Annotated in this window: 47 protein-coding genes (2 of these 47 cut by a window edge); 24 read left to right on the top strand and 23 right to left on the bottom strand. The window is 38.0% G+C overall.

The features are described 5' to 3' along the window. A protein-coding gene (locus tag ZA05_RS07895; RefSeq protein WP_053991150.1) for an FAD-binding and (Fe-S)-binding domain-containing protein crosses the window boundary here: on the top strand, positions 1-310 show its 3' portion. The gene continues 2,606 nt to the left of window position 1, outside the view; only the last 310 of its 2,916 coding nucleotides appear in the window; the start codon falls outside the window, past its left edge; it ends in the stop codon at positions 308-310. Between the two features lies 1 nt (position 311). Here the strand turns inward: ZA05_RS07895 and ZA05_RS07890 are convergent, their stop codons facing one another. After that, complete coding sequence (locus tag ZA05_RS07890; protein ID WP_053991149.1) at positions 312-1,151, bottom strand: UDP-2,3-diacylglucosamine diphosphatase; 840 nt, start codon at positions 1,149-1,151, stop codon at positions 312-314. Between the two features lie 186 nt (positions 1,152-1,337). Between ZA05_RS07890 and aroC the strand changes: the two genes are divergently transcribed. The 3 genes from aroC to ZA05_RS07875 are packed head-to-tail and all read left to right on the top strand — an operon-like array spanning position 1,338 to position 4,578. Beyond that, a complete protein-coding gene (gene aroC, locus ZA05_RS07885; protein WP_053991148.1) occupies positions 1,338-2,402 on the top strand; it encodes a chorismate synthase in 1,065 nt (354 codons plus the stop codon). Between the two features lie 15 nt (positions 2,403-2,417). Further along, the gene (locus tag ZA05_RS07880; protein WP_053991147.1) at positions 2,418-3,722 is read left to right on the top strand and encodes a dicarboxylate/amino acid:cation symporter; all 1,305 of its coding nucleotides are present in this window, start codon (positions 2,418-2,420) and stop codon (positions 3,720-3,722) included. 22 nt (positions 3,723-3,744) lie between these two features. Further along, on the top strand, positions 3,745-4,578 hold the full coding sequence (locus ZA05_RS07875) for a sulfurtransferase (RefSeq protein ID WP_053991146.1): 834 nt from the start codon (positions 3,745-3,747) through the stop codon (positions 4,576-4,578). 177 nt (positions 4,579-4,755) lie between these two features. Here ZA05_RS07875 and ZA05_RS07870 read toward each other — a convergent pair whose 3' ends face one another. From ZA05_RS07870 to ZA05_RS07855, 4 genes are all read right to left on the bottom strand, one after another. Then, on the bottom strand, positions 4,756-6,909 hold the full coding sequence (locus ZA05_RS07870; RefSeq protein WP_053991145.1) for a DUF4139 domain-containing protein: 2,154 nt from the start codon (positions 6,907-6,909) through the stop codon (positions 4,756-4,758). A gap of 383 nt (positions 6,910-7,292) precedes the next feature. Continuing rightward, complete coding sequence (locus tag ZA05_RS07865; RefSeq protein ID WP_053991144.1) at positions 7,293-7,964, bottom strand: hypothetical protein; 672 nt, start codon at positions 7,962-7,964, stop codon at positions 7,293-7,295. Between the two features lie 139 nt (positions 7,965-8,103). Next, the gene (locus ZA05_RS07860; protein WP_053991143.1) at positions 8,104-8,520 is read right to left on the bottom strand and encodes a thiol-disulfide oxidoreductase DCC family protein; all 417 of its coding nucleotides are present in this window, start codon (positions 8,518-8,520) and stop codon (positions 8,104-8,106) included. Then, a complete protein-coding gene (locus tag ZA05_RS07855) occupies positions 8,517-10,685 on the bottom strand; it encodes a DNA mismatch repair protein MutS (RefSeq protein ID WP_053991142.1) in 2,169 nt (722 codons plus the stop codon). The genes ZA05_RS07860 and ZA05_RS07855 overlap by 4 nt, the downstream gene beginning before the upstream one ends. Before the next feature lie 156 nt (positions 10,686-10,841). Between ZA05_RS07855 and ZA05_RS07850 the strand changes: the two genes are divergently transcribed. Together ZA05_RS07850 and ZA05_RS07845 are read left to right on the top strand one after the other, a co-directional pair. Further along, entirely contained in the window at positions 10,842-11,819 is a 978-nt protein-coding gene (locus ZA05_RS07850) for an alpha/beta fold hydrolase (protein WP_053991141.1), read from the top strand. Between the two features lie 35 nt (positions 11,820-11,854). Further along, positions 11,855-12,520: a uracil-DNA glycosylase gene (locus ZA05_RS07845; RefSeq protein ID WP_053991140.1), complete on the top strand. Its 666-nt coding sequence runs from the start codon at positions 11,855-11,857 to the stop codon at positions 12,518-12,520. 226 nt (positions 12,521-12,746) lie between these two features. Here the strand turns inward: ZA05_RS07845 and ZA05_RS07840 are convergent, their stop codons facing one another. Genes ZA05_RS07840 through ZA05_RS07820 form a run of 5 tightly spaced genes read right to left on the bottom strand, consistent with a single transcriptional unit; the run spans position 12,747 to position 16,698 of the window. Then, positions 12,747-13,604, bottom strand: a complete 858-nt coding sequence (locus ZA05_RS07840) for a substrate-binding domain-containing protein (protein WP_053991139.1) — start codon at positions 13,602-13,604, stop codon at positions 12,747-12,749. 1 nt (position 13,605) lies between these two features. Continuing rightward, positions 13,606-14,481 (bottom strand): nucleoside phosphorylase, encoded by an 876-nt coding sequence (locus ZA05_RS07835; protein ID WP_053991138.1) that lies wholly within the window; start codon positions 14,479-14,481, stop codon positions 13,606-13,608. Next, complete coding sequence (locus ZA05_RS07830; RefSeq protein ID WP_053991137.1) at positions 14,471-15,406, bottom strand: hypothetical protein; 936 nt, start codon at positions 15,404-15,406, stop codon at positions 14,471-14,473. The genes ZA05_RS07835 and ZA05_RS07830 overlap by 11 nt, the downstream gene beginning before the upstream one ends. Positions 15,407-15,410: 4 nt before the next feature. Beyond that, positions 15,411-15,740 (bottom strand): translation initiation factor, encoded by a 330-nt coding sequence (locus ZA05_RS07825; protein ID WP_053991136.1) that lies wholly within the window; start codon positions 15,738-15,740, stop codon positions 15,411-15,413. Between the two features lie 7 nt (positions 15,741-15,747). Next, positions 15,748-16,698 (bottom strand): isopenicillin N synthase family oxygenase, encoded by a 951-nt coding sequence (locus ZA05_RS07820; protein ID WP_053991135.1) that lies wholly within the window; start codon positions 16,696-16,698, stop codon positions 15,748-15,750. 147 nt (positions 16,699-16,845) lie between these two features. Between ZA05_RS07820 and ZA05_RS07815 the strand changes: the two genes are divergently transcribed. Further along, a complete protein-coding gene (locus ZA05_RS07815; protein WP_053991134.1) occupies positions 16,846-18,846 on the top strand; it encodes a thiamine pyrophosphate-dependent enzyme in 2,001 nt (666 codons plus the stop codon). 31 nt (positions 18,847-18,877) lie between these two features. Next, complete coding sequence (locus ZA05_RS07810; RefSeq protein ID WP_053991133.1) at positions 18,878-19,330, top strand: 3D domain-containing protein; 453 nt, start codon at positions 18,878-18,880, stop codon at positions 19,328-19,330. On the opposite strand, the gene ZA05_RS07805 is transcribed toward ZA05_RS07810, so the two are convergent. Then, complete coding sequence (locus ZA05_RS07805; protein ID WP_053991132.1) at positions 19,302-19,862, bottom strand: biopolymer transporter ExbD; 561 nt, start codon at positions 19,860-19,862, stop codon at positions 19,302-19,304. The genes ZA05_RS07810 and ZA05_RS07805 overlap by 29 nt on opposite strands. Positions 19,863-20,506: 644 nt before the next feature. On the opposite strand from ZA05_RS07805, the gene ZA05_RS07800 reads away from it, so the two are divergent. The 3 genes from ZA05_RS07800 (at position 20,507) to ZA05_RS07790 (ending at position 23,426) form a co-directional block, all read left to right on the top strand. Next, the gene (locus tag ZA05_RS07800) at positions 20,507-20,986 is read left to right on the top strand and encodes an Hsp20/alpha crystallin family protein (protein WP_053991188.1); all 480 of its coding nucleotides are present in this window, start codon (positions 20,507-20,509) and stop codon (positions 20,984-20,986) included. 127 nt (positions 20,987-21,113) lie between these two features. Beyond that, positions 21,114-22,637, top strand: a complete 1,524-nt coding sequence (locus ZA05_RS07795) for a DEAD/DEAH box helicase (RefSeq protein WP_157514607.1) — start codon at positions 21,114-21,116, stop codon at positions 22,635-22,637. Between the two features lie 93 nt (positions 22,638-22,730). After that, a complete protein-coding gene (locus ZA05_RS07790) occupies positions 22,731-23,426 on the top strand; it encodes a hypothetical protein (protein WP_053991130.1) in 696 nt (231 codons plus the stop codon). 11 nt (positions 23,427-23,437) lie between these two features. Here the strand turns inward: ZA05_RS07790 and ZA05_RS07785 are convergent, their stop codons facing one another. From ZA05_RS07785 to ZA05_RS07765, 5 genes are all read right to left on the bottom strand, one after another. Beyond that, positions 23,438-24,025, bottom strand: a complete 588-nt coding sequence (locus ZA05_RS07785) for a pseudouridine synthase (RefSeq protein WP_053991129.1) — start codon at positions 24,023-24,025, stop codon at positions 23,438-23,440. Then, positions 24,012-26,303 carry a type IA DNA topoisomerase gene (locus ZA05_RS07780; protein ID WP_053991128.1) on the bottom strand — a complete coding sequence of 764 codons (2,292 nt, stop codon included), beginning with the start codon at positions 26,301-26,303 and terminating at the stop codon, positions 24,012-24,014. Before ZA05_RS07780 ends, ZA05_RS07785 begins: the two co-directional genes overlap by 14 nt. 136 nt (positions 26,304-26,439) lie before the next feature. Further along, entirely contained in the window at positions 26,440-27,144 is a 705-nt protein-coding gene (locus ZA05_RS07775; RefSeq protein ID WP_053991127.1) for a hypothetical protein, read from the bottom strand. Between the two features lie 127 nt (positions 27,145-27,271). After that, on the bottom strand, positions 27,272-29,365 hold the full coding sequence (recQ, locus tag ZA05_RS07770) for a DNA helicase RecQ (protein WP_053991126.1): 2,094 nt from the start codon (positions 29,363-29,365) through the stop codon (positions 27,272-27,274). 85 nt (positions 29,366-29,450) lie between these two features. Beyond that, positions 29,451-30,260, bottom strand: a complete 810-nt coding sequence (locus ZA05_RS07765) for a DUF1853 family protein (RefSeq protein WP_053991125.1) — start codon at positions 30,258-30,260, stop codon at positions 29,451-29,453. A gap of 340 nt (positions 30,261-30,600) precedes the next feature. Here ZA05_RS07765 and ZA05_RS07760 point away from each other — a divergent pair, with 340 nt between their 5' ends. Next, positions 30,601-32,157, top strand: a complete 1,557-nt coding sequence (locus tag ZA05_RS07760; protein ID WP_053991124.1) for a DEAD/DEAH box helicase — start codon at positions 30,601-30,603, stop codon at positions 32,155-32,157. A 76-nt stretch (positions 32,158-32,233) separates the two neighbouring features. On the opposite strand, the gene ZA05_RS18535 is transcribed toward ZA05_RS07760, so the two are convergent. Next, positions 32,234-32,365, bottom strand: coding sequence for a hypothetical protein (locus ZA05_RS18535; RefSeq protein ID WP_255350053.1), 132 nt, complete (start codon positions 32,363-32,365; stop codon positions 32,234-32,236). A gap of 120 nt (positions 32,366-32,485) precedes the next feature. On the opposite strand from ZA05_RS18535, the gene ZA05_RS07755 reads away from it, so the two are divergent. The 3 genes from ZA05_RS07755 to ZA05_RS07745 all read left to right on the top strand — a co-directional run bounded on the left by ZA05_RS07755 (position 32,486) and on the right by ZA05_RS07745 (position 36,057). Continuing rightward, on the top strand, positions 32,486-33,571 hold the full coding sequence (locus tag ZA05_RS07755) for a nickel-binding protein (RefSeq protein WP_053991123.1): 1,086 nt from the start codon (positions 32,486-32,488) through the stop codon (positions 33,569-33,571). Between the two features lie 112 nt (positions 33,572-33,683). Continuing rightward, positions 33,684-35,075 (top strand): FAD-binding oxidoreductase, encoded by a 1,392-nt coding sequence (locus ZA05_RS07750; protein WP_053991187.1) that lies wholly within the window; start codon positions 33,684-33,686, stop codon positions 35,073-35,075. Between the two features lie 64 nt (positions 35,076-35,139). After that, positions 35,140-36,057: an EamA family transporter gene (locus ZA05_RS07745; RefSeq protein ID WP_053991122.1), complete on the top strand. Its 918-nt coding sequence runs from the start codon at positions 35,140-35,142 to the stop codon at positions 36,055-36,057. Positions 36,058-36,190: 133 nt separating this feature from the next. Here ZA05_RS07745 and ZA05_RS07740 read toward each other — a convergent pair whose 3' ends face one another. The 4 genes from ZA05_RS07740 to ZA05_RS07725 all read right to left on the bottom strand — a co-directional run bounded on the left by ZA05_RS07740 (position 36,191) and on the right by ZA05_RS07725 (position 45,936). Further along, a complete protein-coding gene (locus ZA05_RS07740) occupies positions 36,191-38,056 on the bottom strand; it encodes an OmpA family protein (RefSeq protein WP_053991121.1) in 1,866 nt (621 codons plus the stop codon). A 12-nt stretch (positions 38,057-38,068) separates the two neighbouring features. Then, the gene (locus ZA05_RS07735) at positions 38,069-39,007 is read right to left on the bottom strand and encodes a type IX secretion system membrane protein PorP/SprF (RefSeq protein ID WP_053991120.1); all 939 of its coding nucleotides are present in this window, start codon (positions 39,005-39,007) and stop codon (positions 38,069-38,071) included. Positions 39,008-39,025: 18 nt separating this feature from the next. Beyond that, positions 39,026-44,023, bottom strand: coding sequence for a gliding motility-associated C-terminal domain-containing protein (locus ZA05_RS07730; RefSeq protein WP_053991119.1), 4,998 nt, complete (start codon positions 44,021-44,023; stop codon positions 39,026-39,028). 113 nt (positions 44,024-44,136) lie between these two features. Further along, positions 44,137-45,936, bottom strand: a complete 1,800-nt coding sequence (locus ZA05_RS07725) for a LysM peptidoglycan-binding domain-containing protein (RefSeq protein ID WP_053991118.1) — start codon at positions 45,934-45,936, stop codon at positions 44,137-44,139. 311 nt (positions 45,937-46,247) lie between these two features. Here ZA05_RS07725 and ZA05_RS07720 point away from each other — a divergent pair, with 311 nt between their 5' ends. The 4 genes from ZA05_RS07720 to ZA05_RS07705 all read left to right on the top strand — a co-directional run bounded on the left by ZA05_RS07720 (position 46,248) and on the right by ZA05_RS07705 (position 51,990). Continuing rightward, positions 46,248-49,022: a S9 family peptidase gene (locus tag ZA05_RS07720; RefSeq protein ID WP_053991117.1), complete on the top strand. Its 2,775-nt coding sequence runs from the start codon at positions 46,248-46,250 to the stop codon at positions 49,020-49,022. A 227-nt stretch (positions 49,023-49,249) separates the two neighbouring features. Next, entirely contained in the window at positions 49,250-49,627 is a 378-nt protein-coding gene (locus tag ZA05_RS07715; RefSeq protein WP_053991116.1) for a hypothetical protein, read from the top strand. A 112-nt stretch (positions 49,628-49,739) separates the two neighbouring features. Next, positions 49,740-51,497 (top strand): adenylate/guanylate cyclase domain-containing protein, encoded by a 1,758-nt coding sequence (locus ZA05_RS07710; RefSeq protein WP_231632467.1) that lies wholly within the window; start codon positions 49,740-49,742, stop codon positions 51,495-51,497. Further along, the gene (locus tag ZA05_RS07705; protein ID WP_053991114.1) at positions 51,478-51,990 is read left to right on the top strand and encodes a Pycsar system effector family protein; all 513 of its coding nucleotides are present in this window, start codon (positions 51,478-51,480) and stop codon (positions 51,988-51,990) included. The genes ZA05_RS07710 and ZA05_RS07705 overlap by 20 nt, the downstream gene beginning before the upstream one ends. Positions 51,991-52,108: 118 nt before the next feature. Here the strand turns inward: ZA05_RS07705 and ZA05_RS07700 are convergent, their stop codons facing one another. Continuing rightward, positions 52,109-52,381 (bottom strand): hypothetical protein, encoded by a 273-nt coding sequence (locus tag ZA05_RS07700; protein ID WP_053991113.1) that lies wholly within the window; start codon positions 52,379-52,381, stop codon positions 52,109-52,111. A gap of 313 nt (positions 52,382-52,694) precedes the next feature. On the opposite strand from ZA05_RS07700, the gene ZA05_RS07695 reads away from it, so the two are divergent. Genes ZA05_RS07695 through ZA05_RS07685 form a run of 3 tightly spaced genes read left to right on the top strand, consistent with a single transcriptional unit; the run spans position 52,695 to position 55,493 of the window. Further along, positions 52,695-53,582: a carbon-nitrogen hydrolase gene (locus tag ZA05_RS07695; RefSeq protein WP_053991112.1), complete on the top strand. Its 888-nt coding sequence runs from the start codon at positions 52,695-52,697 to the stop codon at positions 53,580-53,582. Then, positions 53,582-54,610, top strand: coding sequence for an agmatine/peptidylarginine deiminase (locus ZA05_RS07690; protein WP_053991111.1), 1,029 nt, complete (start codon positions 53,582-53,584; stop codon positions 54,608-54,610). Before ZA05_RS07695 ends, ZA05_RS07690 begins: the two co-directional genes overlap by 1 nt. A 16-nt stretch (positions 54,611-54,626) precedes the next feature. Then, a complete protein-coding gene (locus ZA05_RS07685; protein WP_082333716.1) occupies positions 54,627-55,493 on the top strand; it encodes a DMT family transporter in 867 nt (288 codons plus the stop codon). A 13-nt stretch (positions 55,494-55,506) separates the two neighbouring features. Here the strand turns inward: ZA05_RS07685 and ZA05_RS07680 are convergent, their stop codons facing one another. Then, complete coding sequence (locus tag ZA05_RS07680) at positions 55,507-55,899, bottom strand: helix-turn-helix domain-containing protein (protein ID WP_053991110.1); 393 nt, start codon at positions 55,897-55,899, stop codon at positions 55,507-55,509. A 119-nt stretch (positions 55,900-56,018) separates the two neighbouring features. Between ZA05_RS07680 and ZA05_RS07675 the strand changes: the two genes are divergently transcribed. Beyond that, entirely contained in the window at positions 56,019-56,651 is a 633-nt protein-coding gene (locus ZA05_RS07675) for a nitroreductase family protein (protein ID WP_053991109.1), read from the top strand. Positions 56,652-56,746: 95 nt separating this feature from the next. Next, positions 56,747-57,671: the 5' portion of an alkene reductase gene (locus tag ZA05_RS07670; protein WP_053991108.1), read on the top strand. 185 nt of this gene lie beyond the right edge of the window; only the first 925 of its 1,110 coding nucleotides appear in the window; the start codon lies at positions 56,747-56,749; its stop codon lies beyond the right edge, outside the window.

The raw sequence follows: 57,671 nt of genomic DNA, 5'->3' as shown, positions 1-57,671 counted from the left end.
TGGGCATTGCCATCAAAAAGCATTGAGCAACCAAAAATCGAGTTTTGATGTACTTAATTTTCCTAAAAACTACAAAGTTACCCTAATCCCGAGTGGTTGCTGTGGTATGGCAGGAAGTTTTGGGTATGAAAAGGAGCATTATGAAGTGAGTATGACCATTGGAGAACAAACCTTATTTCCTGCAATTAGAAAGGCTCAAAAAGATGTTATCATTGCTGCGAATGGAACCAGCTGTAGACACCAGATAAAAGACGGAACTTCGGTGGAGGCCTTACACCCCATAACTATTCTAAAACAAGCTTTGGTGTAAGTTATTTGGCGTGTTGATCTACTATGGTAATGGCAGCAATCAAATCCTTAACTTCCATATCCTTAATATCCTCGTCGGCATAGAAGGGGGATAGTTTGTCCTTGCTGTAATTATAGACTTTCCAGCGTTTGAACTGGTATTCCAAAGCAGTGAAGTTTTCAACCCAATCACCAGAATTCAGGTACATGGTTTTCCCGTACTTATTCTCTTTAATCACCATTTTAGGTTGGTGAATGTGACCACAAATCACATAGTCATAACCATTCTCAATAGCAAGGTCTGAAGCAACCTGCTCGAAATCGCTAATGTATTTTACAGCGCGTTTTACGCTGTTCTTAATCTTTTTGGAAAGGGAGTATTTCTCTTTCCCTAATTTCTCCAATACCCAATTGCTAAGGCGGTTCAATAAAATTAATAAGTCATAACCGTATCCACCCAATTTGGCAAGCCATTTGGCATTTTGAATGGAAACATCAAATACATCCCCGTGGAAAATCCATGCCTTTTTGCCATCCAATTCCAAAACCGCTTTATCCACTATAGAGATATTTCCGATCGTCATATCGCTAAATTTGCGCAACATTTCATCGTGATTACCCGTAACATAGATAATTTCAACCCCGTCGGCAGACATGTCCATAATTTTTTTGATGACTCTTAAATGGGATTTTGGAAAGTATCGTTTGCTAAATTGCCAAATATCAATAATGTCTCCATTCAAAATGAGTTTTTTAGGTTGGATGCTGTTTAAATACGTCAATAGTTGCTTGGCGTGACACCCATAGGTTCCCAAATGGACATCAGATATTACGGCGATTTCTACTTTTCTTTTGATTTTCAAGAGTGTTATGGATTGATTACTACAAATAACACTTTTCTGTATTACTTAAAGATTAAGATGTAATTAATTAACCGTGAGCATTTTGTTAAGATATTGTTATGGGAGAATTAAGAAAAAAGCCGCTTTAGGAATTTAATTTTTTGATTCTCTAAGAAACCAATTACATTAGCATAAAATAATAGCAGTATGGCAGGAAATTCCTTTGGAACGTTATTTAAACTCACCACTTTTGGCGAGTCTCACGGCATCGCAATTGGAGGTGTTATCGATGGTTGCCCTCCTGGAATTCAATTGGATTTTGAGGCAATTCAGCGAGAATTGGACAGAAGAAAACCTGGCCAATCAGACATTGTAACCCAACGTAAAGAACCAGATACTGTAGAATTTTTATCCGGTATTTTTGAAGGTGCCACTACCGGAACCCCTATTGGTTTTACCATTCACAATACCAATCAAAAGTCCAAGGATTACAGCCATATCAAGGACGTCTATCGTCCAAGTCATGCCGATTATACATATCAGCAAAAATATGGCACCAGAGACTATCGTGGAGGAGGTAGAAGTTCTGCTCGAGAAACTGCCTCGAGAGTAGTTGCCGGCGCCATTGCTAAACAAGTCCTAGGTGAAATTACAATAAACGCTTATACATCTTCCGTCGGAGATATTTATTTAGAACAACCTTACCAAGCACTTGATTTTTCCAAAACTGAAACTAATGCAGTGCGTTGTCCAGATGATGAAGTAGCTTCAAAAATGATTTCTAAAATCAAAGAAATTAGAAAAGAAGGCGACACCATTGGAGGAACGGTGACTTGCGTTATACAAAATGTGCCTGTTGGTTTGGGAGAACCTGTATTCGATAAACTACATGCCGAACTGGGCAAAGCCATGCTGTCCATCAATGCTGTTAAAGGGTTTGAGTATGGAAGCGGGTTTTGCGGCACCAAAATGAAAGGAAGTGAGCATAACGATCTGTTCAATCCTGATGGTTCTACCAAAACAAATCTTTCTGGAGGAATTCAAGGAGGGATCAGTAATGGCATGGATATTTATTTTAGAGTGGCATTTAAACCTGTGGCTACAGTAATGCAAAAGCAGAAAGCGTTGAATGCTGAAGGCGAACTTGTAGAAATGCAGGGGAAAGGGCGCCATGATCCTTGTGTGGTGCCAAGGGCAATACCCATTGTAGAAGCTATGGCAGCTATGGTTTTGGCCGATTTTATGTTGCTCAACAAATCTTATAAACATTAAAAGAACAATGATTCTATGAAGAAACTTGCTTTGCATTGGCAAATAATTTTAGGAATGGTTTTAGGGGTGGTTTTCGCCCTAATCATGGCAAAATTTGAATGGGGTAGTAGCTTCATTACCGATTGGATCAAACCCTTTGGAACCATTTTTATCAATTTGCTAAAGCTTATCGCTGTGCCGTTAATTTTGGCCTCACTGATAAAAGGTGTCTCCGATTTAAAGGATATTTCAAAATTATCCAAAATGGGAGGACGTACCATTGGCCTTTATATTTTCACTACAGTCATTGCCGTTTCTATTGGGCTGCTGGTGGTGAATTTTATAAAACCGGGATCTTCGATAACCGAGGCGACGCGCACAGAACTTGTGGAGAGTTATAAAGGAGATGCCGATTCTAAAATTGCCGCGGCCGAAAAACAAAAAAATGCGGGGCCTTTACAGGCCTTGGAAGATATTGTACCGAGTAACATTTTCAATGCGGCCAGTGACAATGGTAACATGCTTCAGGTGATTTTCTTCGCCATAATTTTTGGCATTGGGCTCATCCTAATTCCAGAGGAAAAAGCACAGCCTGTGAAATTATTCTTCGATAGTTTTAATGAAGTCATTCTAAAACTCATTGACTTGATTATGTTATTTGCGCCTTATGGTGTTTTTGCACTTTTGGCTGCTTTAGTGGTGGAATCTCCCAGCACCGATTTATTTGCTGCCTTGGGCTGGTATGCCTTCTGTGTGGTTTTGGGATTGTTGTTGATGATGTTGGTGTACACCATATTGGTATTTCTATTTACTAAAAAGTCGCCCTTATTTTTTTTAAACGGAATCGCACCAGCTCAGTTATTGGGGTTTTCAACCAGTAGTAGTGCGGCAACCCTCCCGGTAACCATGGAGCGTGTTGAGGAACATTTGGGAGTAGAAGAGGAGGTAACTAGTTTTGTATTGCCAATTGGAGCCACCATCAATATGGACGGGACCAGTTTGTACCAAGCCGTGGCTGCGGTTTTCATTGCACAAACATTTGGGATGGACTTATCGTTTGGTGTGCAATTGGGTATTATTGCTACGGCCACTTTAGCGTCTATAGGGAGTGCTGCAGTGCCAGGTGCCGGTATGGTAATGTTAGTGATTGTTTTGGCGCAGGCAGGAATCCCAGAGGCTGGTTTGGCATTGATATTTGCGGTAGACCGACCTTTGGATATGTGCCGTACCACAGTAAATGTAACTGGCGATGCTGCGGTATCTATGATTGTGGCTAAATCGGTTGGAAAACTTGGGGAGCCGCATGTAAGGAATTGGGACGATAACTACCCTAAAAAATAAATCATAATTTAAATTACTGGATATGGAATCTATTGCAATACCAAACCCGTTGGTGACAGCCGAGTGGCTTAATACACATTTGGAGGCTCCTAATTTAATAGTATTGGATGCCACGATTCCAAAGGCCGTAGCAACGAATGCTAAAGGGAAATCAGAAGAACAGATTCCGCATGCTCGTTTTTTTGATTTGAAACAGAAATTCAGTGATGCTTCTGGTGAATTTCCAAATACATTTCCTTCGGAAGCGCAATTTGTTTTGGAAGCTCAAAATTTGGGAATCAACAATGACAGTGCTATTGTGGTTTATGACGATGAGGGGATTTATTCAAGTGCAAGAGTCTGGTGGCTTTTTAAAGCTTTTGGCTATGATAAGGTAGCCGTGTTGGATGGCGGACTTCCAGAATGGATCAAGTCAGGTTTTGCAGTTGAACCTAAAACAGTTTATAATGGTCCCAAAGGAAATTTCAAAGCTACTTACCGTCCACAATACATGAAGTTTTTTGAGGATATGTTGAAGGAATCCAAAGAAGGTGTTCAAACCATCATCGATGCGCGTTTGGAAAGTAGATTTAAGGGTTTGGCAGTGGAACCAAGAGCTGGTTTGCGAAGTGGTTCTATTCCTAATTCGGTGAATTTACCTTACACAGACTTGTTAGAGAATGGTGTGTTTAAAGATGTAGAATCTTTAAAAGCGCTATTTGCTGCTTTAGCAAAACCTGAAGATGGTATCACGTTTTCCTGCGGATCAGGAATTACGGCCTGTATTTTGGCTTTGGGCGCAGAATTGTCTGGGTATAATCATATTTCGGTATACGATGGTTCTTGGACCGAATGGGGTTCGTTAACTGAGGCTTAATGTTTCACCTTCGAAAGCTACTATAGTTTTATTAAAAAAGAAATCCCAACACGATGGCTCTAGCAATTTTCGCTACCCAAGGAAGATTAGACATGTCTCACTTGGGAACTTAAGAGGTTCCTGCCTAACGGAAGACAGGCTTAAGTTGATTTGATCGTGCTGGGATTTTGAGGACTTTTATAGGTTAACTTGTCTGTATTTGGGATATTTAACCGAATATGAAAACTTGAAAGTATCCGTGCCGCCTGGAGCTAATACGGTTTGCCATTCCATCAGACCTTTTTTATCATTGTATTGAGAGGTTCCTGTTTCGATATCCTCAACTTTAATATCCTTATTCTGACTGATTGGAATACGGTCCATAATCACAATATCGATGGGAGTCTGTTTATTGTTTTTAAGTTCCAATTCATACATTTTATTGATAATCCTGTTATTCCCAATGAAATTGGTCTTTTTAAAATCATTCACTTGATTTCGTTTAACCACCACGTTAGGATCAACCCCAAGCGATACGGTTAAGGTATCTGTAGTAGTTTGTGGATTGATATTGGTTTTCCCAGAATAGCTGCCTTCAAAGTAAACATTCGCTTCAGCCGGCAGTAAGTTGTACTGTTCCCAATTGTCAATTTTGGCCGTTAGAAAAACATTTTCATTCAATATTGGAGCCGCATAATAGGAGTAGGTGGCCGGAATGGAGAATTTATCAATTTCAATCACAGTAATATCTCCATTGGATGGCATGCTATAAGCCTTTTGGATTTCGAAACGCTTGTTGGTAATGCCTTCTTCGATAACTTCTCCTGTAGCGGTAAGTTTTTTTGTAGAAATCATAATGACTCCATCAGATGTTCTACTTCCATAGAGCCCTGAAGCTTCGGCACCTTTCAAGATTTCAACAGAATCGATACTGTTTGGTGAAATGTTTTCAAATTCTTTTTCAGAGATAGGAACTCCATCAAGAATATAAAGAGGTTCACTATAATTAGAGATAGAATTAATGCCTCTAATTTTCACGTTAAGCCCAGCGGTTTTTCCTTGAAGAGTACTAACTGCTCCTGTGTATGAAACATCATCAAAGTCTTCAGAATCCATCATGGCCTGCACTTTGTTTTTATAGCCAGGAGTAGTGTCGTCAAATTTTCTTACAGTGCCATAAGCGACAACAACAGTTTCCTCAAAGCTTTCCAAATCTTCTTCCAAGGCTACATTCATAATGCTGGAATGAATAGGAAGTTCTTCCGTCATCATACTCACAAAGGAAAATACAAGCTCTTTGCCTCCAGTGGTTCGCAAGGTATATTTACCATCAAAATCGGTTTGTGCGCCATTGTTGGTTCCTTTTTCCATAACGTTTACGCCTGGTAGAGGTAATCCATCTGCGGCAGAAGTTACAATGCCAGATACGGTTTGTACCATTGGGTTGTATTTGTAATTATAGCTTTTTGTGGCTCGTGTTCTTTTGTAATGACTATTTCTAGATATAAAATTTAGGTGTTTAGGATCTAGATCTGGTTTTTCATTATTGGTGTTGGGATCGCTGGTGGAAAGCGTCACTTTTATATCGTCCCAATCTACTCCTGTGTTTTGGTATACATGTGCCTTATATTGCATGTCAATGGGAGCATTGATACTGTTCGCTTTTAAATCGTAGGTAGGGAACCATCCCGCATTGTTAACATTATATTTTAAAGTGATATTAAGTGTGGTTGGTTTTGTGGTATTGAATTTTACTTTGATTTCTCCAGTCTGAACTTTTTCTTCAACATTATATTCTTGAAGCTGTTTTCTAATGTCGGCAATGTCTTCTTCGTAATCCCTTTTCTTTTTGTAGGATTCATAGATCAAGGTATTCACTTCGGTAATTCGTTGTCTGTAATAAGCGGCAAACTGCTTCAGTTTTTCCAGAGAAACCACTTGAGTATCACTGCCCAAATGACGATTTTGTTGAATGATAGACAATTCTTCTTTATACCCAGCAATTAAATCATCTTCAAATTGAATTTGATCCAAAATGGATTTTATTTGCTTCTGAAGGGCTTCTATTTCTTTGGTTTTTGGTTGTTTGGAAAGATAGTTGATCCCATAGTTGATAGAAAGAATGGATGCATTCTGTAATCCAGAGATTTGAATACTGCTTTCTTGAATATAAGGGGAAAGTTTGTGGAAGGTATATTCCGAATTGCCAACAGGTATCTGAATTGTGGCGGCTCTGGTAATTTGAGCACCATCAAGGTAGACGGTGACTTCCTTTAAGGAAGTATCTGTATCGTTTGTATTTGCTAAGCAAAAGGTAGTGAGGAACAAGAAAAAAATAAAAGATGTTTTCATGATAGTGATTTTTAATATGATAAAACTATCATGTAATAAGGTTGTAGGAAAAGGTAAATGAGTTAAGCTTGCAATTTGCTAGGTGAAATACCTCGTTCGGTTAGTTTAATGTCTAACATATTTGTGAAAAATGGTTGTTCATGGAAGATATTTGCAATTTCCATATGTTAATCAATTATTTTTGCCACTAAACGATAATTTTAACAAAAAAAAGATTGAATATGTAATTTTAAAATGGTTAAAGAATAATGTTTTTTACTAAGAGGTTGGTTTTAAGCGTTATTTATAGAGTTAAATTAGTTTTTAATTAGTTGTTAATTGTTAAAAAAGGTCTTGATAAACATCAAGACCTTTTTTATTGGATTTGTAAGAATGAAACGCTGTTATTTCAGTGCTTTGGCAATTTCCTCGGTATATTTTTCGGCATTTTTGGTAACGCTCTGTGGATCTTCGATTTTGGTGGTTACCACAGCGACCAATTGCTTACCATCTACTTGGTCAAGGTCATAGGCCACAGTTTCCAAAATGAATGTTTTTTGGGTAACTGTTGTAGAGGTCATTGGTGTATAACTTCCATAGGTAGAGTAAGACATCGGATGTGCGTAGTATCCATAAAATCCACCATAATAACCTGGATAGTAACTTGGGTAGGTTGCTCCTGCATAGTAGCCACCATCAGTATAGGTTTTTGATGCCTCTTGATAGTCTTTGATTACCGTTAAAACAACCGCATTGTATCCTTCATTTTTTAAGAAAGTCTTGAAGTTTTCAAGCTCTGCTTCGGTATGCTTTTCTTCCAGTTTTATGGTAGATGGCAATACGGAATAGCTAGGGGTGGCCTTTGTTCCATTGCTAATTAATTTATCCGCAATATCCCGTTCAAAGGCAATACGCGCCTGATTGTTATCCGTTCTGGCAATTACCAAAACATTGTTGTCCTTGATTTGCGCTACGTTGTCAGATTTCCAAGAATCCAACACTTTGATACTACTTGAACAGCTGGTAAGGAAAATGAACAACATTAAAACCGAAATGATCTTTAAGGTATTTTTCATAAGGAGTTAAAAATGGATTAATAATAAGGTTCTGGTTCCGCCAGAATTAAAAATTTAGGCGGCTTATTAAAATTACAATAAAATTTTAATAATCAGATCATTATGTCGTTAATGTACGAATTTTATGAATCCAAATGTTTTAACTAAGGAATTTTGAGGCCAGCTCAGGGGTAGGAATCATGCACGATTCTTTTTTGCCAAACCATTTGTAGCGATTTTTGGCAATGACATCGTACACCCAATTTCTGATGAAAGCTGGAACAATCAAAAAAACACCCATAATGGAAATTGGAACCCCTAATTTCGAGGCTATTTTAAGAGCTGCGGTAGATTTATAGTAGATTTTTTCACTTGGGGTGTGCAATAAAATAGAATCTATCTTGGAGGTATCAATCCCGTGCTTTTCAATGATTGATTTTCCAAGGTCGCTTTGCAGGGCCGCAAATACAAACCGATTCATCTTGTCATGCTTAATGACGTATTGTATGGAGGTATTGCATAGATTGCAAACGCCATCAAATAGAATCAATTCTTTATTTGTGGGTATTGTTGTCATTTTTTTCTTTGAACAAGCTCTAATTGATCAATATTTACACTTGTTGTAAAAATACCATAATTAACGGTGGCCTTATTTTTTTCTATTTTATCAATGCTTCCAACAGCTTTACCATCTTCCATTCTTACCCGATCTCCAACTTTTAAGGCTACTTTTGGTTTAGGAGGTTGTTGGGCTGCTTTTTGCTTTTCTACTTTTTTCTTTTGTCGAATTTCTTCTACTTTTTTTTCAGCCTCTTTTTTTACTTTTTGTTCTTTAGCTTTTTGCTCTTTTTTCTTCTTGGCAGAAACCCGTTTGCGTTTGGAATTTTCTATTTGGACCAATTTGAATAATTCGTCCATAAGTTGCCGCTTCTTTTTATTTTCAAAATAAGCTTCAGAAAGTTCATTTACCTTTTGCCCTAAATAGATCAAGCGTTGGTTGCTGTCGTATAGTTCTTGGTAACTTTCCAGTTTTTTTTGGATTCTGGAATTGATTTCCTCCAATCGTTCCGCTTCATTTTGCTTTTTCTGTTCGTTGACTTTTAAGGATCTTTCGGTTTTCTCCAATTTGGAGCGTTCCTTTTGAAGTTTGGCAATGGTTTGATCGAACCTCACTTTGCCACGTTCAATTTTCTTTTTGGCTCTATTGATTAAACTATAGGGAATGCCATTTTTCTGGGCAACTTCAAAGGTAAAGGAGCTTCCTGCTTGGCCCAATACCAATTTGAACATGGGTTCCAAACTCCTTTCATCGAACATCATATTGGCATTTTGCATGTAGGGCAACTCATTGGCCAATATTTTTAAGTTGGAGTAGTGGGTGGTTATAATCCCATATGCTTCCCTATGATAAAACTCTTCCAAGAAAGTTTCAGCCAAAGCACCTCCCAATTCAGGATCACTTCCCGTACCAAATTCATCAATCAAGAACAAGGTGTTTTGATTGCACTTTTTCAGGAAGTAATTCATTTGCTTCAGTCTGTAGCTGTAAGTGCTCAAATGGTTTTCTATGGATTGGTTATCTCCAATATCGGTAAGGATTCTATCGAACAAACATACAGAGCTACGTTCATGTACTGGAATCAACATGCCACTTTGTAGCATGGCCTGAAGAATCCCGATGGTTTTCAATGTGATACTTTTTCCTCCTGCATTGGGCCCAGAAATGACGATAATCCTATTTTCAGAATTAAGTTCTATACTTTGAGGATATGTTTTTAGGCCTTTTTTCTTATTGGAAAGCCACAACAAAGGGTGGAAGGCATCCTTTACATTGTAAGTTTTTGTGTCATTTATTTCGGGTAAAACAGCATTCATGGATTGAGCGTATTTTGCCTTGGCATAAACCACATCCATTTTTACCAGAAATGTTTGATATCGCTCTAAAAGAGCTACGAAGGGCCTTGTGAACTCTGTAAGAGCTTTCAAAATACGTTCTATTTCTTCCTTTTCATCAAATTCCAGATTGTTAAGCTCTCGAACATGTTGAAAAGTGGCTTCAGGTTGAATATAAATAATACTACCTGTTTTACTGGTGCCTAAAATACTCCCTTTTACCTTTCGGCGGTACATAGCCTTAACGGCCAAAACGCGTTTGTTTTCTATGACACTCTCTCTAATGTCATCCAAATAATCTTGACTGGCATAGGCATTTAAGGCAGTAGCAAAACTTTGGTTTATTTTTCCCCTAACTAGGTTAATGGCTTGTCTAATCTCGTAAAGATGCTCGCTGGCATGATCCTTAATATCCCCAAATCTGTCTATGATAGTGTTTATTTTATCAATGAGAACTTTGGTGATTTTAATAGAGGCAGCATTTTTACTTAAACTAGGGTAATATTCTTCAAACTTCTTTAAGAACGTCAATATTTCGTTGGTGGTAACAGAAATGTTCACGAGTTTTTTGAAACCATAAGGATCTAGAAAAGCACCTTCTAGATTCAAAAACTTGAGTTCTTTTGCAATGGAATCGAAGCCATGATTTGGTATGCGGTTTTCATTATAAAAGGACGACAAATATTCATTGGTAAATCCCAATTCCATATGTAAAGTTTCTCTATCAGGAAACGGTACAATTTTTAAGGTTTCGGTTTTTCCTAAATCCGTAATACAATGTTCAGATACTTGAGAGAGTACAACATTGAATTCAATATCCTGTAATGTTTTTTTATGAATGCTTATCATGGAGTTCCTGCAATATAAGGGCAGACGAAACTATCTAAATTTTACAAGAAAGCAAAGTTACGTATTAAGTTTTAAAAGCGGTTGCATGATTTGCCATGAATTGTTTTCTCAGTAATTGAATTTTAAATGCTTAGATTTGAGAACAAATTCATATTCATGAAAATTAGGACATTTTTATTGCTACTTGGTATAGGAATTTTGACAATTCAATGTCAAAAAAACTACAATGATTATGCTGAATTTGAAGCAGAGCCTCCCTATATATTAAATATGAATGAAGAGCAGCGTCCATATTTTGAAGCTTATGATAAGGCTTTGAAATTATGGGGAGCGAATTATGAAGAACTGTATGTGCCAACCAGTTTTGGAATGGCCCATGTAATTGTAAGCGGACCTCAAAAGGGAGAGCCGACTGTTTTGTTACATGGAATGAATGCCAGTGCCACTAGTTGGTACCCCAATGCCAAAGATTTATCCAAAGACCATCGTGTGTTTGCCATTGATTTACTCATTGAACCTGGGAAATCTGATATGAGTAGGGAAGTGGAGGACATTGACGCGATTGTGGCTTGGTATTTTGAGATTTTTGAAAAGTTGCAACTGGAAAAATTCAACATCATTGGAGCTTCAAGGGGAGGTTGGCTGTCTGTGGCTATTGGCTTGCATGACCAAACCAAAATAGAGAAAATGGTTTTGTTGAGTCCTGCACAAACCTTGAAGTGGATCCAACCAAGTTCTGGGTTGTTGGCTAATATCATATACGCTTTATCTCCAGAAAAAAAGCGTTTGGAAAGCGTTTTGGAATCCATGTCGGCAAATGTGAAGAAAATAGACCAAAAGTATATCAATCAATATTTTTTGGGAAGCCAATTGGATTCCATCAATAGGTTTGTGGTGGATATGAAACCTTTTTCCAATGATGAATTAAATACTTTAAAGATGCCGGTTTTGGTGTTAATTGGAGATGATGATTTGATAAACAATGAAAAGAGTTTGGAGGTTGCTAAAGAAAATATCCCTAATATTGTCGCTGAAATTATCCCAAATGCGGGGCATTTTTTATCCATTGACCAAGCGGAAATGGTGAATTCCAAAATCTTGGATTTTTTGGATTCAGACCCTAAGCAAAAATAAAATTAAAGTACCCAAAACTTAAGGAGATACAATACATGAACCTGCAATTAGAACCTACTTGGAAGGCATATTTAGAAGAAGAATTTAAGAAACCTTATTTTGAAAACTTAACAGGGTTTGTAAAAAACGAATACCTTGAACATTCTTGTTATCCTCCTGGGAAGCAAATATTTTCAGCTTTTGAATGGTGCCCTATTGAAAAAACTAAAGTGGTCATTATTGGTCAGGATCCTTACCATGGGCCAAAACAGGCCAATGGACTTTGTTTTTCGGTTACGGATGGGATTGCGCATCCTCCTTCACTGATAAATATTTTTAAGGAAATTGAAACCGATCTCGGGGTGCCATATCCTATTTCGGGTAATTTGGAACGTTGGGCGCAACAAGGGGTGTTGCTTTTGAACGCTACTTTAACTGTGAGGGCCCATGAGGCTGGAAGTCATCAAAATAAAGGATGGGAGACCTTTACGGACCAAGTTATTAAAACTATTAGTGAGCAGAAAGAAAATGTGGTGTTTTTGCTTTGGGGCGGTTATGCCAAAAAGAAAATCAAACTTATTGATCAATCTAAACATCATGTATTAACTTCAGGGCATCCATCTCCATTAAGTGCCAATAGAGGATATTGGTTTGGAAACAAACACTTCAGTAAGACTAACTCGCTGCTCGAGACAATTGGCCAGGAACCGATTGAGTGGTAACTTTCTTCTTTACTACCGGTATTGGTTTAACTTCTTTTTGATGTGATTTTTTAGTGGTTTTGTTGCAGCTAAAAAAGAGTAGTGCAAAATTTAATGCGACTAAAAAAGCTAGAATATATACAATTGTTAAAAACATAGGTTGGCTGGTTGGGTAAATTGCGTCGTAAAATTAGGGCTTTATTTTTATATAAGTCCTAATTTATTGTTGATAATATAACGTTAACTTCTAATTAACTTTAGCCGTGAGTTGGTTGTATTCTAGTTTCGAGTCAATAATTTTGAGCTCAAATAGTTTGTTTTGAACAGTTTCAACCGTAGCTTTATCCAGATTTTTTTGAGACCATTCTGTCAAAATTAGCCATTCCCGAACGTCCTCTATTTTTTGGTCATAACGATTTGAGATAATTTGGTCTATATTCGGAATGTCCTTAAAGCCTTTTGTGGTATTATTGACAATGTCCAGGATGGTTTTCACCGTGTCCGGATTTGCCTCTAAAAATTCATTTCTTACGGCAATTACAAAACAAGGCCAAGGTGTTGGGCAATTTCCAACCCTTCTAAAAACACCATTATCTACAATAGGTTTAGTGGTGAATTTCTCCCACATAAAATAATCGGCTACATTATTGGTGAGACCTTCTATGGCCCCGTCGAGATTGTCAATAACTTCAAACTCTAAATCCGTTTCAGGGTTCCAGTCATTATTTTGCGCATTGATGTAGGCCATTAAGTGGGAACCAGAACCAAAACGGCTTATAGCAGCTCTGGTTCCTTTGAGATCTTCTATAGTTTGATATTTGGAATCATGCGCTACATGGATTCCCCAAATAAGTGGAGAAGCAACAAAGGTTTGCACTATTTTACTCGGATTTCCTTCAATAATATCCTTAATGATTCCTTCAGTTAAAATAACGGCTAAATCAATTTCTCCTTCACGCAAGGCATTGCACATTTCACCGGTGCCTCCAAAATAATCTTTCCATCTTAGATTGATGCCGGCATCCTTGTATTCTCCATTTTTTAAAGTCAAGTACCAAGCTAAATTGAAATGTTCGGGTACTCCACCTATTTTTACGGTCTTCATCTTAATTCTCCGTTAATTTATCTAATGTATAGCGTATTAAACCTTCTATAGTTTCTCTGGGATTATTACTGAATTTTCCTGTAGCTCTGTTTGCTATTATGGCATTCAGGGATACCGCTTTGTGGTTCAGTAATTTTGATAACCCGTAGATAGCAGAAGTTTCCATTTCTAAATTGGTTATCGATAATCCGTTGTGCTTAAAGGTTGCTAATTTACTGTTCAATTCCCGATCTTCAATGGCTAATCGTAATATTCTTCCCTGTGGACCATAAAAACCAACATTGGTCCCAGTAAAACCTTCAATAGTTCTGTGTGATTTCAAACGGCCATATAAAGAAGTACTGCATTCTACGACATAGGGTTTGGATTTGTTTTTGGACCAATTGGTATGTTGTACAAAACTCTCTGAAACATCATTTAATAGTTCTAATTTTTGACAGTGGTAAAATGTCAAAAGATTATCAAAACCAATGGCTTGTTTGCTAATAACAAAGCTGTCAACAGGTATATGTTTCTGTATGGATCCTGAAGTACCAATTCTAACGATGTCCAAGGGTCTGAGGTTTTCTTTGATTTTCTTTTTTTCGAAATCAATATTTACCAAGGCATCCAATTCGTTTAGAACAATATCGATATTATCGGGCCCAATCCCGGTGGAGATCACCGTGATGCGTTTGTTTTTATAGGTGCCAGTTTGTGTGTGGAACTCTCGTTTTCTTTTTTTCAGTTCAATGGTATCGAAATATTGAGAAACAAGATCCACTCTATCGGGATCGCCAACCAGAATTACAGTGGAAGCGATATGTTCGGGTAATAAATTGAGATGGTAAATGGAGCCATCAGGATTTAAAATAAGTTCCGAAGCTTTAAATGGCATTTATAGGAGTTTTAATGAGTTTGTTCTCCTGTTTGCTGAATTGAAAATCCAAGCGGTTCACGCCTCCATACCAGATATTATTGTCGATGTCCATGGCAAAGTTATATTGGTTTAACAAGGCTTCATGACCTTTCCTGTTTAGGGAAATCTCTGCTTCACCTTCATCAAAAAACATAGAAAGATGCTCAATCAAACGGTTGATTTGGATGTCTCCAAAGCCATAGTATCCTTGATAATTCAGAATGTAGCCTAATAGGTGATGTCGCGACTTAATGGTGTTGTCCCTTACAATGGTCAAAATGTTTTGTTCCAAAACACTTAATCCACTTTTAGAATCTGGAAAGCGTTCTAAATGAGCTTTCAGGCAATTACTTAAATATTCGAAAGAAGAGTTAGTGGTAATGTAAGGCTTTAATATGTTGTGGTCTTTTCCGCAATATATAGACCATAAAGTGTCCGCGAGATTAACATCGAAGTCCTTTAGCCTAATTTTATTTTCGTAATGATCAAATAATTGGTCTTGGGTAAGTTCAGAAAGTCCTTTGAGGCTTTTTTCTCCTTCAACACGACCGCTACACACAAGATACAGTGGAAGGTCTATTTTCTTTTGAAGAATAAGATTCAGTACCGCTATAAGATTGATGTGGCAGAACAAATCGTATTCAAACCATAAGATGATTTCCGAATAGTTTTCGGTGTTATTAAGTTTATTGATGTCTATATAGAACTTCTTTTCATCAAATTCCAGACCGTAAATTTCTCTAAAGAATTCCTTTCGTAATTGAACGAATTCCTTGGAGTCTATATCTTCGGTGGTAGGGCCTTCACAAAGCATTTCGTCCCAAGTGAGAATGTCACCGGTAATATCGTACTCTAACAATTTTTTGGTGAGTTGACCACCATTTGTAATGTGAAGCGTTTCCATAAAATTATCCTCCTACACGTTTTACGGCAAATCCTTTTTCCTTTAGAATTTGCATGATTTTATCTCTGTAATCCCCTTGAATGATAATTTTATCGTCTTTAAAACTGCCTCCTACACTTAGTTTGGTTTTAAGTTCCTTTGCTAAAAGCTTAAAATCTTCGGTAGCACCAGTATACCCTTCAAGGATAGTGATAGGTTTTCCTTTACGCTTTTCGTATTTGCAAATAATGGGGTCGTCCTGCATCCAGAGATCATTTTCTGGAACGTCAGTTTCGGTTTCAGGTTCAGGTTTGTGATCTGGGAAAAGGTGTTTTAATTGATCCTGTAAATCCATAAAGTACTTATTGTTTAATGAGTCCTAGTTCTACTAAACGTTCGTGAAGAAATTCTCCGGCGGTGATGTCTTCATATAATCTTGGGTGCTTCTCATCTACACAGGTTTCCAAAACGTCCAATTTCATTTCTGAAACGGGATGCATAAAAAATGGAATGGAATAACGAGAGGTTCCCCAAAGTTCCTTTGGAGGATTGACTACACGATGAATAGTAGATTTTAGTTTGTTATTGGTATGTCTTGATAGCATGTCTCCCACATTGATCATCAGTTCGTCAGGTTGGGCAATGGCGTCGATCCATTCGCCTTTATGATTTTGAACCTGTAAACCTCGACCTTGAGCCCCCATCAAAAGGGTAATTAAATTAATGTCGCCATGGGCCGCAGCTCTAACGGCTTCTTTGGGTTCCTCTTTAATAGGAGGGTAGTGGATGGGTCTTAAAATGGAGTTGCCGTTGTGGATATAATTGTCAAAATAAGTTTCCTCAAGCCCCAATCTAAGAGCCAAGGCACGCAATACATATTTAGCGGTTTTTTCCAACATTTTATAGGCTTCCTTTCCAACAGCATTGAATTCAGGAATCTCCTCAACGACTACATTGTTGGGATATGTTTCAGCTAATGTTGGGTTGTCTTCTACATACTGACCAAAATGCCAAAACTCCTTTAAATCGCCTTCTTTTTTACCTTTGGCACTTTCCTTTCCAAAGGAAACATAACCACGTTGACCGCCAATTCCAGGAATTTCATACTTCTGTTTAATTTCTAAAGGCAACTCAAAAAACCGTTTTACCTCTGTATAAAGAGACTCTACCAACTTATCGTCCAAGAAATGGCCTTTCAGGGCAACAAATCCTATGTCTTCATAAGCCCTTCCTATTTCATCTACGAATTTTTGTTTTCTAATTGGGTCTCCCGAAATAAAATCCTGAAGGTCAACACTTGGTATTGCGTTCATTTTAAAGGTTTTTATAGTTGTAATAATACAAAAATAACGAAAACATAGCTAAAATGTAGCAGAATTGGCTTTGGTCAAAAAAAAATAAGTTTAAGAAAGGCAGATATATTTTTTAATTAAATTTGGCTAAGAAAAGAAACAATATATATGCTAACGTCCATCAAGAGCAACATTACTTACGATAAAAAGAATTTAGATTCCAAGAAATTGATCCAACTCTATAAGCAGATGCTAAAACCGCGGTTGATAGAGGAAAAGATGTTGATTTTATTGAGACAAGGAAAAATTTCAAAATGGTTTTCTGGGATAGGTCAGGAAGCTATTTCCGTAGGGGTGACTATGGCGTTGCAAAAGGACGAGTATATTTTGCCGATGCACAGAAATTTGGGTGTGTTTACGTCTAGAGACATTCCATTGCATCGTTTGTTCAGTCAGTGGCAAGGAAAAGCCAATGGCTTTACCAATGGACGCGATCGTTCCTTTCACTTTGGAACTCAAGAATACAATATTATAGGAATGATTTCCCATTTGGGACCTCAATTGGGTGTTGCTGATGGCATTGCTTTGGCAAATTTATTAAAGAAAAATAAGCAGGTTACTGCTGTTTTTACTGGAGAAGGAGGGACTAGTGAAGGAGATTTTCACGAAGCGCTCAATGTAGCTTCGGTATGGCAACTGCCGGTTATTTTTTGTGTGGAAAACAATGGCTATGGACTGTCGACACCTACTAACGAGCAGTATAACTGCAAGGATATTGCTGATAGAGGAAAGGGCTATGGCATGGAATCCTTTATAATTGATGGCAACAACATTTTGGAAGTCTATACTAAAGTTTCAAAATTGGCCGAAAGCATCCGCAAGCGTCCACGCCCAATTCTTATTGAGTTTAAAACTTTTAGAATGCGCGGTCATGAGGAAGCTAGTGGTACTAAATATGTCCCTAAGAAATTAATGGATGAATGGGCCGAAAAAGATCCTTTGAGCAATTTTGAGATGTATTTAAAGGAAACCAATGTCATTACTGATAAGCAAATAGCTACTGTAAGAGAGAGCATTACAGAAGAAATCAATGAGCATTTGCAAAAGGCTCATGACGAATCACCCATACAACCCAATATTGAAAAGGAATTGGGAGATGTCTATAAAGATTTCAAGTACGAACATGTTGAAGTGAGTGGAGATACAGCTGAAATTCGGTTCATCGATGCGGTTTCCGAAGGTTTGAAACAATCCATGGAACGTCATAAGGATTTGGTGGTTATGGGACAAGATATTGCTGAATATGGCGGCGTGTTTAAAATCACCGAGGGATTTGTGGAAGCCTTTGGAAAAGACCGAGTAAGAAATACCCCAATTTGTGAATCCGCCATTGTGGAAGTAGGGATGGGGCTGTCTATTGCAGGTATGAAGGCGGTTGTAGAAATGCAGTTTGCCGATTTTGTGAGTTCAGGTTTTAACCCAATTGTAAATTATTTGGCCAAATCGCATTACCGCTGGGGCCAACAGGCCGATGTTGTTGTGAGAATGCCTTGTGGAGCAGGAGTAGCTGCTGGGCCATTCCATTCGCAAACGAATGAGGCTTGGTTTACCAAAACACCCGGGTTAAAAGTAGTATACCCAGCATTTCCATATGATGCCAAAGGCTTATTAGCAACAGCGATCAACGATCCCAATCCAGTGTTGTTTTTTGAGCATAAAGCTTTGTATAGAAGTGTGAAACAAGAGGTTCCTGCTAATTATTTCACCTTGCCATTGGGTAAAGCTGCTCTTTTGAAGGAAGGTATTGATGTCACAATCATTAGTTATGGAGCTGCCGTACATTGGGCCTTGGAAAGTTTAGAAGCCAACCCTGATATTAAGGCAGAATTGGTCGATTTGAGGACTTTGCAGCCTTTGGATACGGAGACTGTTTTTGCTTCGGTGAGAAAAACAGGGAGAGTGATAATTCTTCAGGAAGACTCCTTGTTTGGAGGTATTGCCAGTGATTTATCTGCTATGATTATGGAGGAGTGTTTTGAGCATTTGGATGCGCCTGTGAAGCGTGTAGCAAGTTTGGAAACCCCAATTCCATTCATTTCGCAATTAGAAAATCAATATTTGGCAAAAGCCAGGTTTGAAGAGGCTCTCAAGGAATTGATTGCCTATTAGATTGTAAAGTTCATTATAGAAAAATGGTATTATGGAGTCCAACGCTACCATTATAAAAGTTTTGGGAGTTCTGTTTTTGGTGTTAGCAATAGCCTGTAAAAAGGAAGTTGAACCACCTAAAACCCATGAATGGAAAACTTTGAAGGTAACGGCGACTGCCTATAATTCATTAGAAAGTCAAACTAATTCCAATCCGCATATCACAGCTTTTGGCGACAGTATAAAACCAGGACTGAAATACATTGCGGTGTCCAGGGATTTGTTGAAAAAAGGTATTAAACACAATACCCCTGTAATGATTGAAGGCTTTGATGATTTGTTTTTGGTAAAAGACAAAATGCACACCCGTTGGACCAATAGAATTGATATCTATATGGGTGTGGATGTGGATTCTGCCAGAAATTGGGGGCGAAAAAAGGTGAAAATCAAATATCAGGTAGAGATTGATCAAGATTCTATTCCGTCTGAGCTTCAGATAAAATAAAAGGATAGGCCTCTTTTACTTCCTTTAGATCTTTTTCGGTTAAATCATCACTAGGTTTTCTTAGGATTTCAAGGGCGTATGTGGCTCTTAAATCATAATAAGCTTTAGTGATTTCATCTTGAACTTCAATATAAAACTCATATTTGGTCTTCGCTGCAGTTTGTAAAGAAATCACTGCCTTTTGAGGATTCTCGGAGGATGTGATTTCAGATTTTCCATGGCAGTAGTCACAGGTTTTTGTGCCATTATTGTCTATAAAGTTGGCAACAACCTGCTTTAGGTCTTTAATCGCAACAATTTCTTCGCTCACCAAAATGTCATTGTTTGGGTTGATCATAACTCTAAGGATGTTTCGTTCCTTAATATCTGCATTACAATCGGTGTTTGGAGGGCAAGGTGGTGGAAGTTTTCTACTTAAACCTGAGTCCATGGAAATGGTAGTGGTTACCAAAAAGAAGATGAGCAACAAAAAAGCAATATCGGCCATAGAGCCAGCATTTACTTGGGGTGCGGGGTGTCGTGAAGATTTCATATGTCAAGGATTTATGGTTTAATGAACCCTTCACAAAAACGATACCATAAAATTTTGTTAAAAAGAAAATCGGCATAAATAATGGATTTATGCCGATTTTCCTGATGATTGATTGATGAAAATTCTGTTGTCACTTCAACGTTTCCAAATCATCTTCTCTACTGTGAGTACTGTCAATAATTTTAGATAACGCTTTCATAGCTTTTGATTTTTAATGATTGTTAACTGTTGGTTCTTGATTGATGATGAAATTTGATTGATGATGTAATTGGTAATTTTTCTTTTCGCTTTTAGAAAGTTATTCTAAATCGTCTCTTGTTATTCCAAGAATTGCTCTTGCTTCCGTGTAAGGTTTCTGATAATTGATTTGTGTCTAAAGTTCTCATGATATTTCGTTTTTAATGATTGATGATTTACTTTATAGACGCCCCCAATTAAAAAATGTTACGGTTAAAACACTGAAGTTTTGGTTTTTAACAGATTTTAACAGTCAAAATGTTCTTTAGTGCTGGTTTACAGTGAGTTTTGCCCGACAAAATGACTTTCTATATGTAGAAATGTCAGTTTTTTAACATAAATATTGCTTTGGTATCTATTTTGTTTAGAAGTAGGTGAATTTTTGTTTAACTTAAAAAATGAACAACATGAGTACTTTAGTAACATTGCCTAAACCAGGCAAAACAACTTCAAACAAAAGAAGCGTTGCCACACTGCCAAGTTTTTCATCTTGGGTTGACAATTTATTTGACCCTAGTTTTGGTACAGAGTTTTTGTCCAATTTTAATACTGGTATTACAGCGCCAGCAGTAAATATAAAAGAGACCAATGATGCCTTTCATTTGGAATTGGCAATTCCGGGAATGAAAAAATCAGATTTCGATATCAACATCGAGAACAAAATTTTGACGATTTCCTCAGAGGTCAAAACGCATGATGAAGAGAAAAACGAGAATTACACCAGAAGAGAATTTGGTTATTCTTCATTTAAAAGAACATTTACCTTGCCTGATACCGTAGAGTCGGATAAAATTAAGGCTACCTATGAAGATGGAATTTTGGAGGTCAACCTTCCAAAAAGGGATGAAGCAAAACAGAAACCAGCAAAACGTATTGAGGTTTCTTAAACATCCATTACAATAATTATAATTAAAGGGAGGTGTTAAAGCCTCCCTATTTTTTTCAAATGTTTTTAACAACTATTCCATTAAATCATGTAAAATCTTAACTTTACTAGAATTTTTTCTAGGAATTATGTCTATGTCTCAAACTCTACAGCTCACCCAGGAACTAAAAAACAAGAAACGTTTATACGATTATCAATTGGCGGATCTCAATCGGATTTTTGATGTGATTCAAACTCAATCGGATAATTACAATTTATTATACCAACTACCAACAGGAGGCGGGAAAACTGTTATTTTTTCTGAAATAGTGAGGCGTTACATCAAGCACCATCAGAAAAAGGTGGTCATTTTAACGCACCGTATTGAGTTATGCAAGCAGACCTCTAGAATGCTATCTGGATTTGGAGTGAACAACAAAGTTATTAATAGTAAGGTAAAGGAACTTCACGATCAAGATGAGTACAAGTGTTTTGTGGCCATGGTGGAAACCCTTAACAATAGACTTAATGACGAAAAATTGAAGCTGGAGGATATTGGTTTGGTAATTATCGATGAGGCGCATTACAATTCGTTCCGGAAACTTTTTAAGTTTTTTAAGGATTGCTTTATCCTTGGGGTGACGGCTACGCCTTTAAGCTCCAATATCAAACTTCCAATGAAGGATAATTATGATGAACTCATAGTAGGCGATGATATTTCTACATTGATCAAGAATGGTTTTTTGGCCAAAGCTGAAATTTATAATTACGATGTAGAGTTGAGCACCTTGAAAATAGGGGTGAATGGGGATTATACGGTGAAGTCATCCGAAGCACTTTATACCAATTCGGTGATGCAGAGTAAGCTGCTATATGCTTATGAAGAAATGTCCAAAGGCAAAAAGACCTTAATTTTCAACAACGGTATCAATACTTCCAAAGAAGTGTATTATTCCTTTAAAAAGGCAGGATATCAAAATATTAGGCATTTGGATAATACAGCTTCTAAGCAGGAACGACGGGATATTTTAAAATGGTTTAAAAATACACCGGATGGCATTTTAACTTCCGTAAGTATTTTGACAACGGGGTTTGATGAACCAACTGTGGAATCGGTTATTTTGAATCGCGCTACAAGATCTTTGACTTTATATTTTCAGATGATAGGAAGAGGTTCTAGGGTTCTGGGCAATAAAAAAGACTTTTTGGTATTGGATCTTGGGAATAATATCATCAGGTTTGGGCCATGGGACCAACGTGTGGATTGGCAGCATATTTTTAAATATCCTGACCTGTATTTGGATAATATTAGGAATGATGAAGATATAGAACGAGATTTTGTTTATACCATGCCGGATCTTATCAAGCAAAAATTTAAGGCTGTGAAAAGTTTTGATTTTGATATGAAAGCGGAATATCAAAAGGCGGTACAGGAAGGACAAAAATCCATTGTGGCCATTGAGCGCTCCATTCAGCAACACTCTCAAATGTGTATAGATAGCAGTCAGGATGTTTACGAAGCACGCTCTTTAATCAAGCATTTACAGGATGATATTGCCTACCGGATCAAACAATATTCGTACTGCATTATGAACTGTACAGACAATTATAAAGATTGGCTGCACGAAGAGTATAACCGAAAATTGCGATTAAGTTTTAATGGCAAGTTTTAACTAAAGTTTAAAATTTATTTATCTAAAAGAGCCTATTTTCGGCAAAAAGGTACAGTCTTTGATTTCCTACAAGAAAAAGAAATGTTTAGAGTTATGAAGAATTCCAAAATTCTGTTTTTAATTGCTTTTCTGTTTATGGCATATTCCCAATCTCAAGCCCAGGTAGGAGATAAAAAGGAGAATAAGTCCATTAAGATTCCTGCGAAAGAAACCAAGAAAAAGGATTCTATACCAACAGATTTAAAGATAAAGCCTAGTTCAGACGCTCGCTCGTTGACCAAAACCGACGATAACATCAATGGTATTCCATTAAAAAGTAAGGTGGAAGTAAGAGAATTGAAGGAAGAATTCTCCATGATTGACAATAGTACACTTATCAATCCAGGAACTATTTACGAGCAACGATGGAACAAAGCCGCAGTAGACACAGGTATTAAGCCAGAAGCGATGGCCGACCAATTTTTGGGAGATTATAGGAGTAACGGAAAATTTGTCAATATCATGTGTCGTGATCACGAGTATCCAGACGGTGATATGGTAAGGGTGTTTGTAAACGATGAAATTGTAGTTCCAAGGTTAGTGCTGACTTCCAATTACAAATCTTTTGATATTCCTTTGCAGGAAGGGTTTAACAGAATTGTATTTCTTGCTTTAAACCAAGGGCAGTCTGGTCCGAATACTGCAGAATTCAAGGTGTTTGATGATAATGGTACGCTAGTATCTGCCAAGGAGTGGAACTTGCTAACTGGAGTTAAGGCTAGTATTCTTGTGATTAAAGAAACCCCATAATAGTTTCATTTTTATAAACTCACTTCCGTAGGGATGACCTGCCCAGGTTGCATATTGTCAAGTGTAAAATCTCCCACACGAATTCTTACCAAACGTAGGGTTGGAAAGCCAACCGCAGAGGTCATTTTTCTTACTTGACGATATTTTCCTTCATTCACAATCACAGAAATCCAAGATGTTGGCCCATGCCTGTCATCTCTTATTTTTTGAGTCCGTTCCGGGAAATTGGGAGGAGTTTCCAATACGGTAACTTCGCAAGGTTTGGTAATATATTTAATGCCTTTAAAACCAATTTCAACGCCTTCTTGAAGTTTGTGGACGGCTTCTTTTGTAATCATCCCGTCTACTTGAACATAATATTCCTTATCAATTTTTGAACTGCAAATATCATAGCTGAGTTGTCCATCTGTAGTTAAGAGTAGGAGGCCTTCGGAGTTTTTATCCAAACGTCCAATGGCCATGGTGCCTTCTGGAAAATCATATAAGTCGCCAAGGAATTTTTTCTTTTGTTCATGTTTGGCATTGCTCATAAACTGACTCAAAAAGCCATAAGGTTTGTAAATCTTAAAATGTGTATGTTTTGGTTTAGATAGAGTCATTTATAATTTTAAAAACCAATTCTTTAGTTAGCGATTGTCCATTTGCCCTGTTCCTGATATCTTCATAGGAAATCCTGAAATCACAGCCTTCTTTATGAGCACTACAACCATAAGCAGTTTTGCCTTTAAGAATAGTGCCTTTTTTACATTTTGGACAAGTGAGCACCTCTGGAACTTCCTTTTTCTTAGTCTTTTTAGGTTCTAAAACCAATTTGAAGTTATCATCAAAACGAAGCAAACCTTCAACAGAGCCCGAGTCTGTTTTAAAACCTTTAAGATTTACAGTCGAGCCCTTTTTGAGTAATCTAATAAATTGCTTCTCCGAAATGGTTTTACCATAGACTTTAAAAGGAAGAACCAAATCGCAACCCGATTTGTAATTACTGCAGCCATAAGCTGTTTTCCCTTTAATGAGTTGTCCTTTTTTACATTTAGGACAGGTTTCGGCGGTAATGCCTGCCTTTTTTTGTGCAGTAGCTTTAACTTTTCGTTGTTTGACTACAGTTGCTTGCGATATGTTGGCACGTTTAGTTTCGCTTCTTACTTCGTAAACTAATTCGTCCACCATGCGCTTCATATTTTTGATAAATAGACTGGCACTGTAACTGCCTTTTTCAATATCCTTTAACTGTTTTTCCCACAAACCCGTAAGTTCGGCGGATTTCAACAGTTCATTTTGAATAATATCTATCAAAGCAACACCGGTAACCGTTGGCAAAATTTGCTTTTTATTTCTTTTAATATACTGCCTTTTAAATAGGGTTTCAATGATATTTGCTCTTGTAGATGGTCTCCCAATACCATTTTCCTTCATTAATTCACGCATTTCATCATCATCCACCTGTTTTCCCGCGGTTTCCATGGCGCGAAGCAGGGAGGCCTCTGTAAATTGGTTTGGTGGCTTGGTTTGCTTTTCTAAAAAGGAAGGCTCATGTGGCCCTTTTTCACCTTTGGTAAATACAGGTAGAATACCGGATTCTTTTTCAGGCTTATCTGGATTTTCAAAAACAACACGCCACCCTTTTTTTAAAATCTCTTTTCCGGTAGTTTTAAAGTTTACATCGGCAGCTTTCCCTATAACCGTGGTATTGGAAACTTCACATTCGTCATAAAAAACGGCAATAAAGCGCCTAACAATAATATCGTAAACCTGTTGTTGGTTGTGTTGCAGTTGGCTTTGCATTCCCGTAGGAATAATAGCGTGGTGATCGGTAACTTTTTTATCGTTGAATACCTTGCTAGACTTTTTTATTTTCTTTCCTAGTAAGGGTTGCACCAAATTACTGTAATTGGTCAGTTTTTGAAGAATGCCGGGCACCTTTGGGTATATATCAGTCGGTAAAAAGGTGGTGTCTACCCTTGGATAGGTAACGACTTTCATTTCGTATAAACGCTGGACGATTTTGAGGGTTTCCTCGGCTGAAAAACCAAATTTAGTATTACAGTAAACCTGAAGCCCAGTTAAGTCGAAAAGCTTAGGAGCATATTCCTTGCCTTTCTTTTTGGTGATAGATTCTATTTCAAATTCATCTTCTTTCACTTTATTGGCCAAAACTTCACCTTCTTCCATTTTTAAGAATCGGCCTTCTTCGTAACTAAAGAGCGTTTCCCTATAAAGGGTTTGTAATTCCCAATAGGGTTGGGGTTTGAAATTTTCTATTTCCTTAAAACGATTGACCACCATGGCAAGGGTAGGGGTTTGCACCCTCCCAATGGACAACACTTGTTTGTAGCCCCCATGCTTTAAGGTGTAAAGTCTGGTGGCGTTCATGCCCAAAAGCCAATCCCCAATAGCTCTTGAAAAACCTGCGTAGTATAAATTATCGTATTGGGTAGACGGTTTTAAATTATCGAAGCCTTCTTTAATGGCTTCAGTTGTCAAGGAGGAAATCCATAAGCGCTGTACTTCGCCTTTGTAATTAGCCTGGTCCAACACCCAGCGCTGGATCAATTCTCCCTCCTGACCGGCATCCCCACAGTTGATTACCACATCTGCCTGATCGAATAGTTTTTTTACAATTTTGAATTGCTTTTGTATCCCCGAATTAGAAACCACCTTGATCTTAAACTTATCAGGCAACATTGGGAGGTTATTCAAATCCCAGCTTTTCCAATAAGGTTTATAGTCGTTGGGCTCCATAAGTGTGCACAAATGGCCAAAGGTGTAGGTGACCGCATAGCCATTGCCTTCAAAATAACCATCATGCTTTGTGTTGGCTCCCAATACGGAAGCAATTTCACGGGCTACACTAGGTTTCTCGGCAATACAGACTTTCACGGGCTAAATTTTATGCTTTGCAATTATAAAGGCGCAAGGTAATATATTATGGGATATTTTTTCAGGATTGTTAATTTCTTGCCATAAAAAAGCCATCCTAAATGGTGGCTTCATTTTTTTGTGTATGACCTAAAACCTAGCTACTAAAAGCAGTAAGAACTTGACTGGACAAAAGTTTTCCATTTTTATTGTATTCTTCTTCCTTCACAAGTCCAACCCCCTCAGCGAGCCAAAGTTTGGATTTGGTGTGTTTTGTAATCATAACTTTTGCTGTGGTTTCATATTCTATCACAATACAATTAAAAGTCCCAGCTGGAGTTGTTATGGTTTCGGTGCCCAATACTTTACGGTTTTCTGTTTTTATGGAGAAAGTCATATTGAGGCTTTCTGTTTTAAATTCCATTTCCACAATGGAATCTGGCAAATTCTGACCTGTTTTGAGGTTGTTGGGCATAATTGAATTGGTTCCTGTAATGTTGGTTTCTACATTGGAGCTGGAATGTTCCGTAGATGATGCCAGTGTATGGCGCAAAAGTTCCTTCATGTCAATTTCAACCTGATTTCCGTCGCAAATCATGTCATAGTCGGTAGATACTGTTTCTTTCCCTTTGTCATCAACAATTTGTGTGTGCAGTGTTGCTATAGTTTCATTTGAATTGTTTTGAACGCTTTTTACTGTGGTTTTGGTGACGGTTTCCACTTTATTGTGCTTGTCGTATTTTGTCAATTCAAAAGCGACTCCTTCCTTAAAAGGATAGTACTGACTGCAGTTGTTTTGGGCATTAATTGTTAGTGCACAAAGAAAAATAACAATGAAGAAGATTGGTTTAAAAGGTATCATATGGATTTAATTAAAATAAACGATACCTAAAGATATGAATAAATTATATCTAACTGAAAATTAAATATTTGTCATTGTTTTAAAGGTGTCGTCAATGAGATTTAAGCCAATCCGAATTCATAAATTACTAAAATTCCCTTTCCAATATACTCAAGGCTATCCTAATTTTGAAATAGTCCATTTGCTCATTAAAATACTCAAAATAGGGTTTTAAGGCTTTGGGGCTGTTTAATTTTTCTTTGGCATCTTTTACAGCTTCTACCTCGTTTTTGGAAACAAAATCATACATGTTGATTTCTTTGCCTTCTTGATACAGTTTTGCCAAATGGGAAAAGATGGTGTTGAGATGTAACTGACGTTCTTCGGCTATCTCTTCGACCGGTTTTCCTTGTTTATAAAGATCAAAAGTAGTTAGGTAAGTATCTTTTTTGCTGTTCTTTTTCTGTGTTTTAAATGTGATAATGGCATTTATGAAATCTTCGCCATATGCATTAAGCTTGTATTGTCCAACACCACTGACCTCAAGAAAATCATTTTCCGTAGTTGGTTCAAGACGCGTCATGTCTTTTAAGGCAGCATCACTAAAAACCTGATAGGGCGGAATACCTTTGGCTTTTGAAATTTGATGGCGCAATTGGCGTAAATGTTCGAACAAGGCATTGTTTTCAAAAGCTGCTCGGGAAGGGACTTTTTTAGCAGCTTTTTTAGAGGTGATTTCCTGAACTTTGGTAAGCAATACGGTGTCGTTTTTGAATAGGACAGTTTTTGAAAATTCCGTTAGCTTAAGAGCATTAAATTCGTGAAAGGCAATTTCGCAATAGCCTTGGTTGATGAGCTGGATGATATAGCTTTGCCAATGGTTCCAAGGAATGTCCTTACCGATACCATAGGTTTTCAATTGATTGTAGCCCTTGTCTAAAACTGTAGCATTTTGGGCACCTCTTAAAACGTCGATAACCGTCCCAATGGCTTCAGTTTCCTTCAGTCTGGCTATGGTTGACAATGCTTTTTGAGCAATGATGGTTCCATCAAAAAACTGGGGAGGATTATTACAGACATCGCAATTATTGCAATTTTCGGAAAGCAGTTCACCAAAATAACTTAACAAAATTTTTCTGCGGCAACTGGTAGCTTCCGAAAACTGTTTCATACGGTCCAATTTCGCAATTTGCACCTCTTCATTGCTGGCGCCTTGAGCAAAATTCCGTAATTGGATGACATCGGCATAACTATGGAACAAGATGGCATTAGAATCCAGACCGTCACGTCCCGCTCGACCAATTTCCTGATAATAACCTTCTATGTTTTTGGGCATGTTATAATGGATTACAAAACGGACATTGGATTTGTCAATTCCCATTCCAAAGGCTATGGTGGCACAAACTATTTTTATATTATCATAGATGAAATCCTCTTGAACTCTCTCCCGTTCTTCATGGCTCAAGCCTGCATGATAGGCACAGGATGAAAAACCGAAGTCATTTAGTTTTTTAGAAATGCTTTCGGTGGTTTTTCTGCTTAAGCAATATATAATTCCCGATTGATACGGTCTGTCGGTCACGTATTTGACAATTTGATTTATTCTATTGTTGGCAGGCCTTACGTCTAGCGCAATATTCTTGCGGTCAAAGGAGGATATAAATTGTTTCGCTGTGGGAATATTCAATTGCGTAACAATATCCTCTCGCGTAGCCTTGTCTGCGGTTGCGGTAAGCGCGATTATAGGAATTTGTGGCAAGGAGGTTTTAAGAAATCCCAAAGCTTGATAAGAAGGCCTAAAATCGTGCCCCCAACTTGAGATACAGTGGGCCTCATCAATGGCAATACAGCTTAAATGATCTTTGGACAAAATGGGCTGTAAACCGGCTAGGCTCTCGGGCGCTACATATAATAGTTTGAGCTCTTTTTTATAGACTTTTTCGAGAATCTGCTGCTGTTCCTCGCTACTTTGGCTACTGTTGAAATAAGCAGCAGAAATACCATTGGCAAGTAAGCCGTCCACTTGATCTTTCATTAAGGCAATTAAGGGAGAGACCACTAAAGTGATTCCTTCAAAAAGTAAAGCCGGCAATTGATAACAAATAGATTTCCCTCCACCAGTAGGCATAATTACCAAGCAATCATCCCCCGAAACAACGGTTTCTATAATTTGTTGTTGTTCACTTCTAAACGAATCATACCCAAAATAGGTCTTTAGCGTGGAAATTAAGGTGCTTTGCATAGTATTGATAAGAGTTGCGCAAATTAGATAAATCGTAATTGTAATTAAAATGAAACGGGTAAGACTTATCAAATTTAATAAACACTCACCACCAAACCACAAAGCATTTTGAAATCATTCCGTTGGGATGTTTAATCCAAACAAGGGGAGAGTATTGTTGGTTTAATAAATCTAAAATTGATTCTTCTAAGTTATTATAGGTGTTCCAATCTACTTTAGAATGTGGGACGATGAACCAATCCAACTTGGAAGGCATGTAAAACTTACAATCTTTAAAATGCTGAAGTTCCTTTTTGTAAATGTAAAATCCTTGAATGCAATCACGGTTGATTAGGCTGAATTCATGATTTTCTTTATTCCAAGGCACAAAGAGTTGCGCCTTGAACAGGACACATTGTTCCAGGGGTTCCGGATGGATTGATAGCTTTTTTAGGAGACTTTGACTTTCAGGTTGATGTAATAAAGGAAGTTGTTTTTCTTTCAGTTTCACCAATTTATGAATTAGACAGTCCTTTTTGTTGGGACCAATCCAATGCTCGAGTTCATTGGTTCCAGTTTGTTCGTCGTATAGATAGAACTTGTATATAATTTCAAGATGGATAGGAGTGTTGTTCAGCGTGATGATACCATCCAATTCCCCAAGGGTTCTTTGGTCCTTTTGGATTTGAATGCCAGAAGCAATTACTTGGATGTTTTCATGGGCTTTAAAACTATGGAATACAAAATGTTCGGCAAGTTTCCCTAAGCGTAAATGTCCTTTAATATCTTTATTGAAAGGTTGCAAGGGGAGGTTTTGCAATTCCAATTGCTGCAAACCATAAATGGTATCACCCTTCCAGAGTAGCGGAGTATTGTAGTAGCCGATATAACGTAATTTCAACTTTTTGTAGTCCATTACAAGTGTTAAAATTCGAATTTACGATAACTTTTAGAGTTTTAATTCTAAAAACATCCATAATAGCTTTACCTTTGCAGACCAATTGCGTAAATGATGTTTGCATTTTTAGATTTAGGAATCCGTAATACACTTTTCAAAAAGTTCTTCAAGTTTCCAGAGGCCTATATTTTAGCCCATATTGAAGAGATAGCAATGCCATTTATTTTACAAAAACAGAGCAAATTGGTCTTTGTAGATTGTAGAACATCTTACAGTCCTTTATAATAAATTATTAGTTTCTTAATTTATTATTATTCAACATGTTAATGTGTAATATTTAAACTATAAATTAATATCAATGTCTGATACTACCGTTTTAGAAGCGAAGGAGAAAACCGTTGAGAAAGACTTATACAGTTACCAGAAAAAAGCGATTGAAAAAGTATTCAAGCGATTTGATGAAGCGCCAGATGATTACCACCTCTTGTACCAGTTGCCAACAGGTGGAGGGAAGACTGTAATTTTTTCGGAATTGGTTCGCCAATACCTGAAAAATCATGACAAGAAGGTCTTGGTATTGACTCACCGAATCGAGTTGTGTAAGCAAACTTCTAAAATGCTTACAGAGTTTAAGGTAACCAATAAGGTGATACACAGTAAGGCCAACCTTGATGACCAGAACGAATATAGCTGCTTTGTGGCTATGGTAGAAACCTTAAACAACCGTTTACAGGAAGATAAGCTTGATATTTCGGATGTTGGATTGGTGATTATCGATGAGGCCCACTATAATTCCTTTACCAAGTTATTTAAATACTTTGAGAAGTCTTTTATTTTGGGAGTAACGGCTACGCCGCTGAGTTCCAATAAGGACTTCCCTATGAAAAAGAATTACAATGAGCTGATTACCGGAGAAACTATTGAATCGCTTATAGAAAACGAATTTTTGGCGCGTGCCGAGACCTATGCTTACAACGTAGGGTTGACTACTTTGGAAATTGGGTCTAACGGGGATTATACGGTAAAATCTTCCGAAGATTTATATACCAACACAGATATGCTTAAAAAGCTGTTGTATGCCTATGAAACACATTCTAAAGGAAAGAAAACATTGATTTTCAATAACGGGATCAACACTTCCTTGTATGTGTACGACACGTTTAAACGAGCAGGGTATCCAATTGCACATTTAGACAATACAGCTTCCAAAAAAGATCGTAAACAAATCTTAAAGTGGTTCAAGGAAACTCCCAATGCCATTTTAACATCGGTAAGTATTTTAACCACAGGATTTGATGAGCCATCTGTAGAGACCATCATCCTGAACAGGGCTACCAAGTCTTTGGCTCTTTACTATCAAATGGTTGGTCGTGGTTCTAGGATCTTCAAAAACAAGACCAAGTTTAGTATTATCGATTTAGGGAATAACCTACACAGGTTTGGACCTTGGGGAGCTGATATCGATTGGCAAAAAATATTTAGTTCTCCAGATTATTATTTGGACAATATTACCAATGATGAAGATATTGAAAGCAATTTCAGATATGAAATGCCAGACGACATCAGAGCGGAATTTGCGAAGTCTGAAGAGGTATATTTTGATGTAAAACAAGCTTATATAGATTCTGTCAACAATGGAGAATCTTCAAAAGTACTCTTAGAGCGTTCTATTGAGCATCATGCCAAGATATGTATTGAGAATAGTGAAGATGTATACGATTCCTTAGCCTTGGTGAAATTATTGGATGGAGATATCAATCATCGCTTGGAGCGTTACACACAATGTATCAGTAATAGTACTCACAATTTTGTGAAGTGGTTACATGAGGATTACCGCATGCGATTGAAAACCTATTTAAGAAAGAATTTCGATGAAGTTTTTGAGGATATTCATGGATACCCTCCAGAGGATTAATTGGATGTAACAATTCAATTTAATAATAGAAACAAAAGGGCAACTATCTAAGTTGCCCTTTTGTTTTAAATGTATTTTACTTGATGACATAGCCCAATAGCCAATATAAAATTATAAAGACAATAATAACTCCAATACAGCCGCATTTGCCTCCTCCGATTTTCTTGGCTCCAAATGCCGCTATTATCGCTCTTATTAATTTGTTCATTTTTAATTTAATTTGATATTAAGCGAATAATTAGTTTAAATTTAGTTAAATGAATTAGTGTTAAACTGGTTTAATTGTTAAATTCTTATAAAATTGTTAAATTGCATAAAAACCACCGTTATGCCCATTTATATGGATCGTCACAACATTCCTGCCGAGGTGACGTCGGAACACGTGGCAAGAATGCATTTGGAGGACCTTAAGGTTCAGCATTTGTATGGCTGTAAGGGAATGACCTATTGGTGCGATGACAAAAATGGTACGGCATTTTGCTTGATTGAAGCTCCCAATAAAGAGGCTTTGAAAAAAATGCACGATCATGCCCATGGCGCATTGCCACATGCCATTATAGAGGTGGACCCAATGGTTGTGGAGGCCTTTTTAGGACGAATAAAAGATCCTGATTTTAATGGTCAGCCAGGAGATTTAAATGTAATTTCAGAATCCGCTCATAGAATCATTATGGTGAGTGGTTTTGAGTATGAAGGCTTTTTAGAAGATCCATCATTTACCATTGCGCTTCAAGAGTATTTTAAAGACCTTATCGTTCGTTTTGAGGGAAGTATTGTAAAACTTAACAAAACTTGTGGCCTTGTGTCTTTTAAATCCGTAACCAATGCCGTAATGTGTGCAATTGATATTCAGGCTAAATTCAAAAAATATATTTCAGAACACAAAAACACCAATTTAAAGTTGAATATTGGTTTGTGTACAGGCGTCCCTTTTAATGAGAAAGGTGGTGTTTTCGATGAAACCGTCAAGTTTGCAGAATGGATGTGCAATTTTGTTTCAGGTCAAATTGTGATGTCCTCTGAAGTGAGAAATTTATTTGAAAGTGAAAGTTTGAATGTTTTTATAGCAGACGAGCAAGCCCATACCTTAAGTCCTTCCGAAGAAAAATTCTTATCCATTTTGATGGAGCATACCGAGAAAACTTGGAACGATACTAGTTTAACAGTTGAATCGTTTAGTAAGAGTTTGGGGTTTAGTAAATCGCAATTGTATAGAAAAATGCAAAGGCTTACGAATAAGTCGTTGAATTCCTTCATTAAAGATTATCGCTTAAAAAAGGCGTGCGAATACTTGGAAAAGAAAAAGGGGAATATTTCTGAAATCGCTTTTGAAACTGGTTTCAACAGCCCTGCCTATTTTACAAAATGCTTCCAGGAAGCTTATGGCATCCTTCCTTCAGCTTACAATAAATAGCCTGTCTTCAATCTACTTAATGACCCAAAACTGAGAATTTTTGGACGATTCCTTATGCCTAATGGAATTGTATGGTGTTAATTTTGAGTGTATTAATCAATTTAAATTTATTATGAAAACTATTAAGGATTTAGATCCTTCTTTAATTGAGGATTTAAAGTCGCAGCTTCGAGGGAAGGTCGTGCTTCCTTCAAGTTCCAATTATGATGAGACTAGGAAGGTTTACAACGGGATGATAGACAAAAAACCAGGTCTTTTTGTGATGTGTGTAGATGTTGCCGATGTTATTGCTGCCGTAAATTTTGGTAGAGTCAATAATTTAGAAATTGCCGTTAGAGGAGGAGGGCATAATGGTGGAGGATTAGGGCTTTGCAATGATGGTCTAGTGATTGATCTTTCCGGAATCAAATTTGTTAGGGTGGACACTTCCAAGAATACCGTAAGGGTAGGCGGCGGAAACCTTTGGGGAGAGGTGGACCATGCAACCCACCCTTTTGGATTGGTCATTCCCGCAGGAATAATTTCTACCACAGGCGTTGGTGGCTTGACTCTGGGAGGGGGTGTAGGATATTTGTCCAGAAAATTTGGGTTGACGATAGATAACTTATTGGAGGCTGATATGGTATTGGCCGATGGCAGTTTTGTAACAGTAAATGCAACACAACACCCTGATTTGTTTTGGGCAATTAGAGGTGGTGGAGGAAATTATGGTATTGTAACTGCCTTTAAATTTCAGGCACACCCACTTAAAACAGTAATTGGAGGACCAACATTTTGGCCAATTGAGCAAACCGAAGCCATTATGGCCTGGTTTGATAGCTTTATTCATAAAGCTCCAGAAGATTTAAATGGGTTTATTGCCACACTGGTAGTACCTGGACCTCCTTTCCCTGAACACTTGCACAACAAACAGTTTTGTGGTATTGTGTGGTGCTATACAGGAGACCCTGATAAATTTGAAAAAGTATTTGCACCCGTTAGGGAACAACAACCTTTCTTTGAACATGTAGGTGAAATGCCTTATCCCGCCATACAAACCCTTTTTGATGGTATGATGCCTCCTGGGCTTCAGTGGTACTGGAGAGCCGATTTTTATAATGAAATACAGCCAGAGGCAGCAAGTCAGCATAAAAAATTTGGTTCTGAAATTCCAACTCCCTTGTCACAAATGCACATGTATCCCATAAGTGGAGCAGCTTCAAAACCTAGTAAAGAAGATACGCCTTGGGCTTATAGGGATGCAAAATATGCGGGAGTCATTGTGGGGGTGGACCCAAGTCCTTCCAATGCATCGAAAATTACGGATTGGTGCAAGGCTTACTGGGATGCCCTTCACCCGTATTCTTCCGGTGGGGCATATTCAAATTTTATGATGGATGAAGGGCAGGAACGCGTGAAAGCCAGTTATAAACATAACTATGCTAGGTTAGCTGAAATAAAACAAAAATATGATCCAAACAATCTCTTTCATGTAAATCAAAATATTGCTCCTAAAGCAGGCTGATATATAAGTTTAAAGTCAGATTTATAGTAGATTATGCGTAATATTGCGGTTTCAAAATATTCAAATGGGCAAATCGCAAAAAACAACATTAATCGTATTGGCATTTTTCTCAATATACGTTATTTGGGGATCTACATATTTATTGAATAAAATTGCCGTAGCCCAATTGCCGCCGTTTATGTTGGCATCGGTAAGGTTTGTTGTGGCAGGAATTTTAATTTTCATCATTTCTAAAATAATGGGGATTTCATTGCGGATTTCTGCAAAGCAATTAAGGAATACCATTTTTGCTGGCTTTTTATTTTTAACCTTTGGCAATGGTGTTGTTGTTTGGGCCTTAAAATATGTTGATAGTGGTTTTGCGGCTTTGGAAATTTCAGCGCAACCATTGATTGTACTCATTTTGATGAGAATTTTACAAGGAAAGAAAATACAGCCAATGTCTGTTATTGGCGTGATATTGGGTGTGATTGGCATCTATTTATTGGTAAGCCAAAACCAAATTATTAGTCAAGAAGGTTCGGTATTGGGTATGCTCATGATTTTATGTTGTATGTTGAGCTGGGCTTATGGGAGCTTATTTGTTGGGAAAGCAGAGTTACCCAAAAACTATTTTGTAAATACAGGTTATCAAATGTTTTCAGGAGGAATTATGCTATTATTGGCTAGTTTGATTTTTCGTGAACAATGGGTCATGCCTTGGGAATGGAAAACTTCTGTTTTAACTTCTATGGTACTCTTGATTTTATTGGGAAGTATTGTTGCTTTCACCTCATTCAATTATCTATTGAAAACGGTGTCCCCAGAAAAGGTGGCTACTTCAACCTATGTCAACCCAATAGTAGCATTGGTTTTAGGGTGGTACTTTTTAAATGAACAAATAACAGCTCAATCAATGGTTGCTGCCGCAGTATTGCTCACTGGCGTTTATTTCATTAATACCAAAAAGACCCTGCAACTATTTTCCAGATTTAAAAGGTAAAGTTTTAATAAACTGAAGGAAAATACGAAAACCTTAGGCAAATAAATTTTGACTTTATAGAATTAAAAAAAGCTGTTTCAAGACGAAACAGCTTTTTTCGATTGCTATTGAATTAGTTCTAGATAATTCAAGTTTATTTCAAAATTAAGAATTCGCAACGCCTGTTAATGGAATGTTCTTCTTCTGTACAGTCGTCTTTACAATCAACCAAAGGTTGACTTTCACCATATCCCTTAGATCTCAATCGGGAGCGCTCAATACCGTTGGCCACAAGATATTCAAGTGTAGATTGCGCTCTGTTATTGGAGAGATTTAGGTTGTATTGCTCAGTACTTCTGGAATCGGTGTGGGCACCCAGTTGTACTTCCATTCGAGGATATTTCTTTAATAGGCCTACCATAATATCCAAAATACTTGCTGCTTGCGGTTTGATATCCCACTTCCCAAAATCAAAATAAATATTTTCCAGTTCAATATAGATGTAGCCGTCGTCTTTAGTGACAACAATATCCTCGGCATCATCGTAGGATTCAATTTCCAATTCAATATTGAATTCAAATCTACCGTCGTCATTTGTTGTAAATTCCTTCTCCCCAACAGCGTAAAAATCCCTATAACCTACAATTTTATAGAGCTGGTTAGGCTTTGTGTTGAAGGCATATTTGGCATCTTCACCAACAACGGTTTGTCCAACAACCTCTCCTTTGTCATCGTATAAGGTAACCGTGGTTCCTGGAAGAATTTCCTTGGTGTTTTTATCAATTACTACACCTTCAACAATGTAACGCTTCTTGTTCGGTACTCGCAAAAAAGCATAAATAAGATCTTCACCAGTTCGATTGGAAGAGATAAACCCTTTTTGAACATCTTCGTTCAACACATACCCAAAATCATCCATTCCAGAGTTAATAGTTTCTCCCAGATTGATAGGTTTTGAGTAGAATCCCGCATAACCATTACTCATGAAAATGTCTAAATTTCCCAAACCCTGATGTCCATCTGAAGCAAAATATAAGGTCTCACTTTGATCCATAAAAGGGAATTGCTCCCTATGCGCTGTATTAATGACCTCCCCCAAATTTACGGGAGTTCCAAAGCCATCCGCTGTGATATCTACAGAATAAATATCGAAAGAACCAAGAGAGCCCGGCATATCACTTGAAAAGAATAGTTTTGTGTTGCTAGGGTTTAAAAACGGATGTTGTGTAGAATAGGTATCGCTTGAAAATGGCAACACTTCAACATTGGTCCATTTTCCATCTACCAATTCTGCTTTATACAATTTAATGGTTGCAATTTTGTCATCGCCAATTTTTACACGTTTATCATTGGTTCTGGAAAAGTACATGGTTTTTCCATCCGAAGTAAATGTCGCATTGCTTTCGTGGGTTTTGGTGTTAACGTCCTCGGAAAAAGGCAAGATGTTCTCCAAAGCATCCTTTTCTTCAGAAAGCGAGGCTTCGTACAAGTCTAAGTAAGGCTTGTTGTTCCATTCGTAAGTTGGATTGTCTTTGTTTCTATAGGATGAAAACACCACATTGTCGCCATACCAGCTAATCCCAAAGTCACCCGAGGTACTATTTTTTAAAGGGGTCAGCTCATAAAGATAGGGGACAATTCTACTGAGGGTTCGTTTCAGTTTTGGGGTATCCATAGGTTCGCCAGTATAAATGCTTAGGATACTATCTGCCGTTTTAAAATCCCCAGTGGCCTTTAATGCCTGTCCGTATCTGAAATAATATGCTTGAGCTAAACTATCACTACTTGCAAACAATTGTTTATAGGCATCTTTGGCATTGCTCATTTGGGCGTTAAAGTAATAGGAGTCTCCTAAATTTTGAAGATTTTCCGTTGTTTTTGGAAGCGATTTGTACATTTCTGCAGCTTCAGAATATGCTCTGTTTTCATACAGTTTTTTTGCTTTGGAGGCACTGGCCTTTTGGCCAAATCCTAAGCAGACTGTGAAAAGAAACGAGAATAGTAAAACAATGTTTTTCATATTAAAAAGCTATTAGAAAAATCTTGGAGATTTATCATATCCAACGCCAAATTTACTGATATCAAATAGCAGCATAACTTCATGCGACCCCGAATTGAATCGTCCTAAATTCGAAAGCGTATAATCATAGGCGTAACCAAATCTTAAAGATTTTGTAATTCTGAAATTGATCAATCCACTTACTGAATCATCAAATCGGTAGCCAACACCAAATTCCACCAATTCATTGATCAGGACGTTGGTTGTCAAGTCCAAGGACATTGGTGCCCCAGAGACTGCTTTAGTCATAAAGGCCGGTTTCAATTTTAAATTGTCATTCAATTGGAACACATAACCTCCAGTTAAAAAGAAGTGGATTTCCTCAGCGCCACTGGTAACAATTCCGCTGTCGTTTTTTAGGTGTTCAGATTTTAAAATATTGGGAACCGAAAGCCCCACATAAAACTTTTCACCAAAATAGAAAGCACCTGCTCCAATATTAGGAAAGATTTCACTTAAATTGGAAGCAAAAGCAGGGTCTGGAAGTGGATCGGAATATACAAAACCATTAAAGTTAGTACTAAAAAAGGTGGCGCCAGCCTTAATTCCAAAAGACAGTTTTGTGTATTCGCTCACTGGAATTACGTAAGCTACATCTATATAGGCATTAGTTTCTTTAACTACGTCGCCAATTTGGTCATGCACTACCGAAATACCTCCTTCAAGACGGTTGGCAATAGGGGTGTGGGCAAAAAAAGTACCTGTTGTTGGACCTCCTTCGGAACCTACCCATTGCGCTCGGTAAAATCCACCAAGATTGATGGTGTTAGGATCGTCTGTGGCATAGGCAGGATTAATGACGCTCATGTTAAACATGTATTGCGTGTATTGAGGATCCTGTTGAGATTGTGCTGTCAACCCTAATAAAAACATCAAAATGCTGATGCGGTATGTTATATTTTTAAATGTCATATACTATTTTTATAAGGGCTATCTGCTTAGATAAACTCGACCCTGAATGGCTTTTTTATCACCATCATTGAAATTCAAAACGTAAAAATAGACACCAACAGGGCAAACTCCATTTCCTAGAGTTATGCCTTTTTTAGATTCACCATTCCAATCGGGTGTATTGGTATCTCCTTTGTATAAAATGTTGCCATATCTATTGTAAATTTCCAATGTAAAATCAGGGTATAAATCTCTTAAATTAGGAATGGTGAAGGTATCGTTAATGCCATCGTCATTAGGGGAAAATCCATCTGGAATTATGAAACACTGGTCTAGAGCCACTGTTACATCCAATCTGATAATGCTTTCACAACCATTGTCAGAAATCATGGCAGCATAATAGGTTTCTCCATCTTCAAGGATTTGAGAGTCTTCCAAAGTATTACCATCTACCGGGGCATCATACCAAATAATGATATTGGAATCTATAATATTTGCAGAAAGCTCTGCAATGGTAGGTTCAAATTCCCCACAGAAAATATGACCGTTATCCGATAGTTCTGGAGTTGGATTATCAAGGACTGTAAAGGTAGCAACCAATAATGTTCCTTGTTGGCTACAAGAAACATCTGGAGAGCTAATCCCCGTTATCGTAATAGTAGTTTCCCCAACATTAGTTAATTCGTTAGAGGGAATAGTGAATATTGAATCGCCTCCAATAAATTCAGTAGTCACTGTATTAGAAGTGTTGTTAGCACCTGTAAGTTCATATGTAATGTCGTAGAACCCATCTTCCACTTGAAGTGCTAATGTTATTGTTACATTATTGGACAGTCCCAAACATACCATACCTACTTGTATGCGAGCGTCAGAAATAATTGGACTATCGACAACAGAGACACTTACCGTTGCAGAAATCTCTGTAGCACAGCCAGAATTGATAACTGTATAAGTATATTCTCCAGAAGGATCTAAGGCAGGATTAAAAACTCCAGTGCCACTTGCAAGAGCAGGAGACCATATTCCACCCAGGTCAGGAGTTCCGCCAAGACTATCAAATAAATCGTATGTTTCGGTATCATTTTCACAAACCTCTAACATACCATCCGTTCCGGCATTGGGCTCTTCAATAATAGAAATGTTTACAGAAGAAGTAGCGTCGCCACAAGGATCAGTACCAGAAACTGTATAAGTATAGGTTCCTTCGGTATCGACAGACGGATCAAAAACTCCCGTACCACTGGCAAGAGCAGGAGACCAAGTTCCACCAACATCAGGAGTACCTCCTAGGCTATCAAACAGGTTGTAGGTAGCGGTGTCGGAAGCACAAAGTTGCAAAGTGCCATCCGTTCCAGCATTCGCATTAGGTATAATGGTTATGGTTACAGAAGCAGAAGCGTCTGAACAAGGTGTAGTACCAGAAACTGTATAAGTATAAGTTCCTGCTGTATCCAAAGAAGGATCAAAAATGCCTGTACCACTGGCAAGTGTTGGGGACCATGCTCCTCCTAGATCCGGAGCACCGCCCAAAGCATCAAACAAGTCTTGAGGAGTATCGTTTTCACAAACTTCCAAGATACCATCAGAACCTGAATTAGGCTCTTCTATAATGCTCACGGTTACAGAAGCGGAAGCATCGCCACAAGGATCTGTTCCAGAAACTGTATAAGTATAAGTTCCTTCGGAATCCACGGAAGGATCAAAAACTCCCGTACCACTGGCAAGTGCAGGAGACCAAGTTCCGCCAACATCGGGAGTACCTCCTAGGCTGTCAAACAGATTGTAGGCAGCGGTGTCGGAAGCACAAAGTAGCAAAGTGCCATCAGTTCCAGCATTCGCATTAGGTGTAATGGTTACGGTTACAGAAGCAGAGGAATCTGTACAAGGCGCAGTTCCAGAAACAGTATAAGTATAAGTTCCTTCGGAATCCAAAGAAGGGTCAAAAATGCCTGGGCCACTGACAAGTGCAGGGGACCAAGTTCCTCCTACGTCCGGAGTACCGCCCAAAGCATCAAACAAGTCTTGAGGAGCATCGTTTTCACAAACTTCCAAGGTCCCATCAGAACCTGCACTTGGTTCCTCTTCGATACTCACAGTTACAGAAGCGGAAGCATCCCCACAAGGATCAGTTCCAGAAACTGTATAAGTATAGGTTCCTTCGGTATCTACAGACGGATCAAAAACTCCGCTACCACTGGCAAGAGCAGGAGACCAAGTTCCCCCAACATCAGGAGTGCCCCCTAGGCTGTCAAACAGGTTGTAAGCAGCGATGTCGGAAGCACAAAGTTGCAAAGTGCCATCCGTTCCAGCATTCGCATTAGGAATAATGGTTATGGTTACAGAAGCAGAAGCGTCTGTACAAGGTGCAGTTCCAGAAACTGTATAAGTATAAGTTCCTTCGGAATCCAAGGATGGATCAAAAATGCCTGTGCCACTGACAAGTGCAGGGGACCAAGTACCTCCTAGGTCCGGAGTACCGCCCAAAGCATCAAACAAGTCTTGAAGCGCATCGTTTTCACAGACTTCCAAGTTCCCATCAGTACCAGCATTAGGCTCTTCTATAATGCTCACGGTTACAGAAGCTGAAGCATCCACACAAGGCGAAACCCCTGAAACAGTATAAGTATAAGTTCCTTCGGAATCCACGGAAGGATCAAAAACTCCCGTACCACTGGCAAGAGCAGGAGACCAAGTTCCCCCAACATCAGGAGTACCACCAAGACTGTCAAACAGGTTGTAGGTAGCGGTGTCGGAAGTACAAAGTTGCAAAGTGCCATCCGTTCCAGCATTCGCATTAGGTGTAATGGTTATGGTTACAGAAGCAGAAGCGTCTGAACAAGGCGTAGTTCCAGAAACAGTATAAGTATAAGTTCCCTCGGAATCTAAAGAAGGATCAAATATGCCTGTGCCACTGCCAAGTGCAGGTGACCATATTCCTCCTAGATCCGGAGTACCGCCCAAAGCATCAAACAAGTCTTGAAGCGCATCGTTTTCACAGACTTCCAAGGTACCATCAATTCCTGCATTAGGCTCTTCAATAATAATCACGGTTACAGAAGCGGAAGCATCCCCACAAGGATCGGTTCCAGAAACTGTATAAGTATAGGTTCCTTCGGTATCGACAGACGGATCAAAAACTCCCGTACCACTGGCAAGAGCAGGAGACCAAGTTCCCCCAACATCAGGAGTACCTCCTAGGCTGTCAAACAGGTTGTAGGTAGCGGTGTCGGAAGCACATAGTTGCAAAGTGCCATCCGTTCCTGCATTCGCATTAGGTATAATGGTTATGGTTACAGAAGCAGAAGCGTCTGAACAAGGTGTAGTACCAGAAACTGTATAAGTATAAGTTCCTGCTGTATCCAAAGAAGGATCAAAAATGCCTGTACCACTGGCAAGTGTTGGGGACCATGTTCCTCCTAGATCCGGAGATCCTCCAAGACTATCAAATAAATTATATAACGTTGTATCTTCTTCACAAATTTCTAAGGAACCATTTGTACCTCCATTGACAGCAGAAATGATGTTCACCATTATAATGGCTGAAGCGTCTTCACAAGGAGCAGTTCCGGTAATAGTATAAGTATAGATGCCTCCCAAATCCATGGTAGGATCAAAAATTCCGGAACCACTGGCTAGAGAAGGAGACCATGTCCCTCCGGTGTCTGGAGTACCACCTAGGCTATTAAATAAGTCTTGAGGTGCATCATTGGAACAGATATCAAGGGTGTTATCATTTCCAGCATTTGGTTCAGGAGTAATAGTCACTGTTATACTAGCAGTGGTATCACCACAGGGCGGTATTCCTGCTACGGTATAGGTATATACTCCAGCAGTATCTAAAGTGGGGTCAAAAACTCCGGTTCCACTATTCAAGGAAGGAGACCAAGTTCCTCCTGTTTCTGGAGTACCTCCTAAACTATTAAATAGGTCTTCAGAAGCCCCATTGCTACAAAGGACTAAAGTTCCATCAATACCTGGATTGGAGTTTTCGGTAACAGTTAGTGTAACAGTTGCAGTCGCCGTTGGACAATTAGCCGTGTCATCCACAGAATAGGTAAACACATAAGGACTTCCAGCGGCATTAAGACCTGTCATATCTATGGTTCCTGTACTTCCGTTGGATGGGGATATTGGACCTACCCAAGTTCCGGTATTAGAAGGAGCCCCTTCCAGGTAATCAAATAAGTTTACAATAGGACTTATGATTATTTCATTTTCACAAATTTCCAATAGGCCATCTTCACCAGCTTCATTTGCCAAATTAATAACTACGGTAACTTCAAATCGCCCTAAACTTTCACAAGGAGGGTCTATGGTGGTGGCATAGTAATTTTCACCATCAACTAAAGGAGTCGAAGGGTCTAGGGGCAAGAATGAAAATGAAGTAGCATACCAATTATTGGTCCCCGAAGCACTTAAATCGGCTACCGTGGGGTTCGATTCACTACAAAATTCTTGAACGGCATTTCCAGATGGAACAGGCACCAATCCAATGTTCACTAAAACCGATAGTCTAGAGGTTCTACATCCTGTATCAGGGTTGGCCTGATCGGCGTAATAAATGGTATTGTCGGTTAAAACCGTAGTATCAGGAAGTGGTGTGCCTCCAGAAAAAGAAAGATACCATTGTACATCATTCCCAATGGCAATTAAATCGGAAATAGTGGCATCTTCTGGAGTTTCAACACAAACACCTTGGAAGTTAAACCCAATTGGAGCCCCATAAATTACGACGGTTACTTGTTGACGCGTCCCACAAGATCCAGAATTGTCATCGGCGTAGTAATCTTCTCCATTTATAAGACCGTCTGTACTTGCCAATGGGATTGTAGACGTAGGAGTGTCATACCATACAATTCCATTACCATTATCTTGGGCAATCAAATCGGATACAAGCACAGATTCAATATCACAAAATGTCTGAACCGGGTCGTTAACAGTTGGACATTGCGCTAATGAGTTAAAAAGGCCACCAAATAAAACTATATAAACACCTAAAAGGTATTTGCTTATAGCGTAGTTTTTACCTTTTCTCATAAATAGGGTAGTTGTTGGTCATTAGTTTTAGGTAACAAATTTATGCTCCCAAATGTAAAAAAATATTACAATTTCCTACAGATTTGATCGCTATTGCATGTTACGGGCTTGTATCAGTTCAACTCCTTTAAAAAGCTATCTGCATCATATTGGATGATATAAACCCCTTTATTATCATAACTTCCCTTGGCATTTGGTCTATAGTCAAACTTGATATTTACATATTCCGTGACATTGTTTTTTACTGCTTTTTCAAACGAACCCGATTGCGTCATTCTCAGCAAAGTATCATAAGTAATGTCAAATCCATAGATGACGTTTTGGGTTGGTGTACTTTTATATAGGTATTTATATTTTTTGATGAATAGATTGGTGGCATTGGATTGTTTTAAAGCCGTTGCCGAAGGGTACATCAATTTCAAAATTCTAAACCTCTTGGAGGACACCTCGGTGTCATCAGGGATTAAATGGGAATCAATCACCGCCAATTGAATATTGTACTTACTTACTTGGCTTAATAACAAAGTAGTTGCGCTTAGGTAGGTACTGTTTTTGTCGGTGTCAAAAATAACGATATTGTTCCCTCCATTTTTCAATAGGCCCAATAAGTCATCATCCTTAAATGTTCCATTGCTTTTAACATCCAAGAATTGGGCTTCAGGCAACCAATCTTTAATAAAGTTTTTACTTTCTCTTCGATATTTGTCATTGATAACAATAACATTATTGTTTGAGTTGCGTTTGATGTAATTTAAAATGGCCTCACGTTGTGTGGTTTGTGATGGAACCGCTTCATATATATTTACCAAACCTGGTTTTGTGGATGTATTCTCCAAAGTTACTACCGGGATATTTTGTGTAGCAAACATAAGAGTGGCTTCCTCTGTTTTGGTATTTTTAAATGGCCAAATAACCGCACGGAAATTTTTGTTTGGATTTGGCTTTAACAATAGTTGTTCATTTTCCATTTTAACCATGTCCAAATCAAAATTGACTCCCATTTTTTTCAAGGAATCAATAGCTAATTGGGCTCCTCTGTAGAATTCAAGATTTTGACGAAGCACAGAATCCTGAACTTCCGAAAATTGATTCACTTTTCGGAGACCGTCGCCTAATTCCTTCTCGGAGTAAGGGAACAGGAAGATTAATTCGGTCTTTTTGGAATGGTCTAAAGTGCTGACTAAATTGTCGTATTTGGTAGAAGCAGCGATTGTGGAAGACGTTCCTATATTGTTTTCTGTCACGCCAACCGTTTCGGTTGTGGTTCCTGTTTTAGGCATTTTAACTTTTTGCCCAATTTGAACGCCATTAATTAAATCTGGATTTAAAATTAGAAACTCTGATGGCTTCATTCCTGCTTTAACAGATAAACTATATAGGGTTTCCTTTGGTTTTACTTCATAGGAATAGAATTCAACTTTACTATTCGATTTTTTTAAGGTTTTCACAGCTTCATTTACGGTTGAAGGATCTGAAGATGTATAGGCCATTTTATTGGAGGTTGATGCCCCTTTGTTGATTGTTAATTTGTGGCCAACTTGTAAGCCTCCTTTAATATGCGGGTTTTCTTGTTCCAATTCTTCAATTGTGACTCCAAATTGTTTTGACAATCCAAATTTGGTTTCACCTTGCTGAACAATATGTGTTAAACTACCGTTATTATTTTGAGATGTTATGTTGGTTTTGGAAGAATTTTCCTGCGATGAAGGAATAATTAACACTTGCCCGACATAAATACTTTCCTTACTTCCAGGATTCAGTTGATAGATCTGTTCAGGACTAACGTCGTATTTTAAGCCAATACGATATACGTTTTCACCTTTCCTAACTTTGTGCTTTATAGTGTTTTGCTGAGCGCTTGCTAATTGGAAACAGCATAAAAAAAAGATAAAAACATTGAAAAATATTTTCATGAAAAGGTCTATTATTTGTGGCTTTGATTAAAAAATAAAATTAATAAAAAATGGCTTAAACTGTCAGCTTTTTGATGTTCTTGTCAACAATTTATTAACAATCAGATGTTTCCATTTCAAAAAAATAAAGGATTCTCAATTTTTGAGAATCCATAAAAAATGATCTTTATAATATATTTTGGAAACAATCAACAATGGCTTAAAACCATTCTTTACCATTCTGTTATTGTTATCTTTTGATTTACAAATGAATTGGTATTTTCAAATGTTTTTTTCTAATTAATTATCTTTGCTTTTTTAAAAATTTCCCGATGAAAATTTACATTTTTGGCCTACTGTGCTTGTTGACTATTTCCATGTTTTCTCAGAAAAAAGTGATGGACCATTCTGATGTTGCTAAATGGAAGACTATTGAAAATACCCAAATATCTCCTAACGGACAGTATGTGGTCTATGATATTGCTGTGGAGAATTCTGATGCAACCATAGAGCTTAAGGATAATTCTGGAAAGTTGGTTTTAAAACATGAACATGCTCAAAAAGGAAAGTTTACCAACGATTCCAAATATGTATTGTTTGAGGTTCACCCATGGAAAGATTCTATATTAGAGATGAAGCGCAGAAAAGTGGAGAAGAAAGCAATGCCTAATGATTCTTTGGCAATTTATAATTTAGAAAAAAGGACACTAGAAAAATTTGCAAATATTAAATCCTATCAAATTCCTGAAGAGTGGGGAGGTTTTGTGGTCTTGGAATTGGATGAGGCAAATGAAAAATCAAAAGAAATAGACGCTTCAAAGACGGCTTCAGATATAAAGGAGAAAAAAGTCTGTGATAAAAATGGGTTCCATGTGGTCTTGTTGGATTTAACAACTAACCATCGTGACACGCTTAAATATGTCACCAATTACACTTTTGCAAAATTTGGGAAGCGATTGGCTTACACTACTACAGGTGATGAAAACGATCTTAATGCAGGTGTTTTTGTTCTCGATTTGGATAATAAAAAAAGAAGTAAAGTCCATGAAGTTAAATCGGCGACATATTCACATTTAAGCTTTAGTGAAACTGGTCAATATTTAGGGTTTATTGCCGATCAAGATACAACCAAAGTTCAGGTACGACCTAATGAATTGTTTGTCTGGAAGGAAGGAGATCCTTTGGCTCAAAAAGTAGTGGGCAATGAAAATTCACCAAAAGGGTATTTGGTGTCTCCTTATGAAAATTTAGAATTTTCCAAGGATGAATCTAAATTGTTTTTTGGGCTGAGAAAGCCTCCAGTTATAAAGGACACAACGCTTTTGGAAGAAGAAATAGTGAATGTTGAAGTTTGGACCTATGATGAACCGCGACTGTATACAGTGCAGGAATTAGACCTAAAGAAAGACAGCATTAAATCCTATACAACTATTTTTGATCTAAAGCATGGGAAAGTGGTACCATTGGCAACAGAAAATTTTCCAAATGTAACTGTCACAGATCATGGCAATGCCAATTGGGCTTTAGCAAATAACCCACAACCTTATACATTGGAGAGTCAATGGACAGGAATGAGCTTAAAGGATTATGCTATAGTGAATACCACAAATGGAGAAGTAGTACCTATTTTAAGTGCCATTCCTTCTGCAAGGTTGAGCCCCAAGGGTAATTATGTTTATGGTTACCAGGAAATTGATAGTGTTTGGTTTGCATATAATATTAAAAAAGGAACCAAAGTAAACTTGACCAAAGGATTGCTTTTGGCAGACGAATTAAACGATGTGCCGGCGCCCGCAACTGCTTATGGAAGTGCTGGTTGGACAAAGAATGACAAGGCCCTTGTACTATATGACAGATACGACATATGGATGTTTGACCCAGAAACGGGAAAAGGTTCAAAACTCACCAACGGTAGAGTGTCTAAAAAGGTTTATAGATATCTTAAATTGGATAAAGACGAAGATTTCCTAGATGTAAAAAAAACTTGGTTGTTGTCCGTTTTCAACGATGAGACAAAGGCGTCTGGATTTGCTCAATTAAATCCAAAAACAAAGGAACTTCAGGAGCTAACGTATGGACCCTATAAATTTGGGAAACCAAGAAAGGCAAAAGAGAACAATACTATGGTGTTTACAAGGGAATCCTTTGAGGAGTTTCCTGATATAAGACTAACGCAAGATGATTTTAAAACCGATATTCGCTTGAGTCATGCCAATCCTCAGCAATCAGAATATAATTGGGGAACCATTGAATTGGTACATTGGAATTCATTGGGTGGCATCCCTATGACAGGAATGTTGGTGAAACCAGAAAATTTCGATCCTAACAAAACCTATCCAATGTTGGTGAATTTCTATGAACGAAGTTCAAATAACTTGCACAAACATCATACACCCTCGTTCGGTAGGTCAACAATCAACTATAGTTTTTATGCCAGTAGAGGATATTTGATTTTTAATCCAGATGTCACTTATCGCGAAGGATATCCAGGAGAAAGTGCATTTAATTGTGTGCTTCCTGGGGTAACTGCTTTAATTGAAAAAGGCTTTGTAGATAAGGATAATATAGGGGTTCAAGGCCACAGTTGGGGAGGCTATCAAATAGCTTATCTTGTTACCAAAACAAATATGTTTAAGGCAGCAGAGGCTGGAGCGCCTGTCCCCAATATGATCAGTGCTTATGGAGGAATCAGGTGGTGGACCGGTTTAAGCAGACAGTTTCAATATGAGCATGGGCAAAGTAGAATAGGAGGTACACCGTGGCAGTATCCAGGGCGTTACATTGAAAATTCCCCTATTTTTAATATTGATAAAGTACATACGCCATTGCTGATTATGCATAATGATGCCGATGGACATGTGCCATGGTACCAAGGAATCGAGCTGTTTGTAAGCTTGAGACGGTTAGGGAAACCATCATGGTTTTTGAATTATGAAGGTGAGCCACATTGGCCACAGAAATACCAAAACAAAAAAGATTTTAATATCAGGTTGGCGCAGTACTTTGATTATTTCCTTAAAGGAGCTCCCAAACCACTTTGGATGGAAAAAGGAGTGCCTGCCATTGAAAAAGGGATTGATCAGGGGTATGAACTTTTAGAGCATTAAATAAAGAAAAGATAAAGGCCTCCTGTTTGGGAGGCTTTTTTGTTAAGATTCAGGAATTAAATAAATTAGATTAATTCAGGCAATTGTAGTATATTTAATCTATTCACTTAGGATTTTGATTGAGATAGCATAATTGAAAGCCCACATATTTACTCTTAGATTAACTTCGTAATGGTTCTACTTTCTTAAGAAAGTTCAATTTTTAATCTTATTAATATATAGTTATCATGAGTAATGCCATTATTATTACAGTAAGCCTCAAAAACTCCAGCTCAAACCCTCCAAAACTTAAACTGAAAGATTCTCTAGGCGATGACCCCGGAAACGATAATTTAACTACCGAAGTATCTACTGGTGATACCATTACCTGGGTTCCTGATTATAGCAGTGGCATAAACAGTTTGACGGGGATTACAAAAAAGCCTGATTCAGATTATGACCTTCTTAATGGGGACCCTTCAAAGGATGCTTCGGGGAATTACGTGGGTTCTGTGGTGTCTATCTCTCCTAAAAAAGGGGCTGTTGAAACCTATAGTATTGGATTTACAATAGATGGAGACGGAGCGACCTATTCTGATGACCCAAAGCTTAAAATAAATAATTAGGAACGGTTTGCTAATGTATGATTTCAGGAGAAAACCCTATTTCGTAATAGGGTTATTTTGTTTGTTAATAAATTTTGGTGTTGCTCAAAACCAAAAAATTGCAGACAGTCTTGTGCAATTATACAGATTAAAATCCGATCCTAAAAACGAGTTGCAGCTCATTAAGGATATTGCAGAAAACCAAGTACAGCCCAGTAGTAAATTGGAATATGCAGAGCTCTTGTTGGCCAAAGCCAGGTTACTTGATTCTTTAAACTATGTTCACAGTGGATATTTGCAAAAAGGTAATGCTTTAAGGGATTTAGGAAAAAATGTGGAAGCTTTGGAGGCCTATTTCCTTAGTCTAAACCTAGCCAAAGAATTGAAGGATGTAAAAGGAGAGGGCGGAGTGTTGATTTCCATTGCAGATGTTTATTCTATTATGGAAAATTCAGACAATGCTCTAAAGTATTATGATGAGGGAATAGCCGTTCTAAAAAGAACAAAGGACACTATCAAGTTGGCAACGGCACTGTTGAATGCCGGTGATGAGTTTTTTAATATCAAGGATTACGATAAAGCACTTCAATATTTTGAAAATTCTAGGGATATTTTTCAAAAAGTGGACCATCCCATTGGGATGGCTTATAATTATGGAAACTTAGGGATGGTCTATGCCAGTTTGGGTAGGCATGAAGAGGCGAAAGCGCATATAAATCAAGCCATACTTATTTTAAAAGATTTAGAAGATTATTATCCCATTTCCGTGTATCTCACCTATATGTCCCAGATTTATGAGACCCATGGTGATATGGATACGGCACAGCAATTTGCTCAGCAAAGTCTTGATTTGGCAAAGGAATATGGGCTTAAAGAACAAATGAGTGATGCCTATTTGTTGATTTCCCAATTGAAGGAACATCAGGGGGATATTGATAGTGCTTATACTTTTTATAAGAGTCATGTAGCGTATCGGGATAGTTTGAACAACATCCAAAAGGTACAGGATATGGCCGATTTGCGTACAGATTTTGAAGTTGCCCAAAAGCAGCTGGAGGTCGATCTGCTCAATCAACAAAAAAGGACTCAAAAAATCATTGTTATTGCCACTACCATTGCTCTGTTTTTAATTGGTCTTTTGGCAGTTGGGCTTTTTAGAAGAAATGCTTTCATCCAAAAAACGAAACGCATTATTGAGAAGGAAAAACAACGCTCCGATCAATTATTGTTAAATATTCTACCGGAAGAAACCGCTAAGGAACTCAAGGAACATGGTAAAGTAACATCACATAGATTCGATTCGGTTTCCGTTCTCTTTACGGATTTTGTGGGCTTCACAAAGTATTCTGAAAACTTGACGCCAGAGGCTTTGGTGGAAGCAGTAGATTTCTATTTTTCAAAGTTCGATGAGATTATCGAACGGTATGGACTTGAGAAGATTAAGACCATAGGGGATGCCTACATGTGCGTAGGTGGTCTTCCTTTTGAAATTGAAGACCATGCCAAAAAAATTGTGAAAGCTGCCATTGAAATCGTAACTTTTGTGGAAGAAATCAGTAAAAATCAACATACTGAAAAGAATTTTATCATTCGGGTAGGGATTCATACAGGGTCTGTGGTGGCAGGCGTGGTAGGGAGGAAGAAATTTGCCTATGATGTATGGGGTGATACCGTGAATATCGCTTCTAGGATGGAATCCAATTCAGAAGAAGGCAGGATCAATATTTCGGCTATCACACATCAATTAATTCAAGATGAATTTGAGTGCGAGTATAGAGGAGAAATAGATGTGAAAAATAAAGGGATGATGAAAATGTATTTTGTGACACATCCCAACGATGATGCAAAGCAACCAATTAAATCGATAGCATATGGCAATTCAGGATCCTAACAATTATTGGGAACAGTTGGAACGATTGGAAAAGCTAATCCGCGCCTCAGAATTAAAGGCTGGTGTGGTGTTTTCTTTCCACAGTTTGATTTTGGGAATATTTGTAGATCGAATAAAAACGCTATCGGAATTGTTTGAAGATGGTATATTCCCTAAAATAGGGATTATCTGTTGGATGTTTTTTGTGCTGCTGTCCATTTTTTATTGTTTTAAATGTTTTAAGCCTCAAATAGAACGCAGTTACGAGAAGAATGTATTTTTCTTTAGTGATGCGGTTTACAAATTTGGTTCTATAGAAGAATACACCCAACATTTAATAGAAATCTGCGGAAGCGAACAAAAATTATACGAACAATTGGGGCAGCAAATCCATGCCGAGAGCAAGATTATTGATGGGAAATTTAGATGTGTCCATAGCTCTATTAAATACTTTGCTATTAGTTTTGTGTTCGCAATTCTCGTTGTCATCTATTGGATATTTACATTATTCTAAGTAGCTGTAACGATTGGATTTATTGGCATTAATCCGTTCTTATGTAAAATTTTTATAAAAGTTAACAGCCTCCTAATTCTATTGTATTAGGAGGCTGTCTTCATAAACTTTGGTTGATCTAGGCGCTGTAGCGCTGTTTCTCGGTAACTGTTTGTTTAATGTGCAATAGACTGTTTACGATACCTATGAGTTCAAACTTTAAAAAGTTCTTATTCTTCTTACTAAAATGATTAATGCAATAGGTGTATAAAGCTTGGTTCCCCTTTTTAATGTTTACATAATAGGTGTCTTTTTCAGAGTCTAAAATAATGGAGCTCTTATAGTTACTTTCTATTAGTAACCAATATGATATACTGTTAATTTGATTGAACAAAGAAAGATTTGTATCCATATTTTTAGGTTTTAATAAGATTTGAGTAACCTTATATTTCTATAAAAAAGGTAGCAAATGAAACACGTAACCACAAAATTGTTTGTTGTAGGAACATTTTTATCAGTTAAAATGTTTAGGCTCTGCAGTTTATCGAAATAAATGAATATTTCGTAGAGATTTGAATTTTCACTTTTCTGTAAGTTGTTGATAGATGGGCGTTTAAAAATGTGTTGTGGAAACTGAAATGGTTTCATTAGGATTGTGGGAATAGAGTTTTTTTTAAACTTTAATCCAAAAAATAAGTAATTTTACAGCCTTTAATTATCGTAATATGTCCAATAAAAAATATACCATTGCGGTAGTTCAGCTTAACCTAAATGACGTAGCTGAAAACAATCTTAAAAAGTGTCTTAGTTGGGTGGAAAAAGCTGCTAAACAAGGAGCTGAAGTCATTTGTTTGCCAGAGCTTTATAGTAGCCATTATTTCTGTCAAACTGAAGATACCGATAATTTTACTTTGGCAGAACCTCTTTACAGCACGTCGTTTACTGCGTTTAGTGAGTTGGCCAAGAAATTAGGCGTGGTGATTGTGGTCCCGTTTTTTGAAAAGCGCATGGCGGGGATTTATCACAACAGTGCTTATATTATCGATACTGATGGTACCGAAGCCGGATTATACCGTAAAATGCACATTCCAGATGATCCTCATTTTTATGAGAAGTTTTATTTTACCCCGGGAGATTTAGGGTTTAAAAACAATCCCACAAAAAAAGGAAATATTGGTACGCTTATCTGTTGGGATCAATGGTATCCTGAGGCAGCACGGCTTACCGCTCTTAAAGGTGCTGAAGTGCTATTTTATCCAACAGCTATTGGCTGGCATCCCCATGAAAAAATGGAATATGGAGAAAACCAATATGGTGCTTGGATGAATGTCATGAAAGGACATGCAGTGGCTAACGGCGTTTATGTAGCTGCGGCCAACAGAATTGGTTTGGAGCAATATGTACCGAATACCGCTGGAATTGAATTCTGGGGAGCTTCTTTTATTGCAGGACCACAGGGAGAGATTTTAGCACAGGCTTCACACGACCAAGAAGAAATTTTAATGGCTGAAGTGGATTTGGACCTTCAAGAGAACGTACGTCAAAACTGGCCATTTTTTAGAGACCGTCGTATTGATGCCTTTGAAGATATTACCAAAAGAGCAATCGATTAATGAGAAGGTTTCCTGCAGAATGGGAGCCCCAACAGGGCGTTTTGTTGTGTTTCCCGCATAATGGCAATGATTGGCCTGGAAAATACCAAGCCATTCAATGGGCCTTTGTAGAGTTCATTAAAAAAGTGGCTACCTACGAAGAAGTGTTTTTGGTAGTTGCTGATGAGCCTTTAAAGGAAAAGGTAGGAGGTATGCTTACCACGGCTCATGTCAATTTGGAGCAGATTACTTTTATCATCCATAAAACCAATAGAAGTTGGATGAGGGATTCTGGGCCTATTGTAGTTTATAACGATGGAAAACGAGAAGCACTTAACTTCAACTTCAACGGTTGGGCCAAGTATAAAAATTACCTTTTGGATAGGCATGTTCCAAAAAAAGTGAGCGACAGGCTGAACATGCCGCTTAGTCAAGTTAGCTATAATGGCAAGCCAGTAATTGTGGAAGGAGGCGCCATTGATGTCAATGGAAAGGGAACCTTGTTGACATCGGAAGAATGTTTGATGGACCCTAATATCCAAGTTCGCAATGAGGGCTTTACCAAAAGTGATTACGAAGCTGTTTTTAAGGAATACTTGGGCGTTACTAATGTGATTTGGTTAGGCGATGGTATTGTTGGAGACGACACACATGGTCACATTGATGATCTGTGTAGATTTGTAAACGAAAATACCATCATTACGGTTGTTGAATCTAATCCTGAGGATCCCAACTATAATGCTTCGCAGGACAACTTGAAACGTTTGCAAAATGCTGTGTTGGAAAATGGAAAAAGTCCTAATATTGTTACCTTGCCAATGCCGAGACCAATTTTGTTTGAGGATTTGACACTTCCAGCGAGTTATGCCAATTTTTTGATTTTGAACAATTGCGTATTAGTACCTACGTTTAATGATGCTAAAGACAGGGAAGCATTGAACATAATAGCCGATTGTTTTTCAGACCGAGAGGTGATAGGCATCAGTGCTATTGACCTGATATGGGGATTTGGTACGCTACATTGCCTAAGCCAACAAATTCCAAAATAAGCAACTGTAATTGCCTATGACCTTAAAAAAGACCATCACATTCATGATCCTAAGTACATTTTCTTTTGCACTTATGAATGTGACGGTTAAATATCTCTCCAATATCCATGCCTTTCAATTGGTGTTTTTTAGGTCCTTAGGGTCTTTGATATTTACATTTGGGTATTTGTTGAGACATAGAATCCCTATTTTAGGAAACCAGAAAAAGCTTTTGGTATTGAGAGGTATCGTTGGTGTGACCTCCATGACGCTGTTCTTTATGTCCGTGAAATACTTACCGGTAGCCACTGCAGTATCACTTCGATATATTGCTCCTATATTCGCGGCCATTTTTGCCGTTTTGTTTCTGAAGGAAAAAATTAAGCCAATGCAATGGCTTTTTTTTATAATGGCTTTTTCGGGAGTTGTGGTATTGAAGGGCTTTGATACGCAATTGCATACATATGGACTGGTTTTGGTACTATTGGCAGCAGTTTTTAGTGGGTTGGTGTATACCCTTATCAATAAAATAGGCACAAAGGATCATCCTGTTGTGGTGGTGAATTATTTTATGGTGATTGCGACAATTACAGGTTGTTTATTGGCATTAAAACATTGGACTACCCCACAGGGCGTAGAGTGGATTATGTTGGCGTTTTTAGGTGTGTTTGGTTATTTTGGACAAGTGTATATGACTAAGGCTTTTCAATCTGCTGCAACAGGCTTGGTAGCGCCTATGAAATATATCGAAGTTATTTTCACCCTAATTATAGGAGTACTATGGTTTAAGGATGTGTATTCCTTTTGGAGCCTTTTAGGGATATTACTAATTGTTGGTGGACTTATTCTAAACATCTCTTTTAAAGAGCGCCAAAAAGTAGCCTCCACAACTCATAAGCATTAATGAAAGTAAAAGGTTATTCGGTCTTTCCCGTAATGCGTTTTCTGTGGTTCTTTCCCCATTTATACAATTCCTCAATGGCGGTATCCAAGGTTTTTCCATAGTCGGTAAGGGCGTATTCCACTACAACCGGTATGCTGTCATAAACGGTACGCTTTACCAAATGATTCATTTCCAGTTCCCTCAATTCCTTTGAGAGCATTCTATCGCTAATTTTAGGAATTTCCTTGGCAATTTCACTAAAGCGCTTGTTTCCAAAAGTTAAGGAAATAATGATGGGCAACTTCCATTTTCCACTTAATACATAGAGTGCATCTTGAACAGGTTGAATAATGCCTACACAGGTACTATGTGCCTTTTCGCATGTTTCGGCTTTATCGATGAGTTCCAATTGTTCCTGTAATCCCATAATAGTTCATTTAATGTAAGTCACTATACTCTTGTATAGTACTATACTTTTGTTAAGTACTTACTTTTCTATAGCAAATATATGTAAATTTGTCGAGACAATTAAATAAGTTAAAGATTATGAGTTTAGTAGAGAATTTAAATTGGCGTTATGCAGCAAAAGCTATGAACGGCGCTACTGTACCGCAGGATAAAATCGATTATATATTGGAGGCCACTAGATTGTCGCCTTCGTCTTCGGGGTTACAACCATATAAAGTGTTTGTAATCACCAACCAAGAATTGAAAGAAAAGATCAGACCTATTGCTTTTGATCAACCTCAAATTACCGATGCGTCCCACTTATTGGTGTTCGCTGCTTGGGACAACTATTCTTTGGAGCGTATTGAAGAAGTATTCAATAAAACCATGAATGAGCGTAATTTGCCTATAGAAACTATGGACGATTACAAAACCCGTCTGTGGGGAATGTATGAACCACTAGGAGAGGAGTGGCATGCCAATCATGCTGCTAAACAGGCCTATATTGCTTTTGCTATGGCCATTGCAGCTGCGGCTGAGCAAAAAGTAGATGCTACCCCAATGGAAGGATTTATTCCAGATCAATTGGATGAGTTGTTGGATTTGAAATCTCAAGGACTTAAAAGTAACTTGATTTTGGCTCTTGGGTATAGAGATACCGAAAAGGATTGGTTGGTAGATATGAAGAAAGTTAGAACGCCAAAAGAAGAGTTTGTAACGGAATTGGCCTAACCATAAAGATTATTTTAAGTTTTGAAAAAGCCCTCTACAATCCCAAGACAAAATGATTGTAGGGGGCTTAATGTTTCACCTAAAGCCTTATTATTATGAAAGACAATGCCTTATTACAACCTTATCACTCTAAGAATTTAAGTCTGAAAAACCGAATTGTCATGGCGCCTATGACCCGTAGTAGAGCCATAAATAAAGAAAGGGTTCCTACGGATGAATTACAGGGACTCTATTATGAGCAAAGGGCCTCGGCAGGATTGATCATTACGGAAGGTTCCCAAGTATCTGAAGCGGCCGTAGGCTATGTCAATACCCCCGGAATCTACTCGAAGGCACAGGTAGAAGGTTGGAAGCTGGTGACCAAACGTGTTCATAATAAAGGAGGAAAGATCTTTATCCAATTATGGCACGTGGGCCGCATGTCGCACCCCGATTTTCACCGAGGGGAACTGCCCTTAGCGCCTTCGGCCATCAATCCTAACGGACAGTCTTTTACACCTGAAGGCTTCAAGGATACGGTGACCCCAAAAGCCATGACTAAATTTGAGATAGAAGATACTATCAATGACTTCATGAATGCCGCTACCAATGCTATGGAAGCTGGTTTTGATGGGGTAGAAATCCATTCTTCCAACGGATATTTGTTCCATCAATTCTTTAATGGAACCTCTAATGTACGTACGGATGAATACGGAGGTTCAATTGAAAATAGGGCACGTTTCTTTTTTGAAGTATTGGATGCCATGAGCGAAGTGATGCCTCAGGAAAAAATTGGCGTGCGTTTCAATCCGTCTTTACATAATTTGTTCGGAATCACCTTAGATAAGGACACGATACCAACCTTTGAATATATCATTAAGAAATTGAATGATTACAATTTGGCTTATGTGCATTTATCAGAGCCATTTACAGACGTGTCGGAAGTGCCATATGCCGTTACAAATGTAGCCAAACACTTTAGGCCTTTGTACCACGGCACCTTAATGATTAATAACAAATTCAATGCTGAAACAGGGCATG

Source organism: Mangrovimonas sp. TPBH4, assembly GCF_001280505.1.
Lineage (GTDB): Bacteria > Bacteroidota > Bacteroidia > Flavobacteriales > Flavobacteriaceae > Mangrovimonas_A.
Note: the sequence above shows the minus strand (reverse complement) of the source record. Positions and strands in the feature narration are given on the sequence as shown.

Excerpts from the sequence above, each read along its gene's own strand:
- ZA05_RS07870 (WP_053991145.1), bottom strand. The coding sequence starts at position 6,909 with ATGAAAACATCTTTTATTTTTTTCTTGTTCCTCACTACCTTTTGCTTA.
- ZA05_RS07820 (WP_053991135.1), bottom strand. The coding sequence starts at position 16,698 with ATGAACGCAATACCAAGTGTTGACCTTCAGGATTTTATTTCGGGAGAC.
- ZA05_RS07725 (WP_053991118.1), bottom strand. The coding sequence starts at position 45,936 with ATGAAAATATTTTTCAATGTTTTTATCTTTTTTTTATGCTGTTTCCAA.
- ZA05_RS07685 (WP_082333716.1), top strand. The coding sequence starts at position 54,627 with ATGACCTTAAAAAAGACCATCACATTCATGATCCTAAGTACATTTTCT.
- ZA05_RS07690 (WP_053991111.1), top strand. The coding sequence starts at position 53,582 with ATGAGAAGGTTTCCTGCAGAATGGGAGCCCCAACAGGGCGTTTTGTTG.
- ZA05_RS07845 (WP_053991140.1), top strand. The coding sequence starts at position 11,855 with ATGAACCTGCAATTAGAACCTACTTGGAAGGCATATTTAGAAGAAGAA.
- ZA05_RS07675 (WP_053991109.1), top strand. The coding sequence starts at position 56,019 with ATGAGTTTAGTAGAGAATTTAAATTGGCGTTATGCAGCAAAAGCTATG.
- aroC (WP_053991148.1), top strand. The coding sequence starts at position 1,338 with ATGGCAGGAAATTCCTTTGGAACGTTATTTAAACTCACCACTTTTGGC.
- ZA05_RS07765 (WP_053991125.1), bottom strand. The coding sequence starts at position 30,260 with ATGGACTACAAAAAGTTGAAATTACGTTATATCGGCTACTACAATACT.
- ZA05_RS07705 (WP_053991114.1), top strand. The coding sequence starts at position 51,478 with ATGGCAATTCAGGATCCTAACAATTATTGGGAACAGTTGGAACGATTG.
- ZA05_RS07760 (WP_053991124.1), top strand. The coding sequence starts at position 30,601 with ATGTCTGATACTACCGTTTTAGAAGCGAAGGAGAAAACCGTTGAGAAA.
- ZA05_RS07880 (WP_053991147.1), top strand. The coding sequence starts at position 2,418 with ATGAAGAAACTTGCTTTGCATTGGCAAATAATTTTAGGAATGGTTTTA.
- ZA05_RS07830 (WP_053991137.1), bottom strand. The coding sequence starts at position 15,406 with ATGGAAACGCTTCACATTACAAATGGTGGTCAACTCACCAAAAAATTG.
- ZA05_RS07750 (WP_053991187.1), top strand. The coding sequence starts at position 33,684 with ATGAAAACTATTAAGGATTTAGATCCTTCTTTAATTGAGGATTTAAAG.
- ZA05_RS07785 (WP_053991129.1), bottom strand. The coding sequence starts at position 24,025 with ATGACTCTATCTAAACCAAAACATACACATTTTAAGATTTACAAACCT.
- ZA05_RS07790 (WP_053991130.1), top strand. The coding sequence starts at position 22,731 with ATGAAGAATTCCAAAATTCTGTTTTTAATTGCTTTTCTGTTTATGGCA.
- ZA05_RS07800 (WP_053991188.1), top strand. The coding sequence starts at position 20,507 with ATGAGTACTTTAGTAACATTGCCTAAACCAGGCAAAACAACTTCAAAC.
- ZA05_RS07840 (WP_053991139.1), bottom strand. The coding sequence starts at position 13,604 with ATGAAGACCGTAAAAATAGGTGGAGTACCCGAACATTTCAATTTAGCT.
- ZA05_RS07815 (WP_053991134.1), top strand. The coding sequence starts at position 16,846 with ATGCTAACGTCCATCAAGAGCAACATTACTTACGATAAAAAGAATTTA.
- ZA05_RS18535 (WP_255350053.1), bottom strand. The coding sequence starts at position 32,365 with ATGAACAAATTAATAAGAGCGATAATAGCGGCATTTGGAGCCAAGAAA.
- ZA05_RS07700 (WP_053991113.1), bottom strand. The coding sequence starts at position 52,381 with ATGGATACAAATCTTTCTTTGTTCAATCAAATTAACAGTATATCATAT.
- ZA05_RS07825 (WP_053991136.1), bottom strand. The coding sequence starts at position 15,740 with ATGGATTTACAGGATCAATTAAAACACCTTTTCCCAGATCACAAACCT.
- ZA05_RS07720 (WP_053991117.1), top strand. The coding sequence starts at position 46,248 with ATGAAAATTTACATTTTTGGCCTACTGTGCTTGTTGACTATTTCCATG.
- ZA05_RS07745 (WP_053991122.1), top strand. The coding sequence starts at position 35,140 with ATGGGCAAATCGCAAAAAACAACATTAATCGTATTGGCATTTTTCTCA.
- ZA05_RS07715 (WP_053991116.1), top strand. The coding sequence starts at position 49,250 with ATGAGTAATGCCATTATTATTACAGTAAGCCTCAAAAACTCCAGCTCA.
- ZA05_RS07775 (WP_053991127.1), bottom strand. The coding sequence starts at position 27,144 with ATGATACCTTTTAAACCAATCTTCTTCATTGTTATTTTTCTTTGTGCA.
- ZA05_RS07835 (WP_053991138.1), bottom strand. The coding sequence starts at position 14,481 with ATGCCATTTAAAGCTTCGGAACTTATTTTAAATCCTGATGGCTCCATT.
- ZA05_RS07850 (WP_053991141.1), top strand. The coding sequence starts at position 10,842 with ATGAAAATTAGGACATTTTTATTGCTACTTGGTATAGGAATTTTGACA.
- ZA05_RS07855 (WP_053991142.1), bottom strand. The coding sequence starts at position 10,685 with ATGATAAGCATTCATAAAAAAACATTACAGGATATTGAATTCAATGTT.
- ZA05_RS07795 (WP_157514607.1), top strand. The coding sequence starts at position 21,114 with ATGTCTATGTCTCAAACTCTACAGCTCACCCAGGAACTAAAAAACAAG.
- ZA05_RS07680 (WP_053991110.1), bottom strand. The coding sequence starts at position 55,899 with ATGGGATTACAGGAACAATTGGAACTCATCGATAAAGCCGAAACATGC.
- ZA05_RS07730 (WP_053991119.1), bottom strand. The coding sequence starts at position 44,023 with ATGAGAAAAGGTAAAAACTACGCTATAAGCAAATACCTTTTAGGTGTT.
- ZA05_RS07740 (WP_053991121.1), bottom strand. The coding sequence starts at position 38,056 with ATGAAAAACATTGTTTTACTATTCTCGTTTCTTTTCACAGTCTGCTTA.
- ZA05_RS07865 (WP_053991144.1), bottom strand. The coding sequence starts at position 7,964 with ATGAAAAATACCTTAAAGATCATTTCGGTTTTAATGTTGTTCATTTTC.
- ZA05_RS07810 (WP_053991133.1), top strand. The coding sequence starts at position 18,878 with ATGGAGTCCAACGCTACCATTATAAAAGTTTTGGGAGTTCTGTTTTTG.
- ZA05_RS07755 (WP_053991123.1), top strand. The coding sequence starts at position 32,486 with ATGCCCATTTATATGGATCGTCACAACATTCCTGCCGAGGTGACGTCG.
- ZA05_RS07695 (WP_053991112.1), top strand. The coding sequence starts at position 52,695 with ATGTCCAATAAAAAATATACCATTGCGGTAGTTCAGCTTAACCTAAAT.
- ZA05_RS07805 (WP_053991132.1), bottom strand. The coding sequence starts at position 19,862 with ATGAAATCTTCACGACACCCCGCACCCCAAGTAAATGCTGGCTCTATG.
- ZA05_RS07875 (WP_053991146.1), top strand. The coding sequence starts at position 3,745 with ATGGAATCTATTGCAATACCAAACCCGTTGGTGACAGCCGAGTGGCTT.
- ZA05_RS07735 (WP_053991120.1), bottom strand. The coding sequence starts at position 39,007 with ATGACATTTAAAAATATAACATACCGCATCAGCATTTTGATGTTTTTA.
- ZA05_RS07860 (WP_053991143.1), bottom strand. The coding sequence starts at position 8,520 with ATGACAACAATACCCACAAATAAAGAATTGATTCTATTTGATGGCGTT.
- recQ (WP_053991126.1), bottom strand. The coding sequence starts at position 29,365 with ATGCAAAGCACCTTAATTTCCACGCTAAAGACCTATTTTGGGTATGAT.